This is a genomic window from Alphaproteobacteria bacterium (assembly GCA_040905865.1).
Lineage (GTDB): Bacteria > Pseudomonadota > Alphaproteobacteria > UBA8366.
In genome coordinates this window covers 1-57,671 of record JBBDQU010000084.1, presented here as the reverse complement: position 1 = coordinate 57,671, position 57,671 = coordinate 1, and the positions used below count along the sequence as shown (strand labels likewise).

The 57,671-nt window shown below is 60.2% G+C and carries 52 protein-coding genes and 1 tRNA gene (1 of these 53 running past the window's edge); 24 read left to right on the top strand and 29 right to left on the bottom strand.

The genetic code is table 11. The annotated features are described in order from the left end of the window. The 5 genes from WD767_19920 to WD767_19900 form a co-directional block, all read left to right on the top strand. On the top strand, positions 1-464 hold the 3' portion of the coding sequence (locus WD767_19920; protein ID MEX2618358.1) for a cytochrome c. 1 nt of this gene lie to the left of the window's left edge; only the last 464 of its 465 coding nucleotides appear in the window; the start codon is cut by the window's left edge — 2 of its three bases fall inside, at positions 1-2; its stop codon occupies positions 462-464. A gap of 124 nt (positions 465-588) precedes the next feature. Then, positions 589-891, top strand: a complete 303-nt coding sequence (locus tag WD767_19915; protein ID MEX2618357.1) for a hypothetical protein — start codon at positions 589-591, stop codon at positions 889-891. Between the two features lie 36 nt (positions 892-927). Continuing rightward, positions 928-1,653 (top strand): sulfite exporter TauE/SafE family protein, encoded by a 726-nt coding sequence (locus WD767_19910; protein ID MEX2618356.1) that lies wholly within the window; start codon positions 928-930, stop codon positions 1,651-1,653. Positions 1,654-1,723: 70 nt separating this feature from the next. Then, entirely contained in the window at positions 1,724-2,863 is a 1,140-nt protein-coding gene (locus tag WD767_19905; GenBank protein MEX2618355.1) for a DSD1 family PLP-dependent enzyme, read from the top strand. A gap of 42 nt (positions 2,864-2,905) precedes the next feature. Beyond that, entirely contained in the window at positions 2,906-3,769 is an 864-nt protein-coding gene (locus WD767_19900) for an amidohydrolase family protein (protein MEX2618354.1), read from the top strand. A gap of 72 nt (positions 3,770-3,841) precedes the next feature. Here the strand turns inward: WD767_19900 and WD767_19895 are convergent, their stop codons facing one another. From WD767_19895 to WD767_19885, 3 genes are all read right to left on the bottom strand, one after another. Further along, positions 3,842-4,669 (bottom strand): flagellin, encoded by an 828-nt coding sequence (locus WD767_19895; protein ID MEX2618353.1) that lies wholly within the window; start codon positions 4,667-4,669, stop codon positions 3,842-3,844. 341 nt (positions 4,670-5,010) lie between these two features. Further along, positions 5,011-5,874, bottom strand: a complete 864-nt coding sequence (locus WD767_19890; protein MEX2618352.1) for an amidohydrolase family protein — start codon at positions 5,872-5,874, stop codon at positions 5,011-5,013. A 257-nt stretch (positions 5,875-6,131) separates the two neighbouring features. Continuing rightward, the gene (locus WD767_19885) at positions 6,132-7,130 is read right to left on the bottom strand and encodes an Ldh family oxidoreductase (GenBank protein MEX2618351.1); all 999 of its coding nucleotides are present in this window, start codon (positions 7,128-7,130) and stop codon (positions 6,132-6,134) included. A gap of 174 nt (positions 7,131-7,304) precedes the next feature. Between WD767_19885 and WD767_19880 the strand changes: the two genes are divergently transcribed. Further along, on the top strand, positions 7,305-9,818 hold the full coding sequence (locus WD767_19880) for a cation:proton antiporter (GenBank protein ID MEX2618350.1): 2,514 nt from the start codon (positions 7,305-7,307) through the stop codon (positions 9,816-9,818). A 140-nt stretch (positions 9,819-9,958) separates the two neighbouring features. Here WD767_19880 and WD767_19875 read toward each other — a convergent pair. The 4 genes from WD767_19875 to WD767_19860 form a co-directional block, all read right to left on the bottom strand. Further along, positions 9,959-10,033, bottom strand: a tRNA-Val gene (locus WD767_19875). A 62-nt stretch (positions 10,034-10,095) separates the two neighbouring features. Beyond that, positions 10,096-10,767, bottom strand: a complete 672-nt coding sequence (gene gph, locus WD767_19870; protein ID MEX2618349.1) for a phosphoglycolate phosphatase — start codon at positions 10,765-10,767, stop codon at positions 10,096-10,098. After that, on the bottom strand, positions 10,764-12,260 hold the full coding sequence (locus WD767_19865) for a radical SAM protein (GenBank protein MEX2618348.1): 1,497 nt from the start codon (positions 12,258-12,260) through the stop codon (positions 10,764-10,766). Before WD767_19865 ends, gph begins: the two co-directional genes overlap by 4 nt. An 18-nt stretch (positions 12,261-12,278) precedes the next feature. Beyond that, a complete protein-coding gene (locus WD767_19860; protein MEX2618347.1) occupies positions 12,279-12,557 on the bottom strand; it encodes a hypothetical protein in 279 nt (92 codons plus the stop codon). A 111-nt stretch (positions 12,558-12,668) separates the two neighbouring features. Here WD767_19860 and cutA point away from each other — a divergent pair, with 111 nt between their 5' ends. After that, the gene (cutA, locus tag WD767_19855; protein MEX2618346.1) at positions 12,669-12,995 is read left to right on the top strand and encodes a divalent-cation tolerance protein CutA; all 327 of its coding nucleotides are present in this window, start codon (positions 12,669-12,671) and stop codon (positions 12,993-12,995) included. A 36-nt stretch (positions 12,996-13,031) separates the two neighbouring features. Here the strand turns inward: cutA and WD767_19850 are convergent, their stop codons facing one another. Next, a complete protein-coding gene (locus WD767_19850) occupies positions 13,032-13,448 on the bottom strand; it encodes a hypothetical protein (protein ID MEX2618345.1) in 417 nt (138 codons plus the stop codon). A 60-nt stretch (positions 13,449-13,508) separates the two neighbouring features. Between WD767_19850 and WD767_19845 the strand changes: the two genes are divergently transcribed. Both WD767_19845 and WD767_19840 read left to right on the top strand, forming a co-directional pair. Further along, on the top strand, positions 13,509-14,711 hold the full coding sequence (locus WD767_19845) for an MFS transporter (GenBank protein ID MEX2618344.1): 1,203 nt from the start codon (positions 13,509-13,511) through the stop codon (positions 14,709-14,711). A gap of 4 nt (positions 14,712-14,715) precedes the next feature. Continuing rightward, positions 14,716-15,099 carry a VOC family protein gene (locus tag WD767_19840; GenBank protein ID MEX2618343.1) on the top strand — a complete coding sequence of 128 codons (384 nt, stop codon included), beginning with the start codon at positions 14,716-14,718 and terminating at the stop codon, positions 15,097-15,099. Here WD767_19840 and nadA read toward each other — a convergent pair. From nadA to WD767_19815, 5 genes are all read right to left on the bottom strand, one after another. Next, complete coding sequence (gene nadA / locus WD767_19835) at positions 15,090-16,106, bottom strand: quinolinate synthase NadA (protein ID MEX2618342.1); 1,017 nt, start codon at positions 16,104-16,106, stop codon at positions 15,090-15,092. The genes WD767_19840 and nadA overlap by 10 nt on opposite strands. Before the next feature lie 157 nt (positions 16,107-16,263). After that, positions 16,264-17,271, bottom strand: coding sequence for a hypothetical protein (locus tag WD767_19830; protein ID MEX2618341.1), 1,008 nt, complete (start codon positions 17,269-17,271; stop codon positions 16,264-16,266). After that, positions 17,268-18,575, bottom strand: coding sequence for an O-acetylhomoserine aminocarboxypropyltransferase (locus WD767_19825; protein ID MEX2618340.1), 1,308 nt, complete (start codon positions 18,573-18,575; stop codon positions 17,268-17,270). The genes WD767_19830 and WD767_19825 overlap by 4 nt, the downstream gene beginning before the upstream one ends. A 7-nt stretch (positions 18,576-18,582) precedes the next feature. Next, positions 18,583-19,062 (bottom strand): CoA-binding protein, encoded by a 480-nt coding sequence (locus WD767_19820; protein ID MEX2618339.1) that lies wholly within the window; start codon positions 19,060-19,062, stop codon positions 18,583-18,585. A 3-nt stretch (positions 19,063-19,065) separates the two neighbouring features. Beyond that, positions 19,066-19,878 carry an enoyl-CoA hydratase gene (locus WD767_19815; GenBank protein ID MEX2618338.1) on the bottom strand — a complete coding sequence of 271 codons (813 nt, stop codon included), beginning with the start codon at positions 19,876-19,878 and terminating at the stop codon, positions 19,066-19,068. Between the two features lie 419 nt (positions 19,879-20,297). Here WD767_19815 and rplM point away from each other — a divergent pair, with 419 nt between their 5' ends. The 3 genes from rplM to argC all read left to right on the top strand — a co-directional run bounded on the left by rplM (position 20,298) and on the right by argC (position 22,339). Continuing rightward, complete coding sequence (rplM, locus tag WD767_19810) at positions 20,298-20,762, top strand: 50S ribosomal protein L13 (protein ID MEX2618337.1); 465 nt, start codon at positions 20,298-20,300, stop codon at positions 20,760-20,762. Between the two features lie 2 nt (positions 20,763-20,764). Beyond that, positions 20,765-21,313 (top strand): 30S ribosomal protein S9, encoded by a 549-nt coding sequence (gene rpsI, locus WD767_19805; protein ID MEX2618336.1) that lies wholly within the window; start codon positions 20,765-20,767, stop codon positions 21,311-21,313. 75 nt (positions 21,314-21,388) lie between these two features. Next, positions 21,389-22,339 (top strand): N-acetyl-gamma-glutamyl-phosphate reductase, encoded by a 951-nt coding sequence (gene argC / locus WD767_19800; GenBank protein ID MEX2618335.1) that lies wholly within the window; start codon positions 21,389-21,391, stop codon positions 22,337-22,339. A gap of 9 nt (positions 22,340-22,348) precedes the next feature. Here argC and fdhF read toward each other — a convergent pair whose 3' ends face one another. Genes fdhF through WD767_19785 form a run of 3 tightly spaced genes read right to left on the bottom strand, consistent with a single transcriptional unit; the run spans position 22,349 to position 28,533 of the window. Continuing rightward, positions 22,349-25,117, bottom strand: a complete 2,769-nt coding sequence (gene fdhF, locus WD767_19795; GenBank protein ID MEX2618334.1) for a formate dehydrogenase subunit alpha — start codon at positions 25,115-25,117, stop codon at positions 22,349-22,351. Further along, positions 25,114-26,817: an NAD(P)H-dependent oxidoreductase subunit E gene (locus tag WD767_19790; GenBank protein MEX2618333.1), complete on the bottom strand. Its 1,704-nt coding sequence runs from the start codon at positions 26,815-26,817 to the stop codon at positions 25,114-25,116. Before WD767_19790 ends, fdhF begins: the two co-directional genes overlap by 4 nt. 39 nt (positions 26,818-26,856) lie before the next feature. Further along, positions 26,857-28,533: a formate--tetrahydrofolate ligase gene (locus WD767_19785; protein ID MEX2618332.1), complete on the bottom strand. Its 1,677-nt coding sequence runs from the start codon at positions 28,531-28,533 to the stop codon at positions 26,857-26,859. Between the two features lie 55 nt (positions 28,534-28,588). On the opposite strand from WD767_19785, the gene WD767_19780 reads away from it, so the two are divergent. From WD767_19780 to WD767_19770, 3 genes are all read left to right on the top strand, one after another. After that, positions 28,589-29,557, top strand: coding sequence for an alpha/beta fold hydrolase (locus WD767_19780; protein MEX2618331.1), 969 nt, complete (start codon positions 28,589-28,591; stop codon positions 29,555-29,557). A 44-nt stretch (positions 29,558-29,601) separates the two neighbouring features. After that, positions 29,602-30,339, top strand: coding sequence for a dienelactone hydrolase family protein (locus tag WD767_19775; protein MEX2618330.1), 738 nt, complete (start codon positions 29,602-29,604; stop codon positions 30,337-30,339). Between the two features lie 150 nt (positions 30,340-30,489). Beyond that, complete coding sequence (locus tag WD767_19770; protein ID MEX2618329.1) at positions 30,490-31,056, top strand: cysteine dioxygenase family protein; 567 nt, start codon at positions 30,490-30,492, stop codon at positions 31,054-31,056. 7 nt (positions 31,057-31,063) lie between these two features. Here WD767_19770 and WD767_19765 read toward each other — a convergent pair whose 3' ends face one another. Together WD767_19765 and WD767_19760 are read right to left on the bottom strand one after the other, a co-directional pair. After that, a complete protein-coding gene (locus WD767_19765) occupies positions 31,064-32,014 on the bottom strand; it encodes a D-2-hydroxyacid dehydrogenase family protein (protein MEX2618328.1) in 951 nt (316 codons plus the stop codon). Positions 32,015-32,082: 68 nt separating this feature from the next. Further along, positions 32,083-33,144, bottom strand: a complete 1,062-nt coding sequence (locus WD767_19760) for a D-2-hydroxyacid dehydrogenase (GenBank protein MEX2618327.1) — start codon at positions 33,142-33,144, stop codon at positions 32,083-32,085. A gap of 252 nt (positions 33,145-33,396) precedes the next feature. On the opposite strand from WD767_19760, the gene WD767_19755 reads away from it, so the two are divergent. From WD767_19755 to WD767_19735, 5 genes are all read left to right on the top strand, one after another. Further along, complete coding sequence (locus WD767_19755) at positions 33,397-34,140, top strand: hypothetical protein (protein MEX2618326.1); 744 nt, start codon at positions 33,397-33,399, stop codon at positions 34,138-34,140. A gap of 2 nt (positions 34,141-34,142) precedes the next feature. Further along, positions 34,143-37,073, top strand: coding sequence for a molybdopterin-dependent oxidoreductase (locus tag WD767_19750; GenBank protein ID MEX2618325.1), 2,931 nt, complete (start codon positions 34,143-34,145; stop codon positions 37,071-37,073). Positions 37,074-37,158: 85 nt separating this feature from the next. Then, on the top strand, positions 37,159-37,833 hold the full coding sequence (locus WD767_19745; GenBank protein ID MEX2618324.1) for a 3-oxoacid CoA-transferase subunit A: 675 nt from the start codon (positions 37,159-37,161) through the stop codon (positions 37,831-37,833). A 17-nt stretch (positions 37,834-37,850) separates the two neighbouring features. Continuing rightward, positions 37,851-38,522, top strand: a complete 672-nt coding sequence (locus WD767_19740; GenBank protein MEX2618323.1) for a 3-oxoacid CoA-transferase subunit B — start codon at positions 37,851-37,853, stop codon at positions 38,520-38,522. Positions 38,523-38,543: 21 nt separating this feature from the next. Continuing rightward, positions 38,544-39,719: a CoA transferase gene (locus WD767_19735; GenBank protein ID MEX2618322.1), complete on the top strand. Its 1,176-nt coding sequence runs from the start codon at positions 38,544-38,546 to the stop codon at positions 39,717-39,719. Positions 39,720-39,777: 58 nt separating this feature from the next. Here WD767_19735 and WD767_19730 read toward each other — a convergent pair whose 3' ends face one another. From WD767_19730 to WD767_19685, 10 genes are all read right to left on the bottom strand, one after another. Continuing rightward, positions 39,778-40,812 carry a dipeptide ABC transporter ATP-binding protein gene (locus tag WD767_19730; GenBank protein MEX2618321.1) on the bottom strand — a complete coding sequence of 345 codons (1,035 nt, stop codon included), beginning with the start codon at positions 40,810-40,812 and terminating at the stop codon, positions 39,778-39,780. After that, positions 40,802-41,791, bottom strand: a complete 990-nt coding sequence (locus WD767_19725) for an ABC transporter ATP-binding protein (GenBank protein ID MEX2618320.1) — start codon at positions 41,789-41,791, stop codon at positions 40,802-40,804. The genes WD767_19730 and WD767_19725 overlap by 11 nt, the downstream gene beginning before the upstream one ends. Then, on the bottom strand, positions 41,784-42,698 hold the full coding sequence (locus WD767_19720; protein MEX2618319.1) for an ABC transporter permease: 915 nt from the start codon (positions 42,696-42,698) through the stop codon (positions 41,784-41,786). Before WD767_19720 ends, WD767_19725 begins: the two co-directional genes overlap by 8 nt. A gap of 17 nt (positions 42,699-42,715) precedes the next feature. Then, positions 42,716-43,633, bottom strand: a complete 918-nt coding sequence (locus WD767_19715; protein ID MEX2618318.1) for an ABC transporter permease — start codon at positions 43,631-43,633, stop codon at positions 42,716-42,718. A gap of 128 nt (positions 43,634-43,761) precedes the next feature. After that, positions 43,762-45,309: an ABC transporter substrate-binding protein gene (locus tag WD767_19710; protein ID MEX2618317.1), complete on the bottom strand. Its 1,548-nt coding sequence runs from the start codon at positions 45,307-45,309 to the stop codon at positions 43,762-43,764. A 265-nt stretch (positions 45,310-45,574) separates the two neighbouring features. Then, a complete protein-coding gene (locus tag WD767_19705) occupies positions 45,575-46,357 on the bottom strand; it encodes an SDR family oxidoreductase (GenBank protein MEX2618316.1) in 783 nt (260 codons plus the stop codon). Between the two features lie 29 nt (positions 46,358-46,386). After that, complete coding sequence (locus WD767_19700) at positions 46,387-47,046, bottom strand: aspartate/glutamate racemase family protein (protein MEX2618315.1); 660 nt, start codon at positions 47,044-47,046, stop codon at positions 46,387-46,389. Between the two features lie 23 nt (positions 47,047-47,069). Beyond that, positions 47,070-48,488: a glutamate synthase subunit beta gene (locus tag WD767_19695; protein MEX2618314.1), complete on the bottom strand. Its 1,419-nt coding sequence runs from the start codon at positions 48,486-48,488 to the stop codon at positions 47,070-47,072. A 1-nt stretch (position 48,489) separates the two neighbouring features. Beyond that, positions 48,490-53,154, bottom strand: a complete 4,665-nt coding sequence (gene gltB, locus WD767_19690) for a glutamate synthase large subunit (protein ID MEX2618313.1) — start codon at positions 53,152-53,154, stop codon at positions 48,490-48,492. Between the two features lie 233 nt (positions 53,155-53,387). Next, on the bottom strand, positions 53,388-54,233 hold the full coding sequence (locus tag WD767_19685; protein ID MEX2618312.1) for an LLM class F420-dependent oxidoreductase: 846 nt from the start codon (positions 54,231-54,233) through the stop codon (positions 53,388-53,390). Between WD767_19685 and WD767_19680 the strand changes: the two genes are divergently transcribed. Genes WD767_19680 through WD767_19670 form a run of 3 tightly spaced genes read left to right on the top strand, consistent with a single transcriptional unit; the run spans position 54,196 to position 56,032 of the window. Then, on the top strand, positions 54,196-54,750 hold the full coding sequence (locus tag WD767_19680; protein ID MEX2618311.1) for an aldolase/citrate lyase family protein: 555 nt from the start codon (positions 54,196-54,198) through the stop codon (positions 54,748-54,750). The genes WD767_19685 and WD767_19680 overlap by 38 nt on opposite strands. A 26-nt stretch (positions 54,751-54,776) precedes the next feature. After that, positions 54,777-55,379 (top strand): 2-hydroxychromene-2-carboxylate isomerase, encoded by a 603-nt coding sequence (locus WD767_19675; protein ID MEX2618310.1) that lies wholly within the window; start codon positions 54,777-54,779, stop codon positions 55,377-55,379. A 32-nt stretch (positions 55,380-55,411) separates the two neighbouring features. After that, on the top strand, positions 55,412-56,032 hold the full coding sequence (locus WD767_19670) for a CoA pyrophosphatase (protein ID MEX2618309.1): 621 nt from the start codon (positions 55,412-55,414) through the stop codon (positions 56,030-56,032). 4 nt (positions 56,033-56,036) lie between these two features. Here WD767_19670 and WD767_19665 read toward each other — a convergent pair whose 3' ends face one another. Beyond that, the gene (locus tag WD767_19665) at positions 56,037-57,065 is read right to left on the bottom strand and encodes an LLM class flavin-dependent oxidoreductase (protein ID MEX2618308.1); all 1,029 of its coding nucleotides are present in this window, start codon (positions 57,063-57,065) and stop codon (positions 56,037-56,039) included. Between the two features lie 201 nt (positions 57,066-57,266). On the opposite strand from WD767_19665, the gene WD767_19660 reads away from it, so the two are divergent. After that, entirely contained in the window at positions 57,267-57,572 is a 306-nt protein-coding gene (locus WD767_19660; GenBank protein ID MEX2618307.1) for a carboxymuconolactone decarboxylase family protein, read from the top strand. Positions 57,573-57,671 lie beyond the last annotated feature (99 nt).

The window sequence follows — 57,671 nt, the reverse complement described above, 5'->3', positions numbered from 1 at the left end:
TGGCGCTAAGATACATTCTACTGGCCGTTTTACTGACTGTCGTGACCGGCGTCATCCTCTTGATATTCGGCGGTGGGCGTGACCCCGGTTTTGCCGACGCGGACAATCCCGAACTGGTTGCCCTTGGAAGCGAAATCTACGGTGTGCATTGCGCGGCATGCCATGGCGCCGACCTGGAAGGCCAGCCGAACTGGCAACGGCGCGGGCCGGACGGGAAACTGCCGGCGCCGCCGCATGACGAGACCGGCCATACCTGGCATCATTCCGATGCGCAGAATTTCCAGGTGACAAAGCTGGGCACCGAGGCGCTGGCGCCGGCAGGTTACAAATCGGATATGATCGGATTCGATGGCATCCTCAGCGACAGGGAAATCTGGGCGGCGCTCGCCTATATAAAATCCCGCTGGCCCGTGGAAATTCGCCGAAGGCATGCCGCCATGACGGACCAACGGCCAAACCGCTGAATCTTAACTATAGCATATCAGTAAGAGATGCTGGCCGGGAGATGCATGATTCTATGCGCTTGCGCCGCGCGCAGCTTCCTCGTATCACGATACGGGAGCGGGCGATCCGGATTGGGGGGCGTTTATGGCTAAACGCAAGCGTGGCGGCAGGAGCGATGCCAGAAATTTTGCCGACGAGATGCTGGCGCTAATGGCGCAATATGACAATGCGGAATCCCTGAACGACAGCGTCATTACCCCGTTTGCCACGGCGTTGGAGAAAATATGCGGCGAGCGCGGTTATGTTCTCAATGTCTATGGTGACAGCAGCAATCTCGTCGTCAGCAACGAGGAAGACGCGGAGGCGATATTCCAACTGGTCGAGGAGTATTTCGAAGCCAGGGAAGCTGTCGAGGCAGATGAAGAGGCGGAATCTGAAACGAAGTAGCATTGCGCTGCATCGTTTTGTCTTCGGACCTCCGGCATGGAACCTGACCTCAATCTGGCGCTTGCGATTGCTGCCGTCTTTATTGCCGGGCTCTCACGGGGCTTTATCGGATTCGGCGCCGGGCTGATCATCATTCCGGCCCTTGCGGTCCTGTATGGTCCGATTGAAGCAGTACTGGTCATGACCCTGATAGAAATTCCCGCGACGGCATACCTGCTGCCGACGGCCGTTCGCCATGCCAACTGGCGGTCCGTGGCGCCGCTGGGAATCGCGTCGCTGCTGACTCTTCCATTGGGCGCCTGGATGCTGAGCCATATAGACGCCGAGGATATGCGGCGCTTTATCGCAATACTGGTTATTTCCGCCGGAATCATGCTGGCCAGCGGCTGGCGCTACGCGCGGACGCCGACGCTGGCCGTGACGATTCCGGTAGGACTCGTCAGCGGCTTCCTGAGCGGGGCCGCAAATATTGGCGGGCCGCCGGTTGTCGTATTCCTGATGGCGGGACGAAATACCGCGGTCGAGGTTCGTGCGGGCATCATGGCGTATTTTTCGTTTTCGGTGGTTTTCCGGACCATAGCCTACGCGGTGCTGGGATTGCTGACACTGCCGCTGCTTTGGCTTTCTGTCGTTCTGGTGGTGCCCTACATGGCGGGCATTTTCATCGGCAGCCGGGCGTTCAGCGGCATTTCGGAAAAGCTGTTCCGATGGACGGTGCTGGTGGTGGTGGTGACGATGGGGTTTGTCGCCTTGCTGCGCTGACGAGCCGCTTTGCGTCGGCGGTAGCCGTAAGCTAGATTCGCGCTATTACTGAATTTCAGGAGGCGGAAACATGACGTATACTCCCGCGCCGGCGGCAATCGGCATGCCCGTGGAGGAGGTCGATACACCCGCGTTGCTGGTCGACCTGGATGCGTTCGAACGGAACCTCAAGCGGATGGCGAATGCCATCAAGGGCAGCCCGGTCCGCCTGCGGCCGCATTCCAAGACCCACAAGTGTCCGGTGATCGCGCTGCAACAGATGGCGCTGGGCGCGGTCGGAATCTGCTGTCAGAAGGTGGGGGAGGCGGAAGCCCTGGTCTATGGCGGGGTGGACAATGTTCTGGTCAGCAACCAGATCGTCGGCGCGCCGAAACTGGCGAAGCTGGCCTCGCTGGCCCGGCGCGCCAGAATGGCGGTCTGTGCGGACGACGCGGGCAATATCGCGGATATCGATGCCGCGGCGGCCGCTGCCGGGGTGACGTTGGAAGTGCTTGTCGAAATCGATGTCGGCGCCGGGCGTTGCGGCGTGCCGCCGGGGGCGCCGGCGCTGGCGCTGGCGCAGAAGATAGACCAGGCGCGCCATCTGACATTCGGCGGGTTGCAGGCCTATCACGGCAGTGCCCAGCATATCCGCGAATATGATGCACGCCGCAAGGCAATTGAATCCGCATCCGCCATGACGTCGGACACCGTTTCCCTGCTGGCGAAAAACGGGATCGAATGCGGCATCGTCGGTGGCGCGGGTACCGGGACCTTTCAGTTCGAAGCGGCCAGCGGCGTCTACAATGAACTGCAGGCGGGCTCCTACATCTTCATGGATGCGGATTACGGTCGCAATCTGAACCGCGACGGCAATCCGATCGACGATTTCGAAAACAGCCTGTTCGTATACGCAACCGTGATGAGCCGGGCCGCGAGCGACAGGGCCATTCTCGATGCGGGACTGAAGGCGCTGAGCGTCGATTCCGGCCTGCCGCTGCTGTGGCAGACTCCGGGGATCGAGTTTGTCGGCGCGTCTGACGAGCATGGCAAACTGTCGGTTTCGGAATCGGTGCGCGGCGGGAACAGCGACCTGAAAGTCGGCGACAAGGTGAAGGTCGTTCCCGGCCATGTCGATCCGACCGTCAACATGTATGACTGGTATGTCTGTGTCCGTGGCGGCCGGGTCGAGGCAATATGGCCGATAACGGCGCGGGGCCGGCTGCAGTAACCCGGCTGGGCCCGATCGTATTCATCAGGAGGAACCGACGCCATGACGGAACGGGTTATGACCGGGACGGGCCGTAAGCCCAAGCTGATTGCGCCGCCCAACTCGTGCGAGACGCATTCGCACATATACGGTCCGGTTTCAAAATACCCGCATCATCCCGGCCGCGTTCATCATGTGGAAGCGTCGCTCGACGCCTACCGGACGATGCTGGCGCGGCTCGGATTCGAGCGCGGCATTATCGTTCAGCCGTCGACCTACGGACGGGACAACCGGGCGACGCTGGAAGCCATTGCCGGAATGGGACAGGAGAATGCGCGCGGTGTCGCCGTAACGGCGCCGGACGTGTCTGCGGCCGAATTGCAGCGGCTGCATGACGGCGGTATTCGCGGCATGCGGTTCTTCTTTCTGGTGGATGATTTCGCCATCGACGATCTGGCGCCGATGGCCGCGAAGGTCGCGCCGCTTGGCTGGCATGTTCAGGTCCAGGACAATGGCAGCTGGATAGTTGATGCGATGCCCTACATGAAGGATCTTCCCGTCGATGTTGTTATCGACCATATCGGCCGGACGCCGGCGGCGAACGGAGTCAACGATCCCGATTTCCGGGCCCTGCTGAAATTCATGGAAAGCGGAAAATGCTGGGTGAAGATTTCCGCGCCGTATCTGCAATCGACTGACGGCCCGCCGCTGTATCGAGACGCGGGCGAAAAGGTGAAGGCGCTGGTCGCGGTCCGGCCCGACCGTCTGGTCTGGGCGGCCAACTGGCCGCATCCGAACTCGCCGCTGGACAATAAACCGGAAGAAGCGGATTGCCTCGACCCGTTGCTCGACTGGGTTCCCGACAGGAACATCCGCAACGATATTCTCGCGACCAATCCCGGTATCCTGTACGGCTTCGATACCTGATGAACGCCGCGGAGCCGCTTCTCCCGTAAGGGAAAAGCGGCCCGGTTCGCGGCCATCGGTCTGCCGGCGGTGTTAGCCGAACAGGGCCAGGATAGACCTTTCGCTCTGCGCCGCCAGGGAAAGGGAGTTGATGCCCAACTGCTGACGGGTCTGCAGGGCAAGCAGGTTGGCGCTTTCCTCGTTGAGATCCGCAAGGGTGAGTTTACCGGCGCCGGCTTCGAGGGTGTTGACGAGATCCTCGGTAAAATTGAGACGGGTCTGAAGAACCGTCGCATTCGAACCGAGTGTCGACGCCGACGTCCGGAGTGTGGTGATCGCCGAATTGACCGCGGTGATTGCCAGGTCGATATCCGAATCGGCGACAAAATCATTGGCCGCCGCCGCGACATTCAGACCTGTTGCCGCTGTCGACGAATCGATGCCCGCGACCGTCAGGACGCTGGTGCCGTCTTCATTGAAGTTGACGACAAGATTGTCCGGCGTCGTCTGCAACAGGTTGGTGCCGCCGAAACTGGCATCGTTGCCGAGCGAGTCGACCTGATCCAGCAGCGCATTGAACTGCACCGAGAGGGAGGATCGTTCATTGGTGTCGCTGGTGGCTTTTGCGGTAATCGCCAGACCCTTGGCCTGTTCGATCAGTTCGGTAATTGCTTCGATACCGTTGATCGCCGCCTCGATCGTGCTGATGCTCTGATCGATATTGTCCTTCAGGCCGTTCAGATCGTCGGCCCGATTGGTAAGAGCGCGCGCCGCGAAAAAGGCGGCGGCGTCATCCAGTGCGGACGCGACTTTCAGACCCGTAGACAGGCGATCCTGTGTCCGGTCGATCAGGTCAGTCGTTCTGGACAGGGTCAGGAGGTTGGATCGAATTGCTGCTGAAAGTTCAACTTTATCTGCCATAACCGTGTTTCCCCTTCTAGGGTTTATATGACCGTTTATCGGTTTGCTTCAGGCTTTGCCGGAAGCATGTTGCGGATAACGGCCATGACCCTGAATGCTGTGGGAATTGCCGTTGCCTGCAACGCCGCTAACAAGTGGCCGCAAACTTCAGTCCATTCCTTAGCAATGGGGATGCCAACCCGGAAAATCAGAAAATATGTTTAGTTACAATAAAGTAATCTATATTCTGGAATTTCACGCCATGCATGTGCGAGTTCGCGCAGGCAAATTCAGTCCTGACTCTGGCAGGATTTGCCGGTCGCACGGAATCTTACGCCTATCGGGTACGGTCACCGGTAGTGTCAGTCGGGAAAATCGTACAGACGCGCCGGGTTATCCGCGAGAATTGCCTTCCGCAGGGCCGGATCGTCCGGAAACGCGTCAAGCAGGATATCAAGGCAATGTGCCGGCACCGGCTTTTCGCCGGCGGCGAATTGCGGATGCGGCCAGTTGAGGCCCCAGACCAGCCGGTCGGGCCGGACGGTGGCAAGCTTGCGGATCCGGGGTACGACATCGGTATAGGGGCCGCCCGCCGCGGATCCGTAATAGGGACCCGAAATCTTGACCCACACGTTTCCGCTCTCCAGCAGTTTCAGGAAGGCGGTGAAGCCGGGGTCGTTGAGGTCCATATTCTTCGGCATGCGCCCGATATGATCGATGACGACCGGTACGGGCAGGTTCGCAAGTCGCGGCAGCCACGACAGGGCGTCCTCGCCGTTTTCCTGCACCTGGACATGCCAGCCGAAGGGGGCGATCCGGGGCGCGACAACGGGCAGGTCGTTGAGCGTGACATCGTTGCCCTGTCGGGTGAAGCGGAAGCCGCGAATGCCGGCATCGTGAAGGGCGGATAATTCCTCATGTGTTACATCACGCCGGCAGACCGCCACTCCGCGTGCCCGGTCGGCGCCAAACTCACGCATGGCATCCAGCGTCCGGCTGTTATCCGTACCATAGGCGGATGGCTGGACGATGACGGCGCGTTCGATGCCCAGGTTATCGAGCACATTGCGGTAATCCGCGACCGAGGCATCGGGATGCAGGCTGCGTCCCTGGCCGGAGGCATAGGGATATTTTTCAACCGGGCCATACACATGGGAATGGCATTCGCAGGATTTGGGCGGGACGATGAGACGGGGCCTGGGGCCTGGATCGGCGGCGTGCACCATCAGGCGGGATTGACCTGCCGGTCTTCGATACCGGAACCGTCCAGACCGGGCGACGTCCTGCGTTCGCCGAGTGGTATTTCTTCGAGATGCGGCACCGATATTCCTCCGATCATCATGGTACGGACGTGAGGCTAACGGGCGCGGCTGAATGAAGTCAATAACACCTCGGGAATGCAACGGGGCGGTATTGTCGGGGATTTGCCCGGTCGGAGCGGTATATCCCCGCCGAAGCGTCCGCGATAGCAAATTGAGACGTTTTAGTTTTTCAGCCTTGGATCGGCAATCTCCCTGAGCCGCTCGTAAACAGGATCCGCAATCTCCATGGAATCCGCCGCAAGCCGACGCTTGCGTTCCGCCACGGATCGGTCATACGGCATGCGGACCGGTGCGCCGCCCGCAACCGGGCGCGTCGCCCTGATAGCGTCGGCATATTCCGCGACATTGGCTTTATACTCGTCGGCGGGCATCAGCAGGTCCGGCCGCATCATCACGAACAGGCAGCCATAACCGAACATGTCCTTCGGCATGGCGGGGACGGCGCACAGGGCGCCCAGCAGCTGCACGACGATGGCGAGGCCAGAGCCCTTGTGCCCGCCCCAGGCGGCGATGGCGCCCTGCAGCGCCTGGGCGGGGTCTCGTGTCGGGTTGCCTGCCGGATCGAAGGCGCTGCCTTCCGGCAGTTCCTGACCCAGCCGGCCGGCCAGCACCACCTCGCCATGCATCATCACCGAGGTCCCGATATCCCAGATCACCGGCGCGTCGCGGGAGGGAAAGCCGAAGGCGATCGGGTTGGTGCCGAATCTCCCTTCGCTGCCGCCATGCGGCGCCACATTGGGCGAGGCGTTGGAGGCGATCATCGACACCAGCCCGGCGCGGGCGGCCTTTTCCGCGTAATACGACAGCATGCCGGTATGCCAGGTGTCGCGCGCCCCGACGATTGCCATGCCCATGGTGGTTGCCTTCTCAATCGCGATTTCCGCCGCGCGCAACCCGACGAGGTAGCCGATATTGTTATGTCCATCGACCAGGGCGGAAAGCGGCGTTTCATGCGCGACGGTGATGACGCCGCGCATGAAGCCCGGTTTCGTCATGCGTTCGAAAACGCTCAAAGCGCGCGGCAATCCGCCATAGCTGAGCCCCCGGAGTTCGCAGTCGATCAGGTGATCGGCGATTGCCGCCGCTTCCGCGACATCATGTCCGGCGGCCACCATGACCCGTTCCGCCAGTTGCCTGGCTTCGCCAACGGTAATCTGCATCGAGACCTGCTCCGCGTGTAACACGTCGAAGACCGGATTGTAGGCAGACAGGAAGCTGTTGCGCCACCCATCCGGTGGGCGGCGTGTCGGTTTGACAGAGTGAACTGTTAGCGTGGCGCCGACCTCCGGTGGATCGTGATTTACCGATTGGTGCGACTCAAGCTATTCATGGGTATGGACATTGTTCTGATCACAACGATTATCGCATCGCTGTTTGTCGTGATCGGCGTCGCCGAACCACTAGCCGCCCGGCTGCAGCTTCCCTACAGCGTGATCCTCGCACTGTTGGGCATCCTGATCGGCTCGTCCGCCATCTTTTTCCTCCGAACCGATCTGACCGACGCGCTCAATCCGGTGGCGGCGGTGATCGTGGCGCTGCCGATCCGGTCCAATGTCTTCCTGTATGTCCTGCTGCCGACCCTGCTGTTTCAGGCGGCGCTCGGCGTCAACGTGCGCCGCATGCTTGATGACTGGGTGCCAATCCTGGTTCTCGCGGTGGTTGCCGTCATCGTGGCGACGCTGGCCGTCGGCTATGCGCTGCACTGGTCGAGCACGCTGCCGCTGGCCGCCTGTCTCCTGCTCGGCGCGATCGTCTCCACCACGGACCCTTCCGCGGTGGTCAGCATCTTCCGCTCGATCTCCGCGCCGCGACGCCTGGCCCGGATCATTGAGGGGGAGAGCCTGCTGAACGACGCGGCGGCGATCGCGCTGTTCGGATTGTTCATGGGGTTCGTCATGGCCGGCTCCCCCGATCCCGACATGCGCGGCGCGCTGGCGCGGTTCCCTGTGCTGATTGCCGGTGGCGTGCTGGTCGGGTGGGCGACCGCCCGTGCCGCGGTGTGGACAATGGCGCTGTTCGCGCGCTACGAACTGGCGCAGATTTCGGTCTCCGTCGCGTTGCCCTATCTGGCCTACATCATTGCGGAACAGAGCATCGGCGCCTCCGGGGTTATCGCGGTGGTCGCCGCGGCCCTGACATTGAACCTGACAGGTCCCGGCCGCCTGCGGCCGGCCGCATGGACCAACCTTCGCGAGGTCTGGGACCTGCTGGCGCACTGGGCCGGGGCGATGATCTTCATCCTGGCGGCGCTTCTGATTCCCAGACTTCTGGAAGATGCGCGGTTCACTGACTTTGCGCTGATCGGGATCGTCATCCTTGCCGCGACGGCGGCGCGCGCCGCGATTTTGTTCGGGTTGATGCCGGTCCTCACCCTCATGCGCCTTTCGCCGGTTGTCGAACAGCCTTACCGTATCGCTATCCTGTGGGGCGGCCTGCGCGGCGCGGTCACGCTGGCGCTGGCGCTGGCGGTTACCGAAAGCGGGCTCGTGCCGGTGGAGGTGAAGCGCATCGTCGGCATTCTTGCGACAGGCTTTACGCTGTTCACGCTTGTCGGACAGGGCGCGACACTGCGCTGGATCGTTGCCAGGCTGGGGCTCGACAAGCTCTCGCCCATTGACCAGGCGCTGGCCAACCAGGTCGTTGCGGTGGCGCTGCAGACTGTGCGCGAGAACCTGGCGACGACCACCGAGAATTACGACCTTACCAGGGACACTGTGCGCTCGGAGGCGAAACTCTTCGGAGACCGGCTCGAGGAGTCGGTGAAATCGGCTGAGGCCAACGCCGAGATCCTTGATCGGGACCGGGTGACCCTGGGCCTGATCGCGCTGGCCGGTGCGGAGCGCGATACGATCCTGGCGCGATTCCGCGAGCGGACGATTTCTTCGCGCCTCTCGGACCGGATGCTGTCGGAGGCTGACCGGCTGATCGAGGCGACCCGCTCCGGCGGCCGGGTCGGCTATCGCCGGGTGGCGCAGAAAAGTCTCGCCTATGGCCTGGCGCTACGCGCCGCGGTCTACTTGCACAGCCGGCTCGGCGTGGCGACCTTGCTCGGGCGGGTGACAGCCGACCGGTTCGAACTGCTGTTGTCCCAGCGCCTGGTCCTCCGCGATCTCAGCGGGTTCATTTCCGGACGCATCCGGCGCATTCACGGACTTCGCGTCGCGGACCTGCTGCGCCAGCTTCTAAACCGGCGGTTCGAGGCGGTCGACACCGCGTTGCAGGGGCTGCGGCTGCAATATCCCGGCTACGCCGAGGAACTCGAGCGGCGTTTCATCCGGCGCATCGCGCTCCGCCTCGAGGAACGCGAATACGACGCCATGCGCGAGGACGGGCTGATCGGAGAGGAACTTCACACCGCCCTGATGAAGGAAATGGACGCGCGGCGTATCGCGGTGGAGAAGCGCCCGCCTCTCGATCTTGCGGTGCGCAAGGCGGAACTGGTGCAGCAATTCCCGCTGTTCGCCGATCTGGATGCTCGTACCCTGAAGCGACTCAGCCGGTCGCTGGTCACGCGATACGTCAATGTGGGCGAGACGATCATCCGCAAGGACGCGCGGGCACAAAGCGTCTACTTCATTGCCTCCGGAGCGGTCCAACTGGAAACGGCGGGGCAGACATGGCGTCTCGGGCGCGGCGAAATGTTCGGCCAGGTGCAGATTCTGATGCGGCGGCCCCGGCGCATCGAAGTCCGCGCCATTGCGCCGTCGATGCTGCTGGTTTTCGATGAGGCGCGATTCCTGAAGTTGCTGAAGCGCAGCCCGGTCCTTCAGGCGGCTGTGCGGGAGAGCGCCGTCAAGCGCGGTATCTCCTTGCAGGCGATCGGGCTCGAAGAGACGCCGAAGACCTGACGCGTCACCGTCGACCGAAGCCGAGGAAGGTTGCTATGCGATGCAGGAACAATTCGTCATGGCAGCGTGACTCAATCCAAATCGCTTCCGGGAATCCCGCGGCGGTTCATTGGTATGGTCGGATAAGTGCTTGAAAAAAATGGTGGGCGCGACAGGGATTGAACCTGTGACCCCTGCCGTGTGAAGGCAGTGCTCTCCCGCTGAGCTACGCGCCCGTGCCGTTTCCGGCCGCAGATTTACGTTCCGGCTGTTCAGGTGTCAAGCGACCCGATGGAAATCAGTGGAGGCCCAGGCGCAGCAGCGCCTCGGGAACCCGGTCGAACCTGTCGATCAGGATATCGGCGCCCAGGTCTTCCGCCGGAATACGGCGGTATCCGTACGCGACGGCGATCACCGGCACGGCGGCATTCAAGGCGACCTGAACGTCATTCTGACTGTCGCCGATCATCACCGCATGTTCGGGATCGGCCTGCATCATCGCGATCGTGCCGAGCAGGTGGCCGGGGCTGGGCTTTCGCATGGCAAACGTGTCCCCGCCGGTCACCGCCGAAAAATAACCGCTTAGCCCGAATGCGTCGAGCACGGCCATGGCGGGTTCCGCGGGTTTATTGGTGCAGACCGCCATTTGATGCCCGGTCTCGCGCAGCCTTTCCAGTGTTTCGAGCACGCCAGGGTACAGCGTTGTCAGGGTCACGGTGTCGCGGCTGTAATATTCCCGAAACCGGGACACGGCGTCGTCGGGATCCGGGGCGGGGCCGCCGCTGGCCTCGAAACCGCGCGCCACCAGCGCGGCGACGCCGTCGCCGATCATCCGGGTCACCTGTTCGAGGGTCACGTCGGGGCGTCCCGCGTCGTTCAGCGTGCGGTTCAATGCTGCATGCAGGTCAGGCGCGCTATGGACCAGGGTGCCGTCGAGATCGAAAACAAGTGTCTTCGCCCTGGCGCTCATGGCGCGTTTCGCGTATCGCCGAGCAGCGCCCGTTTCAGACGCGCCGCCGACATCTGTTCGATATGGCGGCGGGTCTCGGCGCCGAATTTCTGCGTCGCCATGTCGAGATAGCGTTTGGCGGCGTAATATTCGTGAAAGGCGTCGTCGCGGAAACGCAGGACATCCGCGGCGGATATGTTTTCCGTAGGCAACGGGCGGCAATCGAAACTGTGCTGCGAATAGCCGTTCCAGGATTCCGGCAGGTCCCAGCCCTTCGCGACAGCCATCGTATAGAGCGGCGACCCCGGATAGGCCATGGCGGAATAGAAATTGGCGAATTCGCAATTAAGCTCCATCGCCAGGTCGAGCGTTTGGCGCATCGTTTCATGATCGTCGTCGGGCAGGCCAAAAATGTAATTGCCGATAACGCTGATTCCGGCGCGCTGGATCAGCCGGACGACTTCACGGATGTCATCCTGTCCGAAGGATTTCTCGGCGCCGTCGCGAACATGGGCGCTGCCCGATTCAATGCCCAGCGCCAGCCAGCGCAGGCCGGCGCGGCGCAGCAGGTCGAGCCGCTCAGGCCTGACCGTATCGATCCGGGCATAAGCCCAGATATTGAGATCCGGCGCATAAGATTTCGCTGCCAGGCCTTCACAGATTTCGGTGACATGCCGGTCGTTCAAAACGAACATCTCATCAATGATCTTGAAGGTCTTCACGCCGTACTCGCGATAGAGCACGTCAATTTCCGCGACCACGGCCGCCGGACTGCGCATGCGGTAGCGATTGGCGCCGAATGGCGCGTTGATGCAGCAGAAATTGCACCGGAACGGACAGCCGAGCGAAGTGTAGATCGAGGCGTAAGGCTGGCGCGCGCCAAGGTCGCCGAAACATTGCCAGTTATGCGCCCGGTATTGGGGCATTGGCAGAAGATGCCACGCATTGCCATGCAGATCGCCGTCCATATCCGTGATCAGCGGCGCCGCCGGATTGTTGCGGATTATGTCTCCATCCCGCCAGACGAGACCTTCGACGCGGGCGAAGTCGAGGTCGACGCGCCCGAGCGTTTCCAGCAATTGATGCACCGTAACCGGCCCTTCGCCATTGCAGGCGAAATCGACGGCTTCTTCCGCCAGCGTGCGTTCCGGCAGGGCCGAAACATGACCGCCGGCAATGAGGATCGGCTGATCGGGCGTTATGGCCTTGATGGCGGTGCAGGCTTCGCCGGCTGCCGCCATCTGCTGGGTCGACGCGGATGGCTGGTGCCCGAAGACGATCATGCCGACCAGGCGCGGGGCGCGGGCCGCGACCGCCGCCGCGAGGGCATCGACGCCGAGGCCCAGGGCTTCGGAATCGAGTATTTCGACGGAATGGCCGCGGTCGAGGGCGTAGCCCGCGATCAGCCGGCACCAGAGCGGCGGCTCAATGGCCGTCAGGTCGCCGCCAAGCTGCTGGTACACTTTTTCCCGTCCGCCCGGGTTGACGAGCAACAGGTCTGGGGGCTCAGCCATTTTATTGGTCCGGTCCGGTCAGCTGACGACACCGCGCCCGGGTTCGGTGAGTTTGCAGACGAGCCAGTCAGGCTTGATCGGATTGTTGAACCAGGGTTCGGCCCAGCCCTGTTCGATACAACTGCGGATCGTGCGCTCCTTGATCCTTTGGCCATCCGCGTCGAACAGCGGCAGCTTGCCGCCGGCCTGATCCAGGCCACACCGAAGCCAGGCGCGTTGTGCCGCTGTCGGCTTGCGTTCGATTTCGTCCTGCTGCGCGGCCTGTGACTGGCTGGTGGAATCGGATTTTCTGGCCATGGGTTCGTTCCGGATCGAATTCAGCAACGCCGCTATATTGCAGGGTGGATGTGCTATCCTACGGCAGGTCGGCGTCAAAGGCCAACATGGCAATATCCAAGAAGGGGAAGAATGTCCGCATTTTTCGTTTACATAACCGCCAGCGACAAGGCCGAGGCATTGCAAATCGCACGTGCGCTCGTGGATTCACGATACGCTGCCTGCGCAAACGTGTGCGAGAAAGTCACGTCAGTCTACCGTTGGGAGGGCCAGTTGCGGGAAGATACGGAATCCGTTCTGATCGTCAAAACCCGCGCGGAACTGCTTAGCCCGCTGATTGAAAAGGTTAACACGATGCACAGTTACGACTGTCCGTGCATCGTGGCATTGCCGATCCATGACGGAAACCCGGAATTCCTGGACTGGATTGAGACAGAGACGCGGGATGTTGGAGCGTGACGGGGGAAAATACACGCAGTACGGGCTGACGGACGCCTAATCGCCGGCGAAAATCGCTGAACGGATGGAGATCGCGGGTGTTGCCAAGGCGGCGCGCTGCCCCTGGCGAAACTGTTCATGCTGGCGCCTTTTGGCCTGGGCAGACGGCAGGGTATGGCGCAACTGCTGCGGAACAGGACCGTCGTCTGCGTTGCGAATTTCATTGGCGCTTTGGTGCGGCGGGGCCGGTGACGCTGGCAGGGCATTTTTCCCTTGGTGACGGCGCGGTTGGCGAAACAGCGGCGAAGATTGCCGCCGGGAAGGTCGCGATACCATACGCGCGGAAGCGTTCCGCGGTGCCTTGTGCAATGCGCTTGTCGGTCCGGCATTATGGCTGTCGATGGCGGCAAATTCCGCGAAACAGGTGACCCCGATCTGCGCGGTACTATTTACTGGTACCGATGCGATGCCCATAATTGGCGCTTGTATGGGGCGGACGCTGGCATGGTGTCCTCTCACTGAGGAAAAAGGTCAATGAGTTCCGCGCGCCTGTCGCTTTTGTTTTCCAGTATCGGCCATTTCTACGTCCATATGTTCATGGCGTTTTTCGCAATCGCCGTGGTGACGATGGCTGAAGAATCGTTATGGCAGATGCCGTATGAGGAACTGCTGCGCCTCTGGACGCTTGGCGCCCTCATGTTGGGGCTGGGCGCCATTCCGGCCGGCCGGCTGGGCGACCGGTGGAGCGCACCGGGGATGATGGCGGTGTTCTTTCTGGGGCTCGGCGCATCGTCCATCCTGACCGGCATTGCAGACGGACCCGTCTTCATTACCATAACCCTGGCGGGGCTGGGATTATTCGCGTCGATCTATCATCCCGTGGGGATACCCTGGATGATCCGCGGCGCCGGGCCGGGGAAGGTGGGTAAAACCCTCGCCGTCAACGGAATCTTCGGTAGCTTCGGCACGGCTGCCGCGGGACTTGTGGCGGGGGCCCTGATCGACCTGTCCGGATGGCGCGCGACATTTATCCTGCCGGGAATTGTGAGCGTCCTGACGGGCGCCGTAATGCTCTGGTTCATTATTGCGCACCGGATCTCCGACACGGGAACAGCCGCTAAAAAGAGCCACATTTCCAGCCGGGGGGAACTGATCCGCGTCTTCCTGCTGCTGCTCATTTCGATGTTCATCGGCGGCGTGATCTATCACGTCATGCAGACGGCGCTGCCGAAACTCTTCACGGAACAGCTTTCCGGCGTGCTGGGTGACGGCGCCATGGGAGTCGGCGCGGTATTCGCCTTCGTCTTTTTTCTCGGCGGCATCATGCAGGTTGTCGGCGGAATTCTGGCGGACAGATTCCCGCTGAAACTTGTTTATGTCTCCTGCTGGTTCCTGCAGATTATCGTCATGGCCGGCCTGGCCGCCAGTGCGGGATTCGGGATTGTCGGGTTTGCGGCGCTCGCGATCATGGTGAATGTCGCGGCGCTGCCGGCAGAGAACATGATGCTGGCGCATTACACGCCGACAAAACAGCACGGGCTCGCCTTCGGGATCAAGTTCGTGCTGGCGTTTGTCGCGGCGCCCGTGTCGATCGAACTGGTCGCCTTGGTGAAGGGCGCGACCGGCGGATTCGTCTGGCTGTTTGCGGGCATCGCCATGGCGGCGGCATGTGTCTTCGTTCTGTTGCTGGCGTTGCCGCCGAACCGCGTCCGCAGCGCCGTCATTCCCGCGGAGTAATGCCATGTTCCGGATAGAGCGCATCGACCATTTTGTCATTCCCTGCAGCAATATAGAGACGATCTGCGATTTCTACGTCCGGGTATTGAACATGCGGCGGATCGAGTTCGGCAATGGCAGGCTGGCGCTGGGATTCGGGCAGCAGAAAATCAACCTGCAGCCGGCTGGCTGGGAGGAGGCGCGCCGCGCCGTGAATCATATCCAGGGCACAGCCGATTTCTGCCTGATTACGGAAACGCCGGTCGCCGAGGTGATAGCCCATTTGAAGGCCTGCGGCGTCGCCATCGAAGAAGGCCCGACCCCCCGCAGCGGGGCAATCGGGCCTATCAATTCGGTTTATTTCCGCGACCCCGACGGCAATCTCGTCGAAGTCTCCAACTACGACTGACGGTTATTTCCCCCGATCTCGATCATGCGTTCGACGGAGCGCCTGGCGCGGGCGGCGATCACCGGATCGATTTCGACCCGCGGCTGGAGCGTTTGAAGCGAGGTCAGGATATTGTCCAGTGTGATCCGCTTCATATGCGGGCACAGGTTGCAGGGACGGATAAACTCGACACCGGGGTTGGCGGTTGAGACATTGTCGCTCATTGAGCATTCCGTAACCATTAGCACGCGTTTCGGCTGTTCGCGGGTGACGAAATCCTGCATACCCTTGGTCGAACCCACATAGTCCGCGGCATCCAGTACGTCCGGCGGGCATTCGGGGTGGGCGATGACCTGCAATCCCTCAAAATCCTTGCGATAGGCATCGATCTCGGCCCCGGTAAAGCGCTCATGGACCTCGCAGTGCCCTTTCCAGGGAATGATTTCGACACCTGTCTGTCTGGCCACATGCATGGCGAGATATTCGTCGGGCAGGAAGATCACCTTGTCGACGCCCAAAGACTCGACCACTTCGACGGCGTTGCCGGATGTGCAGCATATATCCGTTTCAGCTTTTACTTCCGCCGTCGTATTGACGTAGCTGACAACGGGTGCGCCAGGATGCTTCTCGCGCATGGCGCGGACATCGGCCCCGGTAATCGAAGCCGCCAGCGAACAACCGGCCCCGAGGTCGGGAATCAGGACTATCTTTTCAGGGTTCAGCAGCTTGGTGGTTTCCGCCATGAAATGCACGCCGGCCATGACGATAATATCCGCTTCGACATCCGCGCCCTTGCGCGCCAGGGCAAGCGAGTCACCGACGAAATCCGATACGCAATGATAGATTTCGGGTGTCTGGTAATTATGTGCCAGCACGATGGCATTGCGTTCTTTCTTCAATGCGTTTATCGCGGCGATCTGCGGCGCAAAAACCGGCCATTCGATTTCCGGGATGACCCGTTCGACCCTGGTGTATAAATGCGCCGTTTGTGCGGCGATTTCCGGTGTATAGGCAAGTGAGGTCGACATCGCTTCCGTCCTTTTCTGGTAGCGATTGGTTTTAATCTGTCTGAACTTATTTATGCTCTTTCAGACTAAATTTAAATACTCTATTTGAGTATATATAAAATTTCTATTCCTCCGGGACAATAGGGGCCCTGGACCCCGGTAAACGGATCGGAAAAATCTAGCTGGCGGAACGGGTTGGGATGCCGACACCTGGCGCCGGCCTTTCCCGAAGGACATCCCGGCGGAATTGGAACAGTTCCGCGGGACGACCGGCGCCTTGCCGGTCGAACTTACCGGTCGCGACGACAAGCCGGTTGTTGACCACCAGACGCCGGAAATTCTGCTTGTGGAGACTGAGTCCGGCGAGGCTTTCCGCGACGCGCTGCAGTTGCAGCAGGGTGAATTTTTCGGGAAGCAATTCGAACACCACCGGCCGGTAACGCAGTTTGCCCCGAATCCGGCCAAGCGCCGTGGCCATCATGCGGCGATGGTCCAGTGCAGCCATCATTCCTGTTGAGGCACATTCCATCGGACGGGACTCAGGATCGCGAAGCAAACCCCCTTGTTCCGACATCCGGGCGTGATGATCCCTGTCAGCTTCACCAACCAACCCGGCCTCATACAGAATTTCATATCGTTCGAGGACGAGTTTGGAATCCCAGCCGGCCTCCACGGCGCCAAAGGCAATGGATACCCGTTCCTTCCGGATAAATTTTTCACTTTCGGTTAGCGCCGCCTCGACCCATTTTTCCAGCGCGGGAATAATGATGCTGTCGATTATACCGGGACGTCCGCCCCGCCAATCCTCCCAGGGAAAAAAGTCGTAACAGTCCAGCCATTCGGCGTCGCCGGGGGGCGGGGCTTCGCGGATAAGCGCCAGATAGCCGACGGAGACAACCCGCGGCCCGCCGGCCAGTTCCCGGGGATCGCGGTATCGATCCCCGAACGTATATAACTGTTCGACATAGCCGATGGGCAGCCCGGTCTGATCTTCGACCCAGCCACGCAGGGCGATTTCAAGGGTCCGGTGATGGCTGGGCTCAAACGGGCCATAGGGCAGGGCAGGGCCGGATCCTTCCGGCAGGTGGTCGCCATGGGGCGTGACGAGAAATCGCGGCACCTCCGCCGTCACCGCAAGGATGACAGCGTTGAGCAGGATCAGGGTGTTGGAAGAAGAATTGCTCATGCGGATACGGGACTGGTTGCCGCGGCCCTGGCAAGCGCCTGATCCAGGTCGGCGATGATGTCGTCCACGGTTTCGATGCCGATCGACAGGCGAATGGCATCGGCGCTGGCGCCCGAGGCGGTGAGTTGCGCATCCGTCAGTTGTCTGTGGGTGGTAGATGCCGGGTGAATGATCAGGGATCGGGCATCGCCGATATTCGCCAGATGACTGAACAGTTCGACATGCTCCACCAGTCGGACACAGGCATCATAGCCGCCCGAGAGACCGAAGGTCATGACGGCGCCGGCGCCTTTGGGCAGGTAGCGCTGTGCGAGGGCATGGTATTTGTCGGTAGCCAGTCCGGCATAGGAAACCCAGGTGACGGATGGATGCGTGACCAGGTATTGCGCGACCGCCAATGCGTTGGCGCAATGACGGTCCATGCGCAAGGGCAGGGTTTCAATGCCCAGCAGGGTCAGGAAGGCGTTCATGGGCGCCTGACTGGCGCCAAGGTCCCGCAAACCGACCGCATGGCCGTAAATCGTGTAGCACAATGCGCCAAAGGTTTCGGCAAAGACCAGGCCATGATATTCCGGCGCGGGCTTTGACAGGCTTGGGAATCTGTCATTTTGCAGCCAGTCGAACCTGCCGGAATCGATGACGACCCCGCCAATCGCGGTGCCATTGCCTGCGAGAAACTTGGTTGTCGAATGCACGACGATATCCGCGCCATGGTCGAACGGGCGACATAGATATGGTGTCGCCAGTGTATTGTCGACGATGAGAGGGATACCTGATTCATGCGCGATATCGGCGATGGCGCGGATATCGGTTACCACCCCGCCCGGATTAGCCAGACTCTCGATGAAAACGGCTCGGGTGCGCCCGGTAATGGCGGTGCGGAAATTTTCCGGATCGTCGGGATCGACAAAAAGGGCATTCCAGCCGAATTTCCTGTAGCTGTGTCCCATCTGATTGATCGAGCCGCCATACAACTTGTTCGCCGCCACGATCTCGTCGCCCGGCGACATCAGCGGGAATAGCGCAAGAATTTGCGCCGCATGGCCGGACGCGGTCGCGGTGCCGCCGATCCCGTCTTCCAGCGCGGCGCAGCGTTCCTCCAATGCGGCGACCGTAGGATTGGTCAATCGCGAATAAATAAATCCGGGGGTCTGCAGATTGAACAGGGAGGCCGCGTGTTCGGCATCGTCGAAGACGAAGGACGCGGTCTGATAGATGGGCGTTTGCCGCGCGCCCGTGGCCCGGTCAGGTGTGCCGCCCGCATGGACCGCAAGGGTTTCGAAGCCCGGCTCCCGTTTCTTCATGGCCGGTTCACCGTTTTTGCCGCTTGCTGGAAATAATCCTGGAATTGAACCCGTTCCAGGCCAACTCGCCGTGCAAGCGCGAATATTCGACTTTCGGGCAACGGTCCATGATAACCCGGAGACCCGCATCTTCCGCCCTTTGCGCGGCTGCTTCATTGCGCACGGAAAACTGCATCCAGACGATTTTCGCACCGATGGTGATGGCGTCGTCCGTGACTGTCCCCGCAGCTTCGGAATTGCGGAAGATGTCAACCATATCGACCGGTACGGATATATCCGACAGGGAGGCTACGACGGTTTCGCCCAGCAGGTCTTCGCCCGCGGAACCCGGGTTGACCGGAATAACGCGAAAGCCTTTCGACTGCATGTATTTCATCACAAAGTAACTGGGGCGCTTCCAGTTCGTGCTGGCGCCGACCATGGCGATGGTCTGCGTGTCGCGGAGAATGTCCCGGATGTAGTCGTCGGAATAGCTGTCATGCTGCATCGTCTACCGTCCGCGCCAGACTGGCGGGCGCTTTTCGAGAAATGCGGAAATGCCTTCGTCGGAATCCTCTGCCAGCATATTGCGGACCATGACATCGCCCGCGTAAATATAAGCGTCTTCCGCGGTCATTTCGATCTGCCGGTAAAACGCTTCCTTGCCGATGGCCAGGGTGAGCGGCGACCTGGCCCGTATTGAATCCGTTATCTCCTGTATCGTGGAATCAAGAAGATTGGCGGAAACCACCCGGTTGACGAGGCCGATTTCCCGCGCCCGGGTTGCCGTGACCGGTTCACCGAGCAGCAGCATCTCCATCGCTTCCTTGCGGCCGATATTGCGGCTCAGCGCAACCATGGGCGTCGAACAGAACAACCCGATATGGACGCCGGGGGTTGCGAAGCGTGCTTCCGTCGCCGCAACGGCAAGGTCGCAGGTCGCGACAAGCTGGCAACCCGCCGCGCTGGCGATGCCCTGGACCCGCGCGATTACCGGTTTCGGGCACCGCATGATCGCCAGCATGACCGCTACACATGCCTCAAGCGTCGCTTCGTAATAGGCCCGATTGGGATTTTCCCGTATCTGGCGCAGGTCGTGCCCGGCGCAGAACCCGGTTCCGTTGGCGGCAAGAACTACCGCGCGGATGGAGGGGCTCTTCGAAATATCGGCGAATTCGTGCCGCAGGGAAGCCATCAGTTCAAGCGAAAGGGCATTGCGGGTTTCCGGCCGGTTCAGGGTCAGCCTTGCGATCCCGTCTCTGTCGTCGCGCAACAGGACCGGGAGCCCGGTTTCTGCAAGGGGGGAAGGCGCGGAACTTTTCATGATGACGAATTTTACCCGGATTACAGATTGTTCGATAGAGGTTTGAATGTAGTTGCAGAGGTAGCCTGTCCGCAAGAAACAATGGAATTTCCGGCGCATCAGGCTCCTGCGACGGCTTTTCCCGCAGCACCTGTTCGGTCATTCGCGCCTTGCCGGTTTTCACGGCGCGGTCCCGGTCGAGAGGGGATGCAGACAATCATGCCGAAATCCCATAAGGCCATTATTTTATGGACTTAATTTAACGGTATTATAATACCGTTAAATAACTATATGATTTAGTGATATTAATTCATGATTATTCTTATTGACTGTCCAATCGTTTCTGACATACTCCGCGCCCGTTCGCGACGGATGTCATGAAGGACAACTTGAATGGTCCCGGTAGTGGCGCGGATCGCAGTCAGAGGAAAATCGAGGCCATGAAAACATATTCAATGAAGCCTGCCGACGTGCAGAAAAAATGGCTTGTCGTCGATGCCGACGGGGTCGTTCTGGGCCGCATGGCGGCGGAGATTGCCAAAATCCTGCGCGGCAAACACCGTCCGTACTTCACTCCCCATGTGGATTGCGGCGACAATGTCATCGTGATCAATGCCGAAAAAGTGCATCTCACGGGCAAGAAGCTTTCGGACAAGGTTTACTACCGGCATACCGGTTATCCCGGCGGCATCAAATCCCGGACTGCCGGCGATATCCTGTCGGGCAAGCAGCCGGAGAACGTTATTCTCAAGGCCGTGGAAAGAATGCTGCCGAAGAACAAGCTGGCGCGCCAGCAAATGTCCAACTTGCGCGTATACGCCGGCGGCGAGCATCCGCACGAAGCGCAGAATCCGGAAATCCTGGACGTGGCGTCGATGAATGAAAAGAACAAGCGGAGTGCATGACAATGGCTGAACAGAACGATAAGGGCACGGGCGGCGCCGAACGGCGACCCGAATCGATACGCAGTCTTGCGGATCTCGGCGCCGCGACGGGCGTTGCCCCGACGGACGAGCCGGCAGCCGTATCCGCCGATACGGCAGATCCCATCGAAGCGCGGGTCGATGCGCAGGGACGGTCCTATGCGACGGGCAAGCGTAAAAATGCGGTGGCGCGGGTTTGGATCAAACCGGGCGCGGGGCGCATCGTTGTCAATGGCCGCACGATCGAAACCTATTTTGCGCGGCCGGTCCTGCGGATGATGATCAACCAGCCCTTTTCGGCGGTAAATCGCGACGGGCAGTATGACGTAATGTGTACGGTGACCGGCGGCGGGCTATCAGGTCAGGCCGGCGCTGTTCGCCATGGAATCAGCAAGGCGCTGACGGTGTTCGAGCCGGGATTGCGCCCGACCCTGAAGGCGGGCGGCTTCCTGACACGCGACTCGCGCGTTGTTGAGCGCAAGAAGTATGGCCGGGCGAAAGCGCGACGTAGCTTCCAGTTCTCCAAACGTTAATCCCGGGGTTTCGGGTCGTTGTTCAGATCGGGCGCCTCTTCGGGGCGTCCGATTTTTTTTATGGAGGGTATCGAAATGGTATCGACGGTTTTCATCGACGGTGAAGTGGGAACGACAGGGCTGCAGATTCACGCGCGGCTCAAGGATCGCAGCGATATCAAACTGCTGCATCTTTCGGAATCGGAACGGAAGGATTCCGCCCGACGTCGCGAAGCGCTCAATGATGCCGACCTGTCCATACTTTGTCTTCCCGACCCTGCGGCGCGCGAAGCGGTTGCCCTGGTCGACAATCCGAACGCCCGGCTGATTGATGCCAGCACGGCGCATCGTGTGGCGGATGACTGGATCTTCGGCTTCTCTGAACATTCGGAGAAACAACGCGCGGCGATTGCGGCCGCCAGGCGGGTCAGCAATCCCGGATGTTATGCCGTGACCAGCATCGCGATGCTGCACCCGCTGGTTTCAAGCGGAATACTGGCCGCGGATACACCGATTACGATCAATGCCGTATCCGGTTACAGCGGCGGCGGCAAGGGCATGATTGCCTCTTACGAGGATTCGACAGCCGCGAATTACACAACCGCGCCCTTCAATGTTTACGGGCTGACGCTGGAACACAAGCATGTACCGGAAATCCAGCGGTATTCCGGGCTGACGAAGCGTCCGCTCTTCGTGCCGAGCGTGGGGCGTTACCGTCAGGGCATGATCGTGCAGGTGCCGCTGCAATTATGGGCGCTGGCGAACAGACCGACCCCGTCGGATATTCACCGGACGCTGACAGCGCATTATGCCGGTTGCCGGTTTGTATCGGTGGTTCCCCTGGCGGAAAGCGCGAAGATGACCGGGTTGGAACCGGAAGGCCTGAACGATACCAATCTGCTTCGCCTGCATGTCTTCGGCAACGAAGGTTGCGAGCAGGCGGTCGTGATGGGGCTCATCGACAATCTCGGCAAGGGCGCGTCGGGCATGGCCGTGCAGAACATGAACATCATGCTCGGTCTGCCGGAAGATACCGGTCTCGTCTGAACGTGATGGTCAGTCGGCGGCGTCCGCCCCGGCGGCGCTGCTGATTCTGGCGGCACAGTATTTGAACTCGGGAATCTTGCCGAACGGATCCAGTTGCGGATTGGTCAGGACGTTTGCCGGGGCTTCCGCGTAGCAGAAGGGCACGAAGATCATGCCTTCCGGTATCGCGCCGTCGACACGCGCCTTCAGTTCGATCGCGCCGCGCCGTGTTTCAACGCGGATCATGTCTCCCGCCTTCAGGCCCAGACGGAACAGGTCACGGGAAGACAACTGCGCGACGGCTTCCGGCTCCAGGTGGTCCAGGATCTGGCTGCGCCTGGTCATTGCCCCGGTATGCCAGTGTTCGAGTTGCCGTCCCGTGCTCAGCACCATGGGGAATTCGTCGTCGGGCACTTCGCCCGGCGGGATGATGCTGGCGGGCACCAGTCTGCCGCGGCCGTCTGCGGTCGGGAAGCCATCGCCAAAGACGATTTCGTTGCCGGGAACATCCGGTCCGTCGACGGGGTAGGTGACGGCGCTTTCGCGTTCCAGCCTTTCCCAGGTGATATTGTCCAGCGAGCCCATGACCAGCTTCATTTCGGCAAAGACTTCACGGGGGTGGCTGTAGTTCCAGTCGAGCCCGATATGACGGGCGACTTCCTGCACGATCCACCAATCCGCCCGGGCCTCCCCCGGCAGGTCCAGGGCGCGACGACCCATCTGCACCTGGCGGTTTGTATTGGTCACGGTGCCGTCTTTCTCCGGCCAGGCCGATGCGGGCAGAACGACATCGGCATGGAAGGCGGTTTCCGTCAGGAAGAGGTCCTGGACAACCAGGCATTCCAGCTTCGCGAGTGCGGCCCGGGCATGGTCCGCATCGGGGTCGGACATCGCGGGGTTTTCGCCCATGATATACATGCCCTTGATCACGTCGTTATGGACCGCATCCATGATTTCGACCACGGTCAGGCCGCGGTTGGGGTCCAGTGGCGTGCCCCAGGCATCCTCGAACCGTTTGCGCACATCTTCCAAGCCGACCGGCTGGTAATCGGGATACATGATCGGGATCAGCCCGGCATCGGAAGCGCCCTGAACATTATTCTGGCCCCGTAGCGGATGCAGGCCGGTACCGGGCCGTCCGACCTGCCCGGTAATCAGCGACAGGGCGATCAGGCAACGCGCATTGTCCGTGCCATGGATGTGCTGCGAAATGCCCATACCCCAGAAAATGATCGCCGATTCCGCGCGCGCATAAGTGCGTGCGACCGTCCGCAGGGTTTCCGCGTCAACACCGCAGATTTCCGACATCGCCTCGGGGGTGAAGTCGACGATATGGGCCTTGAGCTGTTCGAATCCTTCCGTCTGGGATTCCACATACTGCCGGTCGTATAGCTCTTCGGTGATGATCACGTTCAGCAGGGCGTTCAGCATCGCGACATCCGACCCCGGCTTGAACTGCAACATATGCGTTGCCTGTTTCCGCAATGCCTGGCCGCGAGGGTCCATGACGATAAGCTTCGCGCCGCGTTTGGCGGCCTGTTTGAAGAATGTTGCGGCCACGGGGTGATTTTCCGTCGGATTGGCGCCGATGACAATGATGACCTCGGAATCCTCGCACGCGGTAAACGGCGCAGTCACCGCGCCGGAGCCGATGCCTTCGATCAGGGCCGCGACCGACGAGGCATGGCACAGCCGGGTGCAGTGATCGACATTGTTGGTGCCAAAACCGGTCCGGATCAGTTTCTGGAACAGGTAAGCTTCCTCGTTGGAGCCCTTCGCGGAACCGAAACCGGCCATGGCGCTGGGGCCGTCGCGGTCGAGGATCGTCCGCAGTCCGGAACCGGCCCGTTCAAGCGCCTCGTCCCAGGTCGCCTCGCGGAAATGCGTCCACGGATTGGCCGGATCGATATCCATATCGGCGGATTTGGGCGCGTCGTCGCGGCGGATCATCGGTTTGGTCAGGCGGTGGGGGTGTTTCACGTAGTCGAAGCCGAACCGCCCCTTCACGCATAGCCTGTTTTCGTTTGCCGGACCCGTACGGCCCTGCACGGCGACAATTTCGTTGCCTTTGATCTGATAGGTGAGCTGGCAGCCGACGCCGCAATAGGGGCAGACGCTATCGACTTCGCGCAACGCATCCGTCCTGCCGACGCCATTTTCATCGAGCAGCGCGGATTCCATCAGCGCGCCGGTCGGGCAGGCCTGCACACATTCGCCGCAGGCGACACAGGTGCTGTTGCCCATGGGATCGTCAAAGTCGAACACGACCTTGCTGCCATGGCCGCGATAGGCCATGCCGATAACATCGTTCACCTGGACCTCACGGCAGGCGCGGACGCAGAGATTGCAATGGATGCAGGCGTCCAGATTGACGGCCATCGCCATATGGCTTGAATCGGGAGCGACCCGCCCGTGGGCGGGCAGGCGGCTGTCGGCCACCTCGACCTTGTCCGCCCAGTTCCAGAACTTGGATTGCCGGTCATGCGCCACCTCGCGGGCCGGTTGGTCCGCAACGAGCATTTCGAAAACCATCTTGCGGGCGTTCCTGGCCCTGTCGGAGGCCGTATTGACCTTCATGCCATCCGTCGGCGTCCGTATGCACGACGGCGCGAGCACCCGTTCGCCCTCGATTTCCACCATGCAGGCGCGACAGTTGCCGTCGGCGCGATAGCCCGGTTCCGGCGTATAGCACAGATGTGGAATTTCAATGCCAAGACGTTGCGAAACCTGCCAGATCGTTTCGCCCGGCTGCGCTTCGACAGTCGCGTCATTGAGCGTAAAGGTAACGGCGTCACTCATATCACTTCCTCGGGGAAATGCTTCAGGACAGAAAACACGGGGTTCGCGGCGGCCTGGCCCAGGCCGCAGATCGAGGCATCCGCCATGGCGCGGCCGACTTCATTCAGCAGCCCCGCATCCCACTTCGGATTATTCATCAGGGCCACGACCTTTTCGGTACCGACGCGGCACGGCGTGCATTGTCCGCAGCTTTCATCTTCAAAGAACCGCATCAGGTTTCGCGCCACATCACCCATATTGTCCTTGTCGGACAGGATGACAACCGCATGCGAACCGACGAAGCAGCCTTCGGATTCCAGCTTGCCGAATTCGAGTGGCAGGTCACCCTTTGCCGCGGGCAGTATACCGCCTGAGGCGCCGCCGGGCAGGTAGGCCTTGAACGTATGCCCTTCCGCCATGCCGCCGCAATATTCGTCGATCAGTTCGCGAACGGTAATGCCCGCCGGCGCCAGCTTCACGCCCGGCTGCGCGACCCTGCCGGAAACCGAAAAGCTGCGCATGCCTTTGCCGCCGTTGCGGCCGTGGTCGGCAAACCAGCCAGGCCCCTTTTCCAGGATATCCCGAATCCAGAACAGGGTTTCGATATTGTTGACCAGTGTCGGACGGCCGAAAAGGCCGACCTGCGCGACATAGGGCGGGCGATGGCGGGGAAGGCCGCGCTTGCCTTCGATACTTTCGATCATCGCGGATTCTTCGCCGCAGATATAGGCGCCTGCGCCACGGCGAAGTTCAACGAAGCCCTCGGGCGCCAGGCCGGCGGCGGCCAGTTTCGGCAACTCCGCCAAAAGCAGTGCGCGGATCTGCGGATATTCGTCGCGCAGATAGATGTAGCTTCGATCCGCTTCGACAGCCCAGGCCGCGATGAGCATGCCTTCCAGAAATCGGTGCGGGTCCGTTTCCAGGTAGTGGCGGTCCTTGAAGGTGCCTGGCTCGCCTTCGTCGCCATTTACGGTGAGATAGCGCGGTTTCGCGCCGGCGCGGACAAACTGCCATTTGCGTCCGGTTGGGAATCCGGCGCCGCCCATACCCCGCAGACCTGAATCGTCCATTGTTGCCAGAACACTTTCGACGGTACGCTGCCCGTCCAGACAGGCCCGCAGCAGGGCGTATCCGCCGTCGGCGCAATAGGCTTCGAAATTGCGATACGCCGGCATAGCGGGATGAAAATGGCGGGCGGTTACGACCGCGTCGACCGATTCAGGCGTTGCATTGACAACATGGTTGTGACCGACTTCCGCGACCGGGGCGCTGTCGCAACGCCCCATGCACGGCGCGGGGACAACCCGGACCGACCCGGCGTATTTATCGCCAAGCGTCTCGAGAAGCGCCTGCGCGCCCAACAATTCACAGGTCAGGCTGTCGCAAACCCGGATGGTGATTTCCGAGGGCCGCGTTTCGTCATCCTGTACGATATCGAAATGCGCGTAAAAAGACGCAACCTCATACACTTCGGCCATCGGCAGGTTCATCTCGCTGGCCAGCGCGACGAGATGGGCCGAGGGCAGACAGCCCTGCGAATCCTGGATCAGGTGCAGGTATTCGATGAGGAGGTCGCGGTCCCGTGGTCGTCCCGCGAGCAGCGATCGAACTTCGTCCTGCACCGCGGGATCGACCTGCCGGCCTTTCGGGTGCAATCTGGTTTTACCGCGACCGCGCCCGGGATGTTGCCGTTTTCTTATTGTTGATACCGTATCTGTCATCATACTCCGCCTGTTTACTGATCTAGAGGGGAAACAGGCTTAGAACAGGCCTTCTATATCGCCATTGTCGTTCACATAGATACTGTTCGCGGCGGGGACGCGCGGCAAACCGGGCATTGTCATGATCGATCCGCAGATCGCGACCAGGAATTCGGCCCCGGCGGAAAGCCGTACCTCGCGGACGGGAACGGTGAACCCGGACGGCGCGCCTTTCAGGTCCGGATTGGACGAGAAACTGTACTGCGTCTTCGCCATACAGACCGGGAAGTTGCCGTAACCTTCCTTTTCATACTGCGCAATCTGGTTCAGTACCGCGGAATCAGCCGTTGCGTCATCGGCGCCGTAAATATCCTTCACAATTGTGCGGATCTTCTCCCACAGCGGCAGTTCCGCGCTGTACAGGGGCTTGAAACTGGCTGAACCGCCTTCGGCAATCTCGGCAACTTTGGCGGCGATCGCTTCCGTACCCTTGCCACCGTCGGCCCAGTGGGAGTTCACGAAACACTCGACGCCCAGCGACTTGCAGTACTCCATGACGACGTCCATTTCCGCGTCCGTATCGGCGATGAACTGGTTGATGCCGACAATCGCGGGAACACCGAACTTCTGAACGTTGCTCACATGCCGGCCAAGATTTTCCAGACCTTTGCGGACCGCGTCGGTATTTTCGGTGTTGAGGTCCGCCCGGGCAACGCCGCCATGCATCTTCAGGGCGCGAACGGTCGCCACGATGACGGCCGCCGCCGGCTTCAGGCCCGCCTTGCGGCATTTGATATCGAAAAACTTTTCGGCCCCAAGGTCGGCGCCGAAACCGGCTTCGGTGACGACGTAGTCCGCCAGTTTCAGGGCGGTCGTGGTTGCCAGGACCGTATTGCAGCCATGGGCGATATTCGCGAACGGACCGCCATGGATAAAGGCCGGATTGTTTTCCAGCGTTTGCACCAGGTTCGGCATCAGCGCGTCTTTGAGCAGCGTCGTCATCGGACCCTGTCCATGCACGTCTTTGGCGAATATCGGCTTCCGGTCGCCGGTGTATCCGATGACGATCCTGGACAGCCGCTCCTGCAGATCCTTCAGGTTCAGGGCGAGACAGAAGATGGCCATGACTTCGGATGCGACGGTGATGTCGAAACCGGTCTGGCGCGGGAAACCGTTGGCGACCCCACCCAGCGAGGTGACAACGTCACGCAGCGCGCGCTCGTTCATATCCATGACGCGCCGCCATGTGATGCGCCGTGCGTCGATGCCCAGTTCGTTGCCCCAATAGATGTGGTTGTCAATCAGCGCCGACAGCAGGTTGTGGGCGGTGCCGATGGCATGAAGGTCGCCGGTGAAATGCAGATTGATGTCTTCCATCGGGACGACCTGGGCGTAGCCGCCGCCCGCGGCGCCGCCCTTCATCCCAAAACAGGGGCCGAGGCTCGGTTCGCGCAGGCAGACAATGGTTTTCTTACCGATACGATTCAGGCCGTCGGCAAGTCCGACCGAGGTCGTGGTCTTGCCTTCGCCCGCCGGCGTCGGTGTGATGGCGGTGACGAGAATCAGCTTGCCGTCGGGCTTGTCCTTCAGAGTGTTGATGTAATCAAAGGAGACTTTGGCCTTGTAGGGGCCGTAACGGAAGAGGTCATCATCTGGTATCCCAAGGCGCTTGCCGATTTCCTGAATCGGCAGCATTTTTGCTTCACGCGCAATTTCTATATCGCTCTTGGGAGCCATTCCGTCCCCTCCTTTGTGGATGTTTAGCGCACCGGGCGGCACGCTCGCTGGTTGTTTGCTTGATTTTGACGATTTCCGAGTACTTTACCAAATAATTTTGCGTTACGGTATCGCCAAGGGTATCTGCGTTGTTTCCAAAAGCCGTTGCCGGGTTAATATCACGCGTGACCGCGCAGTGAACGCGATTTCTTATCCTGTGCAGAAAATGACGGCTATTTTCGGAGTTTGGGGGGATTCGATGAAGTGGATTGAGGTGAACGGAGTCAGCCTGCGCTACGAGCTTAGCGGACAGGGCAGCGAGACGCTCGTGCTGATTCACGAGCTCGGTGGCGCACTCGAAAGCTGGGACGACGTGCTTCCTGAATTGCAAAAGCAATTTCGCGTATTGCGTTATGACCAGCGTGGTTTCGGGCTGTCCGAGAAGGCCAAGGGGACACTGGCGCTGGATACGATGGCGGACGATCTCGCGGCCCTGCTGGATGGTTTGGGGATTTCGGCGCCCTGCCATGTCACGGGGTTGGCGCTCGGCGCCGCGATTGCTCTCGGCTTTGCCGCGCGGTTCCCCGCACGGGTGAGTAAACTGGCGATCAGCAGTCCCGCCACAGGAGTTTCGAAGGACAGGTGTGCCCAGGTTCTGGAGCGGGCGGACGCAGTCGAGCGCGACGGCATGCGTGCGCAGGTGCAATCCAGTCTCGACCGGTCCTATCCCGAAGTATTGCGTGGAAACCGCGAGCGCTACGAACTCTACCGGTTGCGCTGGCTGGCGAATGACCCGTCCGGCTTTGCCGCGATCAACCGGATGCTGGCTGATATGGATATGACCGGTGACTACGGCAAAATTACCTGTCCGACGCTGGTAATTTCCGCCAGGCATGACCTGCTGCGCCCGCCCGCGATGATCGAACCGATCGCCCGCGCCATTCCGGGCGCCCGATATGTTGAAACGGAGTCCGGCCATTTCATGGCGGTTCAGACGCCGGAACTGTGGCTTGAGACCGTGCTGCCATTTCTGACAGAAGCCTGATCCAAAACCGTCAATAAAAGATCACGACTAGGGGAGACGATAATATGGCACTAATCGAACAGCATGTTACCATTCCAACGCAATTCGGCGAGGCGCCGGGCTTTACCGCCGTTCCGGACGAACCGGGGCATTTTCCGGCAATTATATTCTACATGGATGCGCCAGGTTATCGCGAGGAACTGCTCAACCATGTTCGCCGTATTGCGAAGCAGGGCTATTTCTGCGTCATTTTCGACATGTATTACCGGCTGGGGACGGTGCGCTTCAATCTGCCGCGCCGCGATGACGGCATGTCGGGCGTTATCCGCGCTTCGATGAACCATCTGACGATCCAGCGGGTTGTGGAAGATACCGGTGCGGTTCTTGCCTTTATCGACGCGCAGGCCAAGGCATCGCCGGGAAAGGTCGGCGCTGTCGGGCATTGCATGAGCGGCCAGCACGTCACGGCCGCGGCGGCGCGGTATCCGACACGAATCGCCTGCGGCGCGTCGCTGTACAGCGTGAAGATGGTGACGGATGCCGAAGATTCGCCGCACAGGCTGCTGAACGATACTGCGGGCGAACTGTTCTATTCCTTCGCGGAAGTTGACCAGAGCGTGCCGGAGGAGGAATACGAGGCATTCGTGAAGGCGCTGAAGGCAAGTTCCGCAAAGTATATTCTGGAGCGGCCGAAAGGTACCCATCACGGCTACATGTTTGCCCAGCGGGCGGTCTATAATCCGGTAGAGTCTGAAGGTGCCTGGGGCAAGATTTTTGCCCTGTTCGACCGAAACCTGAAATAGCGCCCACCGGGGAAGCGGCTACCGCGCCGCTTTCCCGGCTGTTGCTTCGCTGCCGCAGGCCGGAGATGCCGATTGACAGACGCTTTGCGCTCGACGAAGCGACTGCGGCACGAGTGCCCCGACAACCCAGTTCTGAATGGAGGGAATGCCTTGCCTGCCTATTCAATCGCCGCCCTGGTCAGGGATCTCAGGGAAATCGTCGCGGCCCATGATGATCCCCGGGCGGTTCTCCGGAAAGCGGCGCCGCTGGCCGGCCGATTGAAGGACGACAGGGACTGGATAAAGCCTGAATACTATGAATGCAGCGAGGAACAGGGATTCGGCATCACAATCCTGCATGAGGAATCCGACCATACTTTGCTGGTCGAAGTGATCGCCTGGCTGCCCGGACGCGGCGTGAAACCGCATGATCATCAGACATGGGGAATCGTGGTCGGACTGGACGGGCGGGAAACCAACGTGAACTGGTTGCGCCGCGATGACGGGTCGAAGCCGGGTTTTGCCGACATCCATGCGAACCACGAAGTAGTCGTCGAGCCGGGCGACATCGCGGTTTTCATGCCGGACGACATTCACAGCGTGCGCAATGACGGCGACACAACGACCCTGTCACTGCATATCTATGGCAGGAGCCTGGCCCATACGGCGCGCTCGGAATTCGACCCGGAAACGAAAACCGTCAAGCCCTGCCCCCGGCGGAAACGCAAGGCCGCCTGAACGGTCGTCAGGTCATGACCCGGATCGGATTGCCGTCCAGCCAGGCCATGACATTTTCCAGGCAATCATGGTAGCGGGCGGCGAAGTTTTCCTTTGTGCGTCCGCCAAGATGTGGCGTCAGGACCGTATTCGGCACGCTGCGAAGCGGGTGATTGTCGGGCAGGGGCTCTTCATCGAAGACGTCCAGGCCGGCCCCTGCGATAACCCCGGTTTTCAGGGCTTCGACGAGCGCGGTTTCATCCACGATGGGGCCGCGCGAGGTGTTGATCAGATAGGCGGTCGGTTTCATCATGGCCAGTTCCGGCGCGCCGATAAGGCCGCGGTAGCGCGGCCCGAGTACAAGATGGATGCTGACGACATCCGATTGTCGAAACAGATCCTCCCGTGATACCCGGCTGACGCCGATTTCATTACAGCGCGCATCGGTAAGGTTCTGGCTCCACGCAATCACGTTCATCTGAAGCGCCTTTCCGACCGCCGCAACGCCCGATCCCAGGTCGCCAAGGCCCAGGACGCCCAGCGTTTTGCCGGTGAGGCCAAGCGGCAGGTCGACGCCCCATTCACCGTCGCGGATGCCGCGATCTTCCGCCGGGATCCGCTTGAATAGGGACAGGATCAGCCCCCATGCCAGTTCAACGGTGGCGTTGGCGAAGCCGTATCCGGTGCCGCAGACCGTGACGCCGTGTTCTGCAAGCGCCGCCATGTCGAACGCGGCATTGCGCGTTGCGTGGGTCACCAGGAGCTTGAGATTGGGCAACTGTTCGACAAGCGCCCGGTCGAACCGGGTTTCTTCCCGTGCGGCGACGACGACGTCATAGGGGGCGAGGCGCGCCGCGGCGGGGGCGCCGCTGGCAAGGAAATCGGTATAGAAATCAACGGAATGACTGGACGCCAGCTGGCTCCAGTCGGCGCTGTCCCGCGCCAGGTTCTTGTAATCGTTGATAACGGCGATACGCATGATGCATTGGTCCTGAATAATGCAGTCCGGCTTTTTTCCAGTCTCAGTAATTCGGAAACAGACGCAAGTCAGTAAGTGCGCTCCCAGTCGATGACATTACGCAGCGGCCGCCCCTTCAGGTAATCGTCAAGATATTCGCAAAACAGGTCGATGCCCTTGTGCATATTGACGTCGGTGGCGTTCGAAACATGGGGCGTGATGAGAACCCTGGGATGCTTCCACATTCGGTCCGACGGTAATCCTTCGAATTCGCCAACGTAAACATCCAGCGCCGCGCCGCGCAAATGACCTGAATCCAAGGCGTCCAGCATCGCGTTCTCGTCGATGATTTCACCCCGCGCCACATTGACGAGTGTGGTATCGGGTTTCATGGCGGCAAAGGCTTCGGCGTCCAGCAGGTTTGTGGTTTCCGGTGTCCAGTGACAACAGACAAAGACAAACTCGCTTTGGGCGAGCAGTTCATGCAAGTCGCTGGCGGGATGGAGTGCCGAAAATCCGTCCGCAAGCCGTTCTCCCGCGGCGGGAGCCGTTCGTTTCGTGCCGACGACATTCATCCCGAGCGCATGGCAAAGCCGCCCGACTTCGCGGCCGATACCCCCGGCGCCGATAACGCAGGCGGTCTTGCCCCGGATCATGCGCCCCCGGTACTTGGCGAATTCGAAGTTTCCGGAGGCGCGGTCCGCCTCGGCATGATTGAAATCCCTGGCGAAATACATCATGCCGGCAATGGCCCACTCGGCAATCGGCTCCGCATTGGCGAGGCCGCGGGACGTTGTCACCGTCACGTCGCTGCCCCACAGGTCGCAATCGAGCAGATTGCTGGCGCCGGCGGGGCGCTGGTGCAGCCATTTCAGCTTTGGTGAACGGGACCGGATATCGAAAGGGAAGGGAAAGCTCGCCAGAATAATTTCCGCATCCGCCAGCAAGGCGTCGCGTTCCGCGCGGGTACCCTTTCCGTTGGAGCCATTAGCGACATAGCGGCTTGTGGCGTATCGGGACCAGGTTTCCCGGTATTCCCCATCGAACCAGCCGCCGGCGTCAACCAGTTCCACGGCGGGATCGACTGCCTCGATCTTTCTCTTGTCGCTGTCGTTCAGCCGTATAATGCTGAGGATCTTTACTTTTTTCATCGTTGTCGCCCCTGGCTTTTCCTTGGATTATTCCCGTTTCCCCCGTAACCGAGGTTGTCGGTCTGATTTCCTGTTTTCAATTATAGGGGTTGCGGAGCGAGATCGTAACCGGCGGACGGCGGCGTTGAGGAATTCGGGCAGTGTTCACTGGAACCGGGGGCGTGACCTTCGGCAGCCGACGGAATACGATATCCCGCAAGTCGGCAAAAGGGGTTGAGGATGTTGAGCGGTTGGGCCGGGCAACGGTCTGTCTTGGCGGTAGGTTGTACAGTGCTGTTCATCGCGGTGATTTATGCCGGGCAGCCTTTTCTGGCGTCGGCCTGGCAGACGGCCGGCAGCGTCGGGCTTTACTGGGTGGGTGTCGCCGGTGCGGCAATGCTGTTTGTGCCAGCGGCATATGCCTTCGTGAAACGCGGCGGCAATGCCGTCATGCCGCGTCGATGGCTGGTTGCCCATATCGTGGCGGGCGTTTCCGGCGCCGTTCTGGTGACGATTCACGGCGCCGGCGGCTGGACGCGGCCGCCGGCAATACTGGTCCTGCTTGTCTATTTCCTGATTATTCAGGGCGCCTGGGCGCGGAGCATCGGGTCGGCAAAACTGGCGCGTGTCATGGCCTCGCGCAGTTCGGCACTGCGCGCCGAACGTCCCGTCGACAAGGTGGCGCTGCGCCGCATTCTCGACGCGAAAACGAAACTGTTGAAACAGCTCGATCCCGCAGCCGATGAAGCGCTGTTTTCACCGAACCGTTCCCATTGGTTTCGGCACCCTTTTTTGACCTTCGCTTATGTCCGGCTGTCGCATCGTGAAGCGATAGCCGTCGGGGCGCGCGGTACGGTCGGGCGCGACCTAGGCAACTGGCGGCGGCTGCACTTGCTCGCGGCCGGACTATTGATCGGCGGCATCGCGGTTCATGTGATCACGGTGACGTTTTTCGCTGGATATGTCGCCGATGGCGGCCCGATAACCTGGTGGCATCTTGCCGCATGGGGCGGGTGACAATGGCTGAACTTGACGAAAATCCGGGGCGGCTCGCGCTGCTGATCGACCTGGAGCGCTGCACCGGCTGCAAGAGTTGCGAAGCCGCCTGCAAGCAGGCCCATGGCCTGGGCCCTTCTGTGAACCGGAACAAGGTCGTCTGGTTGCAGGGGACGGACGCTGCCGCACTGGAATTCCTGCCGACCATGTGCCAGCACTGCGAACGCCCCGCCTGTCTGCGGGCCTGCCCCGTCAGTCCGAAAGCGATTGGCAAGGACCCGGTCAGCGGTATCGTCAGCCTGGATGACGACCGGTGCACGGGATGCGGTGAATGCGTTCTGGCCTGTCCGTATGGTGCGATGGGGTTCGATGCCGCCGATCATCATGCCGTGAAATGCGACCTGTGCGTATCGTATCGCGGGGAAGGCGAGACGACAGCCTGCGCCTCGGTATGTCCGGGCATGGCGATTCGCTTTGGCGAACGCGATACGCTGGTTGCCGAAGCCCGGGCGGCGGGGCGAATAATCCGCGATACGGACGATTATCTGCTGGGGCCGGGGACAGTCTATCTGGAGCCGCTGCGCACGCGGGAAACAACGCTGCAAACCGTTGCGATGACTCTGCCGGGGACCTGGCAGGGCGCGGCGCGGCCGGCGGATACGGAATTTCCCTATGGCGAGACGGCGGATGCACGGGCGGCGGATCGCGTCGAACCCGGCGGCTGCAATATCTGCTTCAACGCCTGTTCGCTGAATTACCATTTCAAGGGCGACAAGCTGGTCAGGATAACCGGGAACGACAAGGATCCCGTGCTCGCGGGGCGAATTTGCCCGAAATCGCAGATGACCCTGCAGATTTATAACGATCCGGGCCGGCTGATGTATCCGCAGAAGCGGGTTGGCGCGCGCGGGGAATCGCGATTCGAACGGATCAGCTGGGAACAGGCGCTGGACGAAATTGCCGAAAAGATGCGGGCGATCCGCGAGGAATGGGGGACGGAGGCCGTTGCGCTGTTTGCGGGAACGCGGTCCGGGGTGATGACATCCCGAGCCTATGTTCCGCTGTTTGCAAAATTATGGGGGACGCCGAACGCCGGCAGCACCGAAGCGCTCTGCTCTTCCGGCAAGGCGATTGCCTATTCACTGACGCAGGGCGTGGTGCTGATTCCCAACAGCTATACGCCGGATGATATCGGCAGCGCCGGCATGTACCTGTTCATTGGCGACAATCAGGCGGAAACGCGGCCGGTCTATTTCGGCATGGTCAATGACTGGCGGATAAGGAACGGCGCCAGGATGGTGACCGTCGACCCCCGGTTTACGGTCACGGCGAGCAAGTCGGATAAATGGCTCGGTATTCGTTCCGGCACCGACATGGCGCTCGGCCTGGCCCTGATCCATCATATTTTCAGCAACGAACTGCATGACAGCGATTTCTGTGCGCGCTGGATCGAAGGATGGGAACGCTGGCGCGATTACATCTTGGAGCGCGGCTATACGCCGGAATGGGCGGCGGAAATTACCGATATTCCCGCGGCGGATATCAGGCAACTGGCGGAGGATATCGCGGCGGCGGATGGCTGCATGATCTTCGGCAGCCGGGGACTGAACCAGCATAGCAATGGGGTGCAGACAAATCGGGTGTTCATGTTTCTGGCGGCCTGTACAGGGAACTGGGCGCGGCGCGGCGGCGGCTTTTTCAATATGGCGTCCGGGTCGTCGATGAGCCCGGAACTGCCGGAAAGTCGCCGTGCGCCGGTTGAAAAGCCGATGGTCCGGCGCAACCCAGCCGGCTGGATCGACGCGATGCGCGACGGCAAGCCCTATCCTATCAAGGCTCTGCTGGCGGGCAATAACCCTATGTCGCACTGGCCCGGCCAGGACGATGCGCGTGCGGCGATGCTGGCGCTGGATCTCGTGGTGCACATGGATCTGTATGAGAACGAGACATCGGCCTATGCGGATTATCTGCTGCCGGTCGCGACCGGGATCGAACGGGGCGGCGTCAATCGCGGCAATGACGACAGGCGTGTGGTCTGGAACGAAAAGCTGATCGATCCGCCCGGTGAGGCGAAATCGGACGGGTGGATCTGGGTCGAATTGGGCAAACGGTTCGGCTTCGACGACGTCCTGAAAGAGGAATTCAAGGAGCCTGCTGTATTCTGGGATCACATGTGCGCCCGCAGCGACGATTTGCGCGGCTGCACGACGGATATGTTGCGCGCCTCGCCATACCGCTGGCGACGCTATCCGCTGCCCCGCGCGGATTCGCCGGAACTGGAGACGCTCTTTCTGGAAGAATCCTTGCGCGGCAATGAAAAGCGCTTTCCGACGCCAAGCGGACGACTGGAATTCTGGACAGAACCAATGGCGGAGAAATTCGCGAAGCTCGGCCTGCCGATACTGCCGGAATTCTTCAGCGAGCGGGAACAGCTTATCGACCTGCCGTATCTGGAACTTCTGGCGACAGATGCCGAAATGGGGGTGCTGTCGCCCTTCGCCGCGGCGACGGGCGCGTCGACTGCCAGAATTGTCAGCACGAACGCGGCGGGGCCTGGCGCGAAGCTGCGCGATCAGGGTTTTGATATGGAACTCGTCACCGGCCGCGCGGCGGCCCCGCATTTCCACAGCTGGACCCATTACGCCTGGCAGGCCCAGGAGATGTGGGCGGACATGTATGTTCAACTGCATCCGGAACGCGGCGGCGAATTGAAAATCGCTGACGGCGACCGCGTTCGGGTCACCACGGCGCATGGTTCGGTTGAGGCGGTCGCGTGGCTGACCCCGGGTATCCGCAAGAGCGCGGCATATGTACCGATCGGCTGGGGCGAACGGCAACCGCATAATCCCTGGAAGTCGGTAAACTTCCTGACGGACCGCATGCAGCGCGATGCCATTTCGGATCAGGTCAACCTGAAGACGCTGTTATGCAAGGTAGAACCGGTGGCTATTTGAGTTCGATAGCGCATTGGCTATTGGTTGCGCGCGGTCAAGGTCGCTAACATGCGGGCGATTGAATTTCAGAGGCAGAACAAAACAGATGATAGACAAGCGTGTGGCGACCGTGGAACAGGCGTTGGAAGGGTTGATCGACGGCTGCTCCATCATGGTGAGCGGATTTGGCGGGGCCGGACTGCCTATTGCGCTGGTGCGGGCGCTGGAACGGACCAGTGCGCGCAACCTGACCCTGATCCTCAACAGTATTCGCTTCATCGAATACACGGCGCCATCGCTGTTTTCCGATGAACGGGTCACCAGGGCGATCTGTTCCGCCGCCAGAAGTCCGGGCAAGGAGCCGGGCATCTACGAACGACAGATACAAAGCGGCGCGCTGGCACTGGAACTGGTGCCGCAGGGCAGTTTTGCGGAGCGATTGCGTGCCGGGGGCGCGGGAATTCCGGCGTTCTACACGCCGACAGGGGTCGGTACGAAACTGGCGGAAGGCAAGGAATCCCGCGTGTTCAATGGCCGGGAATGCCTGATGGAAACGGCATTGACGGCGGATTTCGCGCTGTTGCGCGGCCATGTCGCGGACCGTTGGGGCAACGTGGCCTTCCGGGGCCTGCAAGCGAATTTCGGCCCCTCCATGGCGATGGCGGCAAAAACCTCGGTGGTTGAAGTGACGAGCCTGCAGGATGAGGCCCTGCCGCCGAACGGCGCGGATATATCGGGTATCTTCGTTAACCGCGTTATCCAGTTGCCGGACGGACGCTAGGAATTCTGGAGAAAATAATGACACCATTGAACAGAAACCAGATTGCCTGGCGCGCCGCGCAGGGCCTCCGCGAAGGCTGGTATGTGAATCTCGGCATGGGCATGCCGGTTCTCGCGGCCAATTATGCACCCAAGGATGCTGACATCATTTTTCAATCCGAAAACGGCATTGTCGGCGTCGGTCCCGTTGCCGAACCGGGAAAAGAAGATCTGGATTTTGTCGATGCGGGGAGCCAGAAAATCACATTGCGCGAAGGCGCTTCCCTGGTCGATTCGGCGATGGCTTTCGCCATGATCCGCGGCGGCCATATCGACGTTACCCTTCTCGGCGGCTTTCAGGTTTCGTCGAGCGGCAACCTTGCAAACTGGGACGCCATGATTCCCAACAAGGGCCCACTTGTCGGCGGCGCGATGGACCTGGCGGTCGGCGCAAAATCGGTCTGGGTCGTCATGGCGCATGTGACGCGCGACGGTGAACCCCGGCTGGTGGAAAAATGCAGCTATCCTGAAACCGGGATTGGCGTCGTCGACTGGATCTATACCGATCATGCTGTTGTCGAGGTGACGCCTGGCGGTTTTCTGGTCCACGAAATCATCGAAGGCCTGTCCCGGGACGGCCTGCAGGAACTGACGGCAGCGCCGCTTTCCTTCGCGCCGGATTGCCGCGTTCTTGACGTGCCGGCGCTTTAGTCGGGAAATGGACCGGACATCATGCAGGCATTGAGCGGTATCCGGGTCCTGGACCTGACCCAGATTTACCAGGGCCCCTATGCGGCGTTCCTGATGGCCATGGCCGGCGCCGAGGTGGTCAAGGTGGAACCGCATGACGGCGACAGGATCCGGCGGCAGGGCGAAAAGACGCCGATGGCATTCGCGATGCTCAATTCCAACAAGAAGAGCGTGACGATCGACCTGAAGACGCCGCGCGGCAAGGAAATCCTGAAGGATATGGCAAGGAAGGCCGATGTCCTGCTGGAGAATTTTGCCCCGGGAACGATGGATCGGCTGGGTCTGGGCTGGTCGGTCATGCGGGAAATCAATCCGCGGCTGATTTATGCATCCGCCACGGGTTATGGACTGTCCGGACCGGACCGGGACCAGCTTGCCATGGATCACACCATCCAGGCGGCCTGCGGTCTGATGAGTATCACCGGTGAAGCGGGCGGTCCGCCGGCGCGGGCGGGCGGTACGCCGATAGACATCATGGGAGGGATCCACATGTATGCCGGCGTGTTGCAGGCGCTGTTCGGCCGTCATGCAACAGGCAAGGGGACACTGGTGGAAACCGCGATGATAGAAGCGATGTATTTCACCCTCAGCAGCGAATTCACCGCCTACCATAATACCGGAAAACTGTCGCCGCGCCGGGGCGACAAGACGCCCTCCATCACCACACCCTATGGACGATACCGCTGCAGCGATGGCTGGATCGCCATGATGTGCGTCGCGGAAACGCATTGGGACCGGGTCCTGCAGGTTATCGGACGCGAGGATCTGAGGGGGGACCCGGACTACGAAGGAAATTTCAAGCGGCACGATCGGGAAGCCGAAATAAACGAAATGATCGAAGCCTGGACCAAGGTCCATAGCCGCGACGAAGCATTCGGCAAAATGCGGGATGCCAAGATACCCGTTGCGCCAATCCGGAATATTGCCGATGTGCGTAATGACCCGCATATGCACGCACGCGGCATGCTGGTGAACCGCACCCATCCCGAACTGGGCGAGATCGTCCTGCCGACGTCGCCGATCCGGTTGTCGGAATACGACTCCAGTGACCTCGAATTTTTTCCGGAAATCGGCCAGGATAACAGTTCGGTTTTCGCGGACTGGCTTGGCATGGAAGAAAGCGAAATCGCCGCGCTGTCCGAGGAAGGCGTTATCTGACGAAGAAATGAGGGAACAGCGGCAATGGCGCAAGGCCTGCAGCCCGTAATCGACGGCCTTAAGACTTCGCCGACGTATCGTCTTCCGGAAAATAGCAGGCTGTCATCTGTCCGCCGGCGCGTTCCAGCGGCGGTGCTTCGCCGGCGCATATTTCCTGCGCCTTCCAGCAGCGGTTTCGAAACCGGCAACCTGACGGCGGGTTGGCGGGGCTCGGCACCTCGCCCTTGAGAATAATCCGCCGATGCTTTTTCCGGGCGGATGAAAAATCGAGTGACGGCTCGGCCGAAAGCAGGGCCTTGGTATACGGGTGACGCGGGTGATTATAGACCTCGTCCTCGGTCCCGATTTCAACAATCCGGCCCAGATACATGACGGCCACGCGATGCGACATGTGCCGTACGACCGAAAGGTCATGGGCGATGAAGACATAGGCGATGCCCATGCGTTCCTGAATTTCCATCAGCAGGTTGATGACCTGCGCCTGTACCGAAACATCGAGCGCGGAAACCGGCTCGTCGCAGATCAATACTTCGGGTTCCAGTGCGATGGCGCGGGCGATGCCGATGCGCTGGCGCTGCCCGCCGGAAAATTCATGCGGATACCGCTCCGCATGTTCTCGGCGCAGTCCGACGCTTTCAAGCAGGCTCCTGACCCGGTCGCGACGCTCCGCCGGCGGCAGGGCGCCGGGGTGAATGACCCAGGGTTCGCCAATGATCTCCGCCACCGTCATGCGCGGATTCAGCGACGCATAGGGGTCCTGGAAGATGACCTGGAGGCGCCGGCGGATTTCTTTCAGTTCGTGCGGCGGGGCCTTGAAGATATCCTGACCGCGAAACATGGCGCTGCCATCGGTCGGCTCTTCAAGCCGCAACAATGTCCGGGCGACCGTTGATTTGCCACATCCGCTTTCGCCGACCAGCCCGAGGGTCTCGCCGGGACGAAGCGCAAAACTGACGCCATCCACGGCCTTGACGACGCCGGTATTCCGTCTGAACGAAAGGCCGCTCCCGACCGGGAAATACTTGACCAGATTACGGACTTCCAGAATTGGCGTATCGTCGCCCGCACCTGTCGTCGCGGCATTATCCATCATTAAACACCTGGTCAGCATGGTGACATTCCGCGACGCGCCCCGCGGCTACGGCGATACCGGGCGGCGTTTCCTGCCGGCAGATATCGGTGGCGAACCGGCAGCGGGGATTGAAGGCGCATCCTTTCGGAATTCGGGCGAGATCCGGCGGTGAGCCGATAATGGGACGCAGCTTTGTGCCCTTTCCGCGCGCCTGGGGCACGGAATCGAGCAGGGCGAGGGTATAGGCATGTCCGGGCCGGCTTAATACATCGGAGACCGGCCCGCTCTCGACGACGCGACCGGCATACATGACGGCCACATAGTCGGCGACATCGGCAACAACGCCAAGGTCATGGGTAATCAGGATCATCGACATGTCCGATTCCTGCCGCAGACCTTCCAGCAATTCCATGATCTGCGCCTGGACCGTCACGTCGAGCGCGGTTGTCGGTTCGTCGGCAATCAGCAGGTCCGGTCCCAGGGCAATCGCCATGGCGATCATGACACGCTGCCGCATGCCGCCCGAAAACTGATGGGTGTAATCCCTGGCTCTGGTTGCGGGATCCGGTATGCCCACGCGTTCCAGCAGTTCAACCGCACGGGCATCGGCTTCCCTGCCGGACGCAACGCCGTGCGTGCGGAACAGTTCCGCGATCTGCCAGCCGACGCTGAAGACAGGATTGAGCGATGTCAACGCATCCTGAAATACCATGGCGACGTCACGGCCGCAGTATTCCCGCCATTTCTCAAGGGGCATGGACAGGACATCCAGTCCCTTGAAGCGGACCGTTCCTCCCGTGACATAGGCGGGGGGACTTTGCAGAAGCCGCATGACCGCGGATGCGGTCACACTCTTTCCCGACCCGCTTTCGCCCAGAATGGCGGCAGTTTCGCCCGCGTTCACCTGAAAGGACGCGCCATTGACCGCATGGACTGTTTCCCGACCGCTGCGAAACTGGATCCGAAGGTCATCGACTTTCAGGACTGGGGCGTCACTCATTGCTGTTTCTCGGTGTTTCGAGGCGCCATCTCTGCTCCGGATCGCTGACGATTCGTAGCCAGTTGGACAGAATATTACCGGATAGCGTCGCCAGCATGATGGCGAGTCCCGGGAAGAAGGCGAGCCACCAGGCCTGACTCAGGTAATTCCGACCCTGCGCAACCATGAGGCCCCAGGTGATTTCCGGCGGCTGGATACCAATTCCGAGAAAGCTGAGGCTCGACTCGGCCAGCATCACAATCGAAAAATCGACGGTCAGGATTGTCAGTAGCGTCGGTGCGACGACCGGCGCTATATGGCGCCGCAGGATGTGATAGTTGCTGCCGCCCAGTGCGTTCGCGGCATCCACGAAGACCCGTTCACGGATTTCCAGGACTTCGGCCCGGGTAACGCGCAGGTAGATCGGCATACGCGTTATCGCCAGGACGATAATCAGGTTGGTGACGCTTGGCTCGAGCACATACAGAACGACAACCGCCAGCAACAGCGAAGGAAAACTCTGGAGGATGTCGGCGAACCGCATGATGACGTGACCGACGCCGCGCCCGATATACCCGGCAATCATACCCAGGATGCCGCCGGCGATCATGGCGAGCACCACGGAGCAGAGAGCGACCGTCAGTGTGTTCCGGGAGGCGACGATCAGCCGGGCAAGCATGCTGCGGCCCAGAGCATCGCCACCCAGAAGCATCAGCCACCCATGCTCCAACGAGCCCGGCGGCAGGTTGCGGGCGCGCAGATTGAGCGTCGTCGCGGCCTTGCCGAACAATTCGGGGCCGATCAGGAAGCAGGCAAAAAGGATCAGGAGCCAGATTGCGGCGACAAAAGCGAACCTGTCGCGCATCAGCAGTCGCCACCACGGCACGCCGCGCCGGATGATTAATGCTTCCTGTTCCGCCGTTGTCATGCCGTCTTTGCTCCGGACTATTGGTGGCGTATGCGCGGATCGAGCGCCAGATACAGCAGGTCGATCACGATATTCAGGAGGAAAATGGCGGTCGCCGTTACCATGACGGCGGCTTGCACGGTCGGGAAATCGCGCTGGATGACCGCATCGATCATCAGCTTCCCGACGCCGGGCCAGCCGAAGACCGTCTCGACGATCACGGCGCCATTGATCAGTCCGACGGCCAGGTCGCCGGCCACTGTGACGATCGAAATGCAGGCGTTGCGCAGGGCGTGAACGAAAATGACGGATGTTTCGCGGACGCCTTTCGCACGGGCGGTTTTGACGTAAGCCGAGGACAGGGCGCCAAGCATGGATGCGCGGACGACCTGCACCATCAGCCCGAACGGTCGCAGCATCAGTACGAAGATGGGCAGTATCCAGTATTCAATCCCACCAATACCCGAGGTCGGAAGCCATCGGAAGGTAACCGCGAACAACAGTATTCCGGTTATTGCGACCCAGAAATCGGGCGCACTGGCGCCCGCGAGGGACGCTATTCCGCTGATCCTGTCAAAAATACCCCCCGGACGATATGCGGCAACAGCTCCGACAATAACCGCAAGGACAATGGACAGCGTCATTGCAACGCCGGCAAGGGCCAGTGTCGTGGGATAAGCTTCAAGGACGAGTTCCATGGCGGGCCGCTGCTTGCGCAGGGAATAGCCAAGGTCGCCATTGGATACGTCTTTCAGGAACTGGACGAACTGTTCGGTTGCCGGCCGGTCGAACCCGTGTTTCTGGGCGAATTCCCGTCGGGTTTCCAGCGAGGCATCGATCGGCAGGTACAGGTCTGTGGGGTCTCCCGTCAGTCGGACGAGAAAGAAAACGGCCAGGATCAGGCCAATCAAGGCGATACCGCTGTGAAGCGCCCGTTGTCCGAGATATTGCCCCATAAGCCTTCCCTCAGCCGTCCCCGATTTTCGATTGGCAATTGCGATTCTAGCGGGGTATGGCCGGTACAGTGGATACTACCCGGCCGCCATGGCCGGGTAGCGATTCCAGGATTCGAAGTCGAGACGCTCTACTTGAACGTTATGTCCTCGAGGTGAAGTTCACTGTTGGTCGAGATGCTGGGGGTGAAGTTGATCCGGCTTCCCACGCGGGAATAACCGACCATATGGTACATCCAGACGTCGGAGAGGATATCTTCATAAATGATCCGGTTGACTTCCTGCCACGCCTTGCGGCGTTCATCGCCGGATAATGTGGAGGCTTTGGCGATCTTTTCGTCCAGGTCCTTGAAGCAGATTGCCGATTGCGCGCCGTCACAGGCGAACTTGTTGTAAATAGAGAACACCGCATCGCCGTTGTTGTTGTCGTGCATTGCCTGAAGCATGATCGGGCCACGATTCTCGTCGTACGGCTTTGTGAGATATTTCAACCAGCTGCCGACTTCGAGCATACGAAGTTTCACGTTCAGGCCAACCGCCTGGAACATGGCCATCATTGCTTCCATTGCCTCGGTGCCGTTCGGATAGATATTGGTCCGCCCGACGATTTCGATTTCCGTCTCAACCGGTACGCCGGCTGCCTTCGCCTCGGCAATCAGCTTCATCGCCAGGTCCGGGTCGTATTTCATGACCTTCAGATTTGGATTATGGCCATTGATACTCGGCACGATAATCTGTGTGGCGTGCTCGACGTCCTTTGGCAATACGCTGCCACGAAGGGCTTCCCGGTCGAATGCATAGTTGAGGGCGAGGCGGATCCGCTTGTCGTCCAGCGGCGGACGCGACAGGTCGAGGCGCAGCCGGGTGGTTTCCGAATTCGGATAGCTGAAATCCATTTTGGGATCGGTTGCATCCTGCACTGCGATATTCGGCGCAATGTCCGCTTCGCCGACATTTACCATCGCGGCACGGACCGTTGACTCGGAGCGCCAGATATAGCGCGCGCCTTCCACTTCGGGCTTTTCGCCCCAGTAGCCGTCAAACCGCTTGAGCGTGATTTCCTGGCCGGGAGTCCAGTTTTCAAAAACGTAGGGGCCTGTACCGACCGGATTCAGGACCAGCTTGTCCGTCGGGGTATTCGGCGATGAAATCGATACGACACCCATCCGGGTCGGCAGGATGGGGACGGGTTTGTTGGCGCTGATTTCAAGCGTGTAGTCATCGATGACTTTGGAGGTCAGCTTCAAGTCGCCGAACGATTTTGTACGCGTTTCGCAGTCCAATCCGGAATCCATTGTTCGGGATATGGCCTTCGCGGCGTTTTCAGCATTGAATGGCGCGCCGTCGTGAAAGGTGACTCCCTCGCGCAACTTGAACTGCCACGTGGTGTCGTTGACCTTGCTCCAGGATGTCGCGAGGCGCGGGGTAATGTTGCCATCCTTGGGGTCGATCTCAGTAAACGTTTCGACAATATTCTGTTTTGCCACACGCCCGACGGTCGAACGATTGGAGTTGCAGCCGTCGAGACCTTCAGGTTCTTCTGATAGCACGACCGTTACAATTTTCTGCGCCTGGGCCGTTTGCACGGTCGCCATAACGCCAAATACCGCGGCCATCGCGGCGGCGCCGGTAAGCCAGTTGCCCGGACGTCCGCCGAACATACGTTTCCTGGAAATCATTGTCTTCCTCCCGTTCTGAACGACCAAACTACTTGGTCTTGGCATTCTATGTTACGGGCATGAGCTTTTCACGTCCCGGTATTCTGCGATCATGCCATTTTATCTTAGACCTGCTCGCATCCAAGGCAATGATGCTTGCGTATCCATAGTGAACTGTCAACTTGATGAGCCCCAGCACGGCAGACAGTACATCCGGTATTTCGAACGGTTCTGCAAAGAAAATGCGGGCAATTTCCCGCCCGCAGGCGCGCATGAAACGGGCGGTCTAAAGGTTCATATAGGCGCCGCCGTTGGAGTGCAGCGTCTGTCCGGTCATGTATTCCGCGCCGGGCCCGACAATGAACCGGATCAGATTCGCCATGTCCTGTGGCTGGCCTAGCCGCCCCAGCGGAATTGCGCCTTCCGCCTTGCGCATTGCCTCGATCGTTGCGGCGGAAGCCGAGGAAGGATTACCTTCCCGAACCGTGTCGAAATTGCCGACAACAACCTGATTGGCGCGAATATTATACTTTGCCAGGTCGAGCGCCAGGCCACGGATGAAAGCGTTCAGGCCCATCTTCCCCGCCATGACATGGGACCGCCCCGCCGAACCGCGTAAAGACGACATGCCGCCCACGCCGATAATGCTGCCGCCGCCCCGCTGCTTCATCGAGGGAAGGACGGCCTTTGCGAGATGGAAACAGCCATTGATGGAGAGATCGACGCTGGCGTGGAACGTTTCCCAGGCCATGTCCTCGAAGGATATGTTGCTGCGTACGGCGGCGTTGTGCACCATGATGTCTATGCCGCCGAATTCCTTGATGGCGGCTGCCGCCATGGCGTTTACGGCATCGGGATCGCGGACATCCGCCAGAAACGGGATTGCCCTGCCGCCCTTCGCCCTGATGCCCTCGGCAACCTCCTCGCACAAATCCTTTGCCTGTACGGCGTTGATGACCATTGCGGCGCCCGCATGGGCCAGTTCCTCTGCGGTCGCGCGACCGATATTCCGCGCGCTTCCTGTGACAATCGCGACCTTGCCTTCGAGTTCTCCACGCAGATCAACCATAACGTCTCCGTTGCTTGTCGTCGTTTCTGTTATGACGCGCCGAGCATCAGACGCAGTTTCCGTACAGCGCTCATCGGGCTGGTCAGGACAGGTATGGAGACATTTTCCATGACATTCGCGCGGGCCGAAGCCATGGAAAACTGCGCCAGCATGAGAACGTCCCGGTCCGCGAATTCTTTCGCCGCCGCCGCAATCAGTTGGTTATGGGTTTCCGTGTCACCGCTCGCCAGCGCATCCATCGCCCGCGGCACGCAGGCGGTTTCAAGTGTCGCTTTCGGGTTTATCCGCTGCGCCATTGCCTCGAATTCCCGCTGCATGGACGGTACGCTTGGTTCGAATGTCGCGATCATCGCGATCCGGTTGCCCCGTTCGAGCGCTTCCTCGAACATCGCCTCGTTCGGTTTGAGCACCGGCAGGAAGGGATGTTTTTCGGCAACGGACTCAATCGCCGCGCCAAAGGCCGAACAGGTGAACAGTATCCCGTCGGCGCCCGTTTCCGTCGCGTAGCGCGCCAGCGCATGGAAACGCTGCACGATTGAATCGTCGATCGATCCAACCGACTTCAGATCTGTCGTCAGGGAATCCTCCAGGAAATTGAACACGGATGCGTCAGGCCATTCGTCCCGGAAGGCGGCGACAACCGGGGCTATTGCCAGCGGTGTGGCGTGTATTAACGATATCCGTGACATCCGATAATTCCTGTTGTTTTCCGCTATCGCGGCAGCGTGGTCGCACCCATGAGAAACTCGTCCACCGCGCGGGCGCACTGGCGACCTTCCCGGATCGCCCAGACAACCAGCGACTGGCCGCGCCGCATGTCGCCCGTTGCAAAGACCTTTGGCAGGGACGTCCGATAGTCATCCGTGTTTGCCTGGACGTTGCCGAACTGGTTCAGTTCCACGCCCAGTTCCTGAAGCATCCCTTCGTGGGTCGGGTGAACGAATCCCATGGCCAGCAGGACAAGGTCTGCCTTGACGGTAAAGCCAGTCCCCGGAATTTCCTTCAGTTTCTCATCGAGGCGCACGGCGTGCAGCGTATCGACCTTGCCGTTACGGCCGGTGAGTTTGGATGTGGAGACACACCAGTCCCGCACGGCGCCTTCCGCCTGGGATGACGACGTTCGCAGCTTTTGCGGCCAGTTGGGCCAGGTCGTGCCTTTGTCGGGTTCTTCGGGCGGCATCGGCATGATTTCGTACTGGGTCACGGAAATGGCGCCCTGCCGGAACGCCGTTCCGATACAATCGGAGCCGGTATCGCCGCCGCCGATGACGACGACATTCTTGCCCTTGGCGGAAATTTCCTCGACCTGACCCAGGGGTTCGCCGCTTACGCGGCGGTTTTGTTGCGGCAGGAAATCCATGGCGAATTCCACGCCTTCAAGATCCCGGCCCGGCACATTCAGATCCCGTGGCGTTTCGCTGCCACCGGCAAGAATGACGGCGTCGTATTCGGCCATGAGGTCTTTTGCCGGCATATCGACACCGATGTGGCAATTGTTGCGGAATTCGACGCCTTCGGCTTCCATCTGCACGATGCGGCGGTCGATCTGGTGCTTTTCCATCTTGAAATCGGGAATTCCGTAGCGTAAGAGCCCACCGGACTTGGCATTTTTTTCGAAGACAACGACATCGTGGCCGACTCTCGCAAGCTGCTGCGCCGCGGCCAGTCCTGCCGGCCCGGATCCGACAATGGCAATTTTCTTGCCGGTTCTGGTTTCGGGAACGACCGGGACGATGACATTGTCATCCCAACCCCTGTCTACGATCGCGCATTCGATGGACTTGATGGTGACGGGGTTATTGTCGATATTCAGTGTACAGGCTTCCTCGCAGGGCGCGGGGCAGATACGTCCCGTGAATTCCGGAAAATTATTGGTGGAATGCAGGACGTCCAGCGCTTCATACCATTCGTCCCGGTACACCAGATCATTCCAGTCCGGAATGATATTGTTTACCGGGCAGCCCTGTTGGCAAAAGGGAATGCCGCAATCCATACAGCGCGCACCCTGCTGCGCAATCTGGGCCGGGTCGACGGGGAGAACGAACTCCTTAAAATGCCGAATACGATCGGCGGCCGGCGCATACTTCCGGTCCTGGCGGTCAATTTCGAGAAAGCCGGTAATCTTTCCCATACTATACTCCCTCCGCTTGCATCCCGGCATCCGATGCCGTGAGGCGAGCGGTCTGCATTTCCTGCAACGCCCGACGATAGTCGACGGGCATGACTTTCACGAACTTCGATTGATATTCGTCCCAGTTATTCAGGATTTCCTTCGCGCGCGCTGAATTCGTGTAATGCACATGCGCTTCGATCAGTTTGTGCAATCGTTCGGAATCATGCCGGGTCATGTCGCGCATGACATCGACCTTCCCATGGGTTTCAAGGTCGCCGCCCTGATGGCCGATTATTTCCAGGGTTTCGTCTTCTTCCGTTACCGGTTCAAGTTCGACCATGGCGAGATTGCAGCGCTGTTCGAAGTTCCCTTCCTCGTCGAGAACATAGGCGATGCCGCCGCTCATGCCCGCGGCGAAATTCCGGCCGGTATGCCCCAGGACGACAACGATGCCGCCGGTCATATACTCGCATCCGTGGTCGCCAACGCCTTCGACGACCGCGATGGCGCCTGAATTCCGCACCGCAAAACGTTCTCCCGCCACGCCGCGGAAATAGCATTCGCCTTCGGTTGCGCCATACAGGACCGTATTACCGACAATTATGCTCACTTCCGGTATAATCTGGCTTTCCGGCGGCGGCGAAATGACGATGCGTCCGCCACTCAGTCCCTTGCCGACATAGTCATTGGCATCGCCAATCAATTCCAGGGATATGCCATTGGCAAGAAACGCGCCGAAGCTCTGCCCTGCGGTGCCCGTTAGCTTGATGGAGATCGTGTCTTCGGGAAGCCCCGCGTGGCCGTGCCGCTTGGCGACCGCGCCGGAAAGCATTGCGCCGACCGTTCGATCCGTATTCTTGATTTCGCCTTCGATGCGCACGGGCTTGCCCTGTTCGAGAGCCGGCAAGGCCTGTTCGATCAGCCACCGGTCCTTGATATTGGCCAGTTTGTGATGTTGGCGTTCGCTGTTGTAAATCGCAACACCCGGCGCCGCGTCGGGCTTATACAGCAGCCGCGACAGGTCGAGGCCTTTTGCCTTGTAGTGGGCGATAGCCCTGGATTGATCCAGCCGGTTGGACTGCCCGATCATCTCGTCGAAACGACGGAAGCCGAGTTCAGCCATGATTTCCCGGACTTCCTCGGCAACGAAGAAGAAGAAGTTTATGACATGCTCCGGTGTCCCTATGAACCGTTTGCGTAATTCCGGGTCCTGGGTGGCGATGCCGACAGGACAGGTATTCAAATGGCATTTGCGCATCATGATGCAGCCGGCCGAAATCAGCGGTGCGGACGCAAAGCCAAATTCGTCGGCGCCCAGCATTGCGCCGATCACGACATCCCTGCCGGTGCGCAGGCCACCATCCGTCTGCACGGCAATACGGCCACGCAGTTTGTTCAGAACGAGGGTCTGATGGGTTTCGGCGAGGCCGATTTCCCACGGCGAGCCGGCATGCGCAATTGAGGTGAGGGGGCTGGCGCCGGTTCCGCCTTCAAAGCCGGAAATCGTGACATGGTCCGCCATTGCCTTGGACACGCCGGCCGCAACGGTGCCGACGCCGATTTCCGAAACCAGTTTGACGCTGACGTCGCCTTCGGGATTGACGTTCTTCAGGTCGTGAATCAACTGCGCCAGATCCTCGATGGAATAGATATCATGGTGTGGCGGCGGCGAGATCAGACCGACGCCCGGCGTTGAATGGCGCACCTTTGCGATTACCGCGTCCACTTTATGGCCCGGCAACTGGCCCCCTTCGCCAGGCTTGGCGCCCTGCGCCATCTTGATTTGCATCATGTCGGAGTTGACGAGGTACTCCGCCGTCACGCCGAACCGCCCGGAAGCGACCTGCTTGATGGCGGAACGCTCGGAGTCGCCGTTCGCCATCGGCTTGAATCTATCTGCTTCTTCACCGCCTTCGCCGGTATTCGACTTGCCGCCGATACGGTTCATAGCTACGGCGAGAGTCGCATGGGCTTCTCGCGAAATAGAGCCAAACGACATGGCGCCTGTCGAGAACCGCTTGACGATCTCGCTGGCCGGTTCCACCTCATTTATCGGTACCGGATTAGATCCCTGGCGAAACTCCAGCAGTCCGCGGATAGTCTTGAGCTTGCGGCTCTGATCGTTCACGAGCTTGGCATATTCCTGATACTTCTGCTGGGCGTTCCCGCGTACCGCATGTTGCAGGCTCGCGATCGTGTCCGGCGTCCAGTAATGTTCTTCGCCGCGGATCCGGAACATGTAATCGCCGCCGGCATCGAGGAATTTCTCGTAAATCTGGTCCCTGCCGAAAGCGATTCGGTGGCGTTCGACGGTTTCGATGGCAATCTGCTCCAGATCGACGCCTTCGATGGCCGTGTGCGTACCGAAGAAATACTCCTTGACGAAATTGCTGGACAGTCCCACCACGTCAAAGATCTGGGCACCGCAGTATGATTGGTATGTCGAAATACCCATTTTCGACATCACCTTCAGGATTCCTTTGTCAACCGCCTTGATGTAACGCTTCTTTAACTCGGACTCACTGAGTTCGGTCGGCAGGTCATCGCGCATGCTCATCAGGGTATCGAAGGCAAGATACGGATTGATTGCTTCCGCGCCGTAACCGGCGAGCAGGCAGAAATGGTGCACCTCGCGGGCTTCGCCGGTTTCGACCACCAGTCCGGAACCGGTTCGAAGGCCGGCGCGGGTAAGGTGATGATGAACAGCCGAAGTTCCCAGCAGCGCCGGAATGGCGATGCGGTCCTCGCTGATCGCGCGGTCGCTCAGGATAATAATGTTGTAACCCTCTTCGCATGCCTTGACGGACTGGCTGCAAATGCCTTTCAACGCGTCCCGCATGCCATCCGCACCCTGTTCCGCCGGATAGGTGAGGTCGATCGTGATCGTCCGGAATGCGTTGTCGGCGATATCGCCAATGGTCCGTATTTTCTCCAGGTCTTCATTGGTCAATACGGGTTGGCGGACTTCCAGACGCTTATATTCGCCGCTTTCGTCCATACCGAGCAGGTTAGGGCGCGGCCCGATCAGCGAAAGCAGCGACATGACCAGTTCCTCGCGGATCGGATCAATCGGCGGGTTCGTCACCTGCGCGAAAAGCTGCTTGAAATAGGTGTAGAGCAGCTTTGGCCGGTCGGAAAGGACGGCGAGCGGGGTATCGATGCCCATCGACCCGATTGCTTCCTGCCCGGTAGCCGCCATGGGCGCCATGAGTTGCCTCAGGTCTTCCTGCGTATAGCCAAACGCCTGTTGCCGGTCGAGCAGGCTCGGCGTGTTGCTTGCCGGCGTCGTCGCTCCGGTTTCGGGTAGATCCTCAAGGACGATCTGCGTGCGATCCAGCCATTCCTGGTAGGGTTGTTTGCCGGCAAGCCCTGCCTTGATTTCGGCATCGTCGATGATCCGGCCCTGTTCCAGGTCGATCAGCAGCATCTTGCCGGGCTGCAAGCGCCATTTCTGGATGATGCGCTCTTCGGGTATGTCCAGGACGCCCATTTCGGACGCCATCAGCAACATGTCGTCGTCGGTTACCAGATATCGCGCCGGGCGCAGGCCGTTGCGGTCGAGCGTCGCGCCGATCTGGCGGCCATCGGAAAATGCGACCGCCGCCGGACCGTCCCACGGCTCCATTAGCGCTGCATGGTACTCATAAAATGCGCGACGCTGCCTGTCCATCAGCGGATTGCTGTCCCAGGCTTCGGGGATCAGCATCATCATCGCATGGGCCAGGGAATAGCCGCCCCGGACCAGCAGTTCCAGCGCATTGTCGAAGCCGGCCGAATCGGACTGGCCTTCGGGAATCAGCGGCCAGACCTTATCGAGATCCTCGCCGAACAAGTCGGACTTCATGGCGTAGCGACGGGCGTTCATCCAGTTGAGATTGCCGCGCATCGTGTTGATTTCGCCGTTGTGGCAGATCATGCGGAAGGGATGGGCAAGCCGCCACGCCGGAAAGGTATTGGTCGAGAAGCGCTGATGGACCAGCGCCATCGCGGTTACGACCCGTTCGTCAAGTATCTCCGGATAAAATGACGCCACCTGGTTCGCCAGAACCATTCCCTTGTAGACGACAGTGCGGGCGGAAAGGGACGCAAAATAGAAATCGCCGAGGCTGTTGGAGGTTTCGTCGTTTTCCCGCGTGGCCTGCTTGCGGATGACAAACAGCTTGCGTTCAAGCGCGTCCGTGTCGGCGCAGTTGGCCCCTTTCCCAATGAAGACCTGGCGGATAACCGGGGCGTTTTCGCTGACGGTGGGGCTCAGATCGGAATCATCCAGCGGAACGTCGCGCCAACCCAGCAGAATTTGTCCTTCCGTGGCCGTATATTGCTCGATGGCGTCCTCACAGGATTTCCGTCTATCCGCGTCCCGCGGCAGAAAGACCATGCCAACGCCGTATTCGCCGGCGGGCGGCAGGTCGAATCCCAGTTTCGCGCATTCCTGGCGGTAGAATTCGTCCGGAATCTGAATCAGGATACCGGCGCCATCGCCGGCTTTGGGGTCCGCACCGACGGCACCGCGATGCGTCAGATTGACCAGTACCTGCAGCCCCTGCTCAATTATGGCATGGCTTTTTTTTCCCTTGATATTGGCAACGAATCCGATGCCGCATGCGTCGTGTTCGTTGCGGCTATCGTAAAGTCCCTGGTTTTCCGGGAAACCCGGCGGTGCGATATATCGGTTCGATCCCATTCTATTCATACTCCCTAACACCCTGGGCGCCTGTTTTTTGACGGCGATTCCAGGACCTCTCTCCAGTGCGGCGCCGGAACTTATCAGGTTCGTTTACGGTATACAAAAGGGCAATTTACGCCGCAGCATTCCCGTTGCAACCGCGCGTTAAACAAAACGCGTTTCTTGCGGCCTGACATTTAAAAGACCCGATAAAATCCGGCAGGCGCTGCCTAAATTCGATATTGAAGAATCTAGATTCTCTTTGCCCACGAATCCAGTTTAGGCAGTACCATATCTGACGGCTCCGAGTCGATGCTTAGAACGATACGATCTATCCCGGCGTCTTCATATGCGCGCCATGTATCCGGATCGTGTGGTGCGCCAAAGGCGGTGACCGGTATCCTGCGGCCGGCGCTTTTTTCCATTTCGCGGAACGCTGGCATTTTGTCCAGCAACGCGTAGTCAGGTCGCATGGCATGGGGAACCCACCCGTCCCCGTAGGATAACGCCCGCCGCGCGCCATGGGGAAATTCACCGCCGACAATGACGGGCGGGCAGGGCTTCTGGATTGGCTTCGGCCACGTCATCATTGGATCGAAATTGACGAATTCGCCGTGGTATTCCGGTTTGGACTCTGTCCAGATACAGCGCATCGCTTCGATATTCTCTCGCATGACCTTGTAGCGGGTTTCGAATACCGTGCCGTGGTTCGCCATTTCATCCGCATTCCAGCCGGCCCCGATCCCAAACAGGAACCGGCCGTTTGAAATCTGGTCGAGCGTCGCTATCTGCTTCGCCGTCTGGATTGGGTCCCGCTGCGCAACCAGGCAGATGCCGGTCGCCAGTTTCAATCTGCCTGTCACGGCCGCTGCCGCGCCCAGCGTTACAAAGGGGTCCATGACATCGTAATACCGTTTCGGCAGTTCGCCGCCCTGCGGCCAGGCGGAGGCGCGCGATAAGGGAATGTGGCTGTGTTCCGGCAGCCACAGGGATTCAAAGTCGCGCGATTCGAGCGCGATGGCCAATGCAACGGGCGGAATTGCATAATCCGTACAAAACATGGCGACGCCGATATGCATGCCGTCGGTTCCTTTCATTTCTGTCAAATGCGCAACTGTGACGACTGGTCCGTCAAATGCTCGGGATCCAGGTTTGCTAAATTCGATCACCGCACGCAGAATACGCAGCCGGCATCACAAAGACACGCCGAAACCGGCGGTTCCGAGGAAGGTAGCGCAAATGACTGCGGTCGTGAATTCTGAGAAGAGACGCTTACAGGAAACGCTCGTCGCCATGATGATCGAAACGCCGGAGTCCTTTGAAAATGCGGCTGAAATCGTGGCGGCGGATGGCGTCGACGACCTTCTGGTCGGTCGGCCTGACCTGTCCGCAACAAAGGGCATGCGGGGACAGTTCGGGAGTACGCAATTCGTCGCGGTAATCGAGAAGTTCATTGACAGTGCGGAGGGAGCCGGTAAATGGGCCGGGCTGGGCGGCGTTTATGACGAGTCGATCCTGCCGGACTTTGTCACGCGCGGCATGCGGTTTTTCCTTGGCGGCGCGGATACGTCATTCATCATGGGCGGCGCCCGCGCGCGGCGCGTTCTTCAATAATTTACAGCTCCTAGGGTGCAGCGAACATGGCAAAAATTGAGTTCTTTTTCGACGTATCCAGCCCGTGGACGTATTTTGCATGTCACCGGATAGAGGATTTCTGCGGCCGCAACGATGCGGAACTGGTTTGGAAGCCGTTTCTCGTCGGCGCGGTTTTCAACAAGGTGAACCCGAGTGTCTACCAGCGCCGCGAAAACCCGATTGCGTCCAAGGATGCCTATTACCAGAAGGACATGGCGGACTGGGCCCGATTCCTTGGTTTGAAGATGGTCAAACCGAGTGTATTTCCTGTGAACAGCGTAAAAGCCCTGCGCGGCGCGTTTCTCGCGATCGAGCAGGGAAAAATTTCCGATTACGCGCGCGCCTGTTTCGAGGCTTATTGGCGCGATGACCGGGACATTTCACAGGATGACGTGTTACGCGACATCGCGATGGCGGTCGGCATGGACCCGGATGGATTTTTCAGGGATATCGCTACGGATGCGGTCAAACGCCAGTTGTTTGCATCGACGGACGATCTGATTGCCAGGGGCGGGTTTGGATCACCCACTTTCTTCATCGATGGCGATGACATGTATTTCGGCAACGACAGGCTTGAACTCATGCAGGCCGCGCTGGACCGCAAATGACCCTGCGCCATCATTACGGGTGGTAACAGGCCTTGTCGTACCTGTTCAATGATGTGCTGCGACAGCGTCTGCTGGCGAATGTCGTCGCGTTTGAGGACCGCCGTACGCAGCCGGACGGCCTCAAGCATGCGGCCGTCGCCATAACCGTGGTGGACTCGCCTGCGGGGGCGGCTTTTCTCCTGACGCGTCGGGCCAACAAGTTAAATGCACATGCAGGGCAATTTGCCCTGCCAGGCGGCCGCGTGGAGCCGGGCGAAACGGCAATCCAGGCGGCGCTTCGCGAACTTGAGGAAGAGGTCGGCGTCGATATCGGGGAGGAGACGGTGCTTGGCCTGCTGGACGATTATCCCAGCCGGTCAGGGTACCGGATCACCCCGGTCGTCATGTGGGCCGGCGGGAATGTCACGGTCAAGCCGGACCCGCGGGAAGTGGCGAAAGTACATTTCGTGCCGCTGTCGCAGCTTGCCCATGCCGATACACCGGAATTTGGCACGATCCCGGAAAGTGACAGGCCGATCATTCGATTGAATATTGCCAATGCGAAGGTGCACGCGCCGACTGCGGCGGTGGTCTATCAGTTCCGGGAAGTGGCGCTTTTCGGGCGCGCCACGCGGGTGGAGCATCTGGAGCAGCCGGTCTGGGCCTGGAAGTAGCGGCCTATTTGAAGGCGGGCATGATCTTGTGCGTTATGATGCGCATGCTGGCGAGAACCTGTTCTTCGCTCAGCATGCCGCCGGCATTGGTTTCAACGATAATTCCGTCGATCCCCAGGACGTCCTGCCATTCCTGCAATCGGTCGATGATCTGTTCCGCGGTGCCGAATGCAACCCTGGACTCCAGAATATCCTCGTAGGAGAGCGCCGACAGGGTGGCGACGGTTCTGGCCTGTCCCTCGCTGCCGCGGTTCCGGCCGGCAGACGCCAGCAGTTTCGCCTGCCGCTCGAAATACCAGAGGATCGATTTCTTCGGATCTTCCCGCGCGGCGCCCGGGGATGCGGCGGCATACATGGGGACACGCAGATAGACGCTGCCGACACCTTCGTGCCCTGCTTCCGTCCAGGTTTTGCGATAGACGCCGATACTGTTCTTCAGGGTTTCCAGCCCGTCGCCGCGCAATCCGACGAAGAGGGGGACACCCTGCCGGGCAACAGTCTCGAACGTGCCCGCCGATGCCGCGGCAATGCGCATCGGCGGGTGCGGCTTCTGTACCGGCTGCGGAACGACGAGGGCATCGTTGACCTGAAAATATTTGCCGCTATAGGAAAATTTCTCACCCGACCAGGCCGCGCGCAGGATATCGACGGCCTCCGAGAAGCGATCCTGGCTTTCACTGTAATCGATATTGTAACTGTGGTACTGGCCCACAAATCCGCTTCGTCCGATGCCGAAATCAAACCGGCCTTCGCTGATCTGGTCCAGCGTCGCCACTTCTTCGGCGATGCGCAGGGGATTTGTCAGCGGCAGGACATAGACGGCCGTTCCGATACGCATGCGTCTGGTGCGCGCCGCCATCGCGCTTGCCGTGACGATGGGGGAGGAAAGGACCGATCTGTCCGGGGAAAAATGAAACTCCGACAGCCAGGCACTGTCGAGACCCCATGATTCCGCGGCATCGACAAGGGCGAACCCCTCCCTGAAAGCGCCTTCGGCCGATCCGTTGTCGCGGAACCCGAATTCCATGAACATCCCGATATGCATCAAGCGAGGTTATCATCAACGAATGCGCGAGAACAATTGCCCCCTTTGATCCGCACCATCGACGTGCCGGTACCGGCGGTCTATAGATTATCGGGACGCTGCTGCCTTGTGCAGCGGGAGGAAAGTCACCGTGCCGTCCTGCCCGATTGGGCGGCAATCAAATCGGATAACAGCGAAAGGAGCCTGACTATGGCGAAGAAGACCCCTTATGAACTGGTCCCGAAACTCGGCCAGCTGCGCGACGACGTGCTTTTCGGCGATGTATGGGAACGGACCGATCTGTCGAAGCGCGACCGGAGCCTCATCACCATCGCGGTGCTGACGGCGCTGTACCGTACCGATGAACTGCGCGGGCATATGCGCCGGGCGCTGGATAACGGCGTGACGAAAGAGGAAATCGGCGGAATGATCACGCATCTTGCCTTCTATTCCGGCTGGCCGACAGCCGTAAACGCGGGTCGCGTCGCCGCCGAAATTTACGGTGACGACGACTAAAACAGGCCGCCTCTAATCAGAATCTCTTCGGGTGATTTTGATTAACACGATTTGTTTTTGTCCGTCGGACTGGGAGCGGGCAGGCCGGTACCGGCCTGC

Coding starts and splice junctions, on each gene's coding strand:
- WD767_19785 (MEX2618332.1), bottom strand. CDS start 28,533: ATGGCTCCCAAGAGCGATATAGAAATTGCGCGTGAAGCAAAAATGCTG.
- WD767_19660 (MEX2618307.1), top strand. CDS start 57,267: ATGGCGAAGAAGACCCCTTATGAACTGGTCCCGAAACTCGGCCAGCTG.
- WD767_19865 (MEX2618348.1), bottom strand. CDS start 12,260: ATGGCTGAGCCCCCAGACCTGTTGCTCGTCAACCCGGGCGGACGGGAA.
- WD767_19775 (MEX2618330.1), top strand. CDS start 29,602: ATGGCACTAATCGAACAGCATGTTACCATTCCAACGCAATTCGGCGAG.
- WD767_19710 (MEX2618317.1), bottom strand. CDS start 45,309: ATGATTTCCAGGAAACGTATGTTCGGCGGACGTCCGGGCAACTGGCTT.
- WD767_19885 (MEX2618351.1), bottom strand. CDS start 7,130: ATGCAGATTACCGTTGGCGAAGCCAGGCAACTGGCGGAACGGGTCATG.
- WD767_19890 (MEX2618352.1), bottom strand. CDS start 5,874: ATGGTGCACGCCGCCGATCCAGGCCCCAGGCCCCGTCTCATCGTCCCG.
- WD767_19905 (MEX2618355.1), top strand. CDS start 1,724: ATGACGTATACTCCCGCGCCGGCGGCAATCGGCATGCCCGTGGAGGAG.
- WD767_19665 (MEX2618308.1), bottom strand. CDS start 57,065: ATGTTCATGGAATTCGGGTTCCGCGACAACGGATCGGCCGAAGGCGCT.
- WD767_19830 (MEX2618341.1), bottom strand. CDS start 17,271: ATGAGCAATTCTTCTTCCAACACCCTGATCCTGCTCAACGCTGTCATC.
- WD767_19700 (MEX2618315.1), bottom strand. CDS start 47,046: ATGTCACGGATATCGTTAATACACGCCACACCGCTGGCAATAGCCCCG.
- WD767_19790 (MEX2618333.1), bottom strand. CDS start 26,817: ATGACAGATACGGTATCAACAATAAGAAAACGGCAACATCCCGGGCGC.
- rpsI (MEX2618336.1), top strand. CDS start 20,765: ATGGCTGAACAGAACGATAAGGGCACGGGCGGCGCCGAACGGCGACCC.
- WD767_19895 (MEX2618353.1), bottom strand. CDS start 4,669: ATGGCAGATAAAGTTGAACTTTCAGCAGCAATTCGATCCAACCTCCTG.
- WD767_19715 (MEX2618318.1), bottom strand. CDS start 43,633: ATGGGGCAATATCTCGGACAACGGGCGCTTCACAGCGGTATCGCCTTG.
- WD767_19740 (MEX2618323.1), top strand. CDS start 37,851: ATGACACCATTGAACAGAAACCAGATTGCCTGGCGCGCCGCGCAGGGC.
- fdhF (MEX2618334.1), bottom strand. CDS start 25,117: ATGAGTGACGCCGTTACCTTTACGCTCAATGACGCGACTGTCGAAGCG.
- WD767_19720 (MEX2618319.1), bottom strand. CDS start 42,698: ATGACAACGGCGGAACAGGAAGCATTAATCATCCGGCGCGGCGTGCCG.
- gph (MEX2618349.1), bottom strand. CDS start 10,767: ATGAGCGCCAGGGCGAAGACACTTGTTTTCGATCTCGACGGCACCCTG.
- cutA (MEX2618346.1), top strand. CDS start 12,669: ATGTCCGCATTTTTCGTTTACATAACCGCCAGCGACAAGGCCGAGGCA.
- WD767_19915 (MEX2618357.1), top strand. CDS start 589: ATGGCTAAACGCAAGCGTGGCGGCAGGAGCGATGCCAGAAATTTTGCC.
- WD767_19685 (MEX2618312.1), bottom strand. CDS start 54,233: ATGAAAGGAACCGACGGCATGCATATCGGCGTCGCCATGTTTTGTACG.
- WD767_19850 (MEX2618345.1), bottom strand. CDS start 13,448: ATGGGCATCGCATCGGTACCAGTAAATAGTACCGCGCAGATCGGGGTC.
- WD767_19760 (MEX2618327.1), bottom strand. CDS start 33,144: ATGAAAAAAGTAAAGATCCTCAGCATTATACGGCTGAACGACAGCGAC.
- WD767_19820 (MEX2618339.1), bottom strand. CDS start 19,062: ATGCAGCATGACAGCTATTCCGACGACTACATCCGGGACATTCTCCGC.
- WD767_19730 (MEX2618321.1), bottom strand. CDS start 40,812: ATGATGGATAATGCCGCGACGACAGGTGCGGGCGACGATACGCCAATT.
- WD767_19900 (MEX2618354.1), top strand. CDS start 2,906: ATGACGGAACGGGTTATGACCGGGACGGGCCGTAAGCCCAAGCTGATT.
- WD767_19735 (MEX2618322.1), top strand. CDS start 38,544: ATGCAGGCATTGAGCGGTATCCGGGTCCTGGACCTGACCCAGATTTAC.
- WD767_19880 (MEX2618350.1), top strand. CDS start 7,305: ATGGACATTGTTCTGATCACAACGATTATCGCATCGCTGTTTGTCGTG.
- nadA (MEX2618342.1), bottom strand. CDS start 16,106: ATGTCGACCTCACTTGCCTATACACCGGAAATCGCCGCACAAACGGCG.
- WD767_19825 (MEX2618340.1), bottom strand. CDS start 18,575: ATGAAGAAACGGGAGCCGGGCTTCGAAACCCTTGCGGTCCATGCGGGC.
- WD767_19680 (MEX2618311.1), top strand. CDS start 54,196: ATGGCGACGCCGATATGCATGCCGTCGGTTCCTTTCATTTCTGTCAAA.
- WD767_19705 (MEX2618316.1), bottom strand. CDS start 46,357: ATGGTTGATCTGCGTGGAGAACTCGAAGGCAAGGTCGCGATTGTCACA.
- WD767_19765 (MEX2618328.1), bottom strand. CDS start 32,014: ATGCGTATCGCCGTTATCAACGATTACAAGAACCTGGCGCGGGACAGC.
- WD767_19845 (MEX2618344.1), top strand. CDS start 13,509: ATGAGTTCCGCGCGCCTGTCGCTTTTGTTTTCCAGTATCGGCCATTTC.
- gltB (MEX2618313.1), bottom strand. CDS start 53,154: ATGGGATCGAACCGATATATCGCACCGCCGGGTTTCCCGGAAAACCAG.
- WD767_19750 (MEX2618325.1), top strand. CDS start 34,143: ATGGCTGAACTTGACGAAAATCCGGGGCGGCTCGCGCTGCTGATCGAC.
- WD767_19840 (MEX2618343.1), top strand. CDS start 14,716: ATGTTCCGGATAGAGCGCATCGACCATTTTGTCATTCCCTGCAGCAAT.
- argC (MEX2618335.1), top strand. CDS start 21,389: ATGGTATCGACGGTTTTCATCGACGGTGAAGTGGGAACGACAGGGCTG.
- WD767_19675 (MEX2618310.1), top strand. CDS start 54,777: ATGGCAAAAATTGAGTTCTTTTTCGACGTATCCAGCCCGTGGACGTAT.
- rplM (MEX2618337.1), top strand. CDS start 20,298: ATGAAAACATATTCAATGAAGCCTGCCGACGTGCAGAAAAAATGGCTT.
- WD767_19745 (MEX2618324.1), top strand. CDS start 37,159: ATGATAGACAAGCGTGTGGCGACCGTGGAACAGGCGTTGGAAGGGTTG.
- WD767_19910 (MEX2618356.1), top strand. CDS start 928: ATGGAACCTGACCTCAATCTGGCGCTTGCGATTGCTGCCGTCTTTATT.
- WD767_19695 (MEX2618314.1), bottom strand. CDS start 48,488: ATGGGAAAGATTACCGGCTTTCTCGAAATTGACCGCCAGGACCGGAAG.
- WD767_19815 (MEX2618338.1), bottom strand. CDS start 19,878: ATGAAAAGTTCCGCGCCTTCCCCCCTTGCAGAAACCGGGCTCCCGGTC.
- WD767_19725 (MEX2618320.1), bottom strand. CDS start 41,791: ATGAGTGACGCCCCAGTCCTGAAAGTCGATGACCTTCGGATCCAGTTT.
- WD767_19860 (MEX2618347.1), bottom strand. CDS start 12,557: ATGGCCAGAAAATCCGATTCCACCAGCCAGTCACAGGCCGCGCAGCAG.